The following is a 57,671-nucleotide window of genomic DNA, read 5'->3' as shown; positions in this document are numbered from 1 at the left end:
GACAATACCTATACATCGGAAAGCGGCACGAACAGCAATTACTTGAACCTCCTTCCGGCAGAAGCACGCCGGGGCATTACCCTGACGGCGATCTACGGCTGGAAACCCGGCGCTTCCCTCCCTGTGTCCGGCATTAACGAGGATGATTATAAAATGGCGACGCAGATCATCCTCTGGGAATACCAGCAGCAGCTCCGCAGCGACCCTTACAGCCGGCATGGGAACGGCCAGGCAAATGCAGACCAGTATTTCAGCGTGATTGCCGGACGTCCTGCGGAAAAAGCCTACAACTGGATTCTTTCACAGGTCGCCTCCCATTCCACGGTCCCCTCCTTTACTTCCACGAAGAAAAGTGAAGCCCCGGAGCTGGAGCTGAAATGGGACACGGAGAAAAAAGTCTATACCCTGACCGTCACGGACACCAATAACCTGAAAATCGATCTGGAGACCCTGAAAGGCAGCGGCGTTTCCGCCACAAGGAGCGGGAACAAGTACACGTTCACCAGCAAGAACATGATCATGGACCCTGTCACCTTTGAATTCCGAAAGGATATTCCGGTTGCTAACGACATGCTGATCTGGGGGAGGCCGGGTTACCAGACCATGATGACCGGCGCCAGCGACCCGGTCTCCTTCTTTGTAAAGATCAAGACCGAGACCTACGGCACCGCAAAGATTGTCAAGACCAGCGAGGACGGCATTGTGTCCGGGATTCCTTTCCAAATCTCCGGCACGGACATCCTGGGGAACAAGGTGGATGAAACCGTCACTACCGGGGAAAACGGGCAGATCAAGGAAAAGCTGCTGCCCGGCACCTATCTGGTGAAGGAGCTGCCGGTGGACCGCTATGTGACCCCTTCCGCGCAGTATGTCACCATTGAAAGCGGCCAGACCGCCACGGTGCATTTCAGCAATATCCTGAAAAAATTCCGTGCCCATGTGGTAAAGAGTGACGCAGATACCGGCGCCGCCCAGGGCGACGCCACCCTTGCAGGGGCAGTTTACGGGATTTATAGCAACGGCGAGCTGGTAGACACCTACACTACCGGGCCGGACGGCAGCTTTATGACCCGGTACTATGTCTGCGGCGATAACTGGACCGTGCGGGAGATCGAGCCGAGCACCGGCTACCTCTTAAACGATACGGTCTATGAGGTGGGCGCTTCCCCCACGCTTTATGAAGTGGAGCTGAACACCACCGAGAACCAGGTCACGGAAACGGTCATTTACGGAAACATCCAGCTTGTGAAGCATACGGAGGACCTGGACCCGGATGTGTCCGGGGATGAAAATACGGACGAGCCCAATGAGGGCGTCATTGAGCGCCCGGAGGCCGGCGCAGTTTTTGAGGTCTATCTGAAAGCGGCTGGCAGCTATGACGCAGCGAAGGAAAGCGAGCGTGACCTGCTCACCACGGACGGGGACGGCTTCGCTTCCTCCAAAATGCTCCCCTACGGACATTACACGGTGCATCAGGTTTCCGGCGAGGAAGGGAAGGCATTTATCCCGGATTTTACGGTCTTTGTTTCCTCCAACGGACAGACTTACAGCTATATCCTGAATAACCGTACCATTACCGCAAGGCTGCGTGTGGAGAAATGCGATGCGGAGACCGGCAATATTATCCCGATGACGGGCACCGGCTTCCAGATCAGGGATTTGTCCACCGGGGAACTTGTCACCCAGGAAATCTACTACCCGAACCCGGAAACCCTTGATACCTTCTATGTTTCGGATGAAGGCTGGCTGATGCTGCCGGAGCCTCTGCACACCGGAGATTATGAATTGTATGAGGTGGCGGCGCCCTACGGTTATGTGCTTTCCAGTGAGCCGGTGCCGTTTACCATTGACGGCAGCGAGTCGGTTGTCACGGTCACACAGCACAATATGCCGCAGAAGGGGCAGCTTACCATTACCAAGACCGGCGAGGTATTCGCTTCCGTCCAGGAGAACGGCGGCCTGTACCAGCCGGTGTATGAGGTCATGGGGCTTCCGGGCGCAGTCTATGACGTGATCGCGGATGAAGATATTTATACCGGCGACGGTACGCTCAGGGCGGCAAAGGATGCCGTCGTGGAGACCCTTACCACCGGGGAGGATGGAACGGCACAGAGCGGGCTTTTGTACCTGGGCCGTTACCGTCTGGAGGAACGCCAGGCGCCGGAGGGGATGGTCTTAAACACCCAGCCGGAATACGCGGAGCTTACTTATGCGGGGGAAACCGTGGAAGTGACACATGCCGCAGCCGGCCTCTATGACGAGCGCCAGAAGGTGGCGGTAAGCCTGTCTAAAGCGCTGGAAACGGACGAGCTTTTCGGGCTCGGCATGAACGAGGAATACAAAGACATTTCTTTCGGGCTGTATGCTTCCGCTGATCTGACGGCCCTTGACGGCAGCGTGATCCCGGCAGGCGGGCTTCTGGAGGTGGTTTCCATTGACCCGAATGAGGCGGGCGGCTATGGCGCTTCCTTTGCCTCCGACCTGCCTTTTGGCAGCTACTATGTGAAGGAGCGTACCACAAACAGCGCTTATATCCTCCCTGATACGGAATATCCGGTTGTTTTTGAATATGCCGGCCAGGAGGCGGCGCTGGTGCAGGTTCTTGTAAATGAGGGCGGGGCGGTTCCCAATGACCTGCTGCGCGGGCGTGTGGACGGCGTGAAAACCGGCGAAAACCCGGATGGCGGCGAGGATGTGAAGCTGGCCGGCGCGGTCATGGGATTATTTAAGCCTGATACCGAGGAATTTACCGGGGAAAATGCGCTGCTTACCGTTACTACTGGCGAGGATGGCAGCTTTGTCTTTGAGAATATCCCTTACGGCCACTGGATCGTAAAGGAAATTTCCTCTCCGGCGCTTTATACGGTAAGCCCCGAACAGCACCATATCTATATCGGTGTGGATGGCCAGAGCATAAAGATTAAGGTGGAAAACACCCTGATCCGGGGCAGCGTGCAGGTGATGAAAACCGAAGCGGTAGACGAGCCTTCTTCCGTGGAGAAAAAGGACAAGGATAACAACACCTTCCTGCGTTTCCTCTCCGGCGCGGTGTTCGATCTGTATGAGGACGCCAACGGCAATAAGGAATTTGATTCCGAAGATACGAAGATCGGCACACTGAAAGAATCGGATGCGGGCTACCATACGGCGGAGAACCTTCTGGCAAAGGGCTATTTTGTGAAGGAAAGCAAGGCGCCGGAGGGCTACCAGATGGATGAAAACGCCTACTATTTTGAGATCACCGAGGACGGCCAGGTGGCCGTTGTGGAAAACAGCGAGGCCGGGTGCGGCTTTACCAATGAGGCGTACCGCGGGAACCTGAAGATCACGAAGGATTCCAGTGACGGGCGCAAGGATGGGTTTGCTTTTGAGGTCAAGAATGCGGACGGCTCCTATTGTGAGACCTTTACCTCCCCGAAATCCGGCGTGATCGAAGTCAAGGGGCTGCGTGTCGGCATTTATACCGTAACGGAAATCTCCAACCGGGCAAGCAGGGACTATATCATCCCCGACGCTGCCACGGTGGAGGTCAAGGCGGACGAAACCGCAATGGTCCAGTTCTTCAATGAAAAACCGGAGAAACCGGAAACGCCGGACAGCCCGGACAATCCGAAAACACCGTCCAACCCATCCACTCCGTCCACACCGTCCAATCCGGGCAAAGCGGTACCGCAGACCGGGGACGATAATTTTATCTTCCTGTATGGCGGGCTCCTGGCGCTGTCTGTGATCGGCGGCGGGCTGTCTGCTGCGGCCTATTTCAAAAAGGGAAAGCACGGCAGAAATACCGCCAGGACAAAGGCTGCCGGCATTGCGGTACTTTCCCTCTGCGGGTTGCTGGCTCTTGGCAGCGGTTTCCTGATCGTCCGCGACCTCAGCCAGTATGCCGAGAGCGCCGGAACTTATGACGGGCTGGCGGAACATGTGGAAGTGCCGGAGCAGGCCGGGGAGCCGGAAGAACCGGGGGCAGAGGAAGAAACAGGCAGGGAGGATTCCAGTGCGGTCCTCCCTGTTGTTGACTTTGAAGCCCTCAGGGAAAACGGGCCGGACATCATCGGGTGGCTCAGCCTTCCCGATACGGCCATCAACTACCCGGTAACGCAGACAGACAATAACGAGTATTACCTGCACCATCTGTATGACGGCACCTATAACAAGGTGGGCTGCCTGTTTGCAGACTATGAGAATCAGGCGGATTTTTCAGACCGCAATACCATTATCTACGGCCACAACATGCGGGACGGCTCCATGTTCGCCGCGCTGAATGAATATGGCGGACAGGGCTATTATGACGGGCACCCGCAGATGTACCTTGTCACCCCTGACGGCGGTTATGTGATGGAGGTTTTCTCTGCATTTGAGGCGAAACCGGCGGAATCCGGCAGCGACACCTCCCCCTGGAGGCTTAGCTGGAAGGATGACGGGGCCTACACCACATGGCTTTCTGAAATGGCAGGCCGCTCCGTCATTGAGACCGATGTTACGGTGACTTCCAGTGACAAGGTGCTGACCCTTTCCACCTGTACGCCCGGAGGTAAGAGCCGCTTTATCGTCATTGGAAAGCTGGCGGCTGTAAACGATTAACAGGAATATTGGAAATCGGTGCGGGGGCTGTCTGCTCCCGCACCTGCTATATAGGAGGATTTTTCTATGGTGAATACCATTGTTTCGATACCCGGCTACGTCCATCTGTACCGCTCCCTTCTGCGGTTCTATGATATGCCGGAGAATGAGGTCCGGGAAATGCTCTATCTTCTGAACACGGCAAACCTGGACTGCTACGAGTATTACCACCCGGAACGTGACGTGATCCAGAGCGGGCCGGTGGCCTTTAGCGGCTGGCTGGAGCATGAGGATTACCGCCCTTACCGGACGGAGGTACAGCTTTATAAATCCCTGCTGTTCTTAAAGCGCAGCATTGACCGGGACCTGATCGTGACCTCACAGCGGGAGGCGCTGCAGACGCTGCGGTGTATCATTTCCAACCTGGAATACCGCTTCTACAAGGCGTATGGCATGGAAATCGAGGACAAGCGGACCGTGTACGGGGAATGTACCTACCACCTGGTCCCCAGGGAGGACGAACCCAGCGTGTGCCTGATGCACGACTGGATTTATCTGCCGAGCGCCTGAAATGCAGCGGATAAGAAATATAATGCGCATTTTGTTTCAAGTAAAACTGTCCCGGCTTCTATACAGTATTCGGGACAATCCATTTTTCAAAGGAGGGATGCCATATCACACAACAGGAAGTCAATGCCGTATTTGACGAGCAGGTGCGGCTCTGTGCCGACACATTGCAAAAGAAAACGAAGGAATATACCGGGGACGATACAGACCGGCTGGGGGCTTTTAAGGCGGCGGCAGCCTTGCAGCACACCACGCCGGAGCGCGCCCTTGCCGGGATGCTGGCGAAGCATATCGTTTCCCTGTATGACATGTGCTTTGACAATGATACGGATTACGGGATAAGTACATGGGATGAAAAGATCACAGACAGCCTCAACTATCTGTTCTTACTGAAAGCCATTGTAAAGGAGGGACATACCGATCAGACGGATTGAAGTAAAAATATTAAACTGCCAGGCGGCCAGGGAGGCCGAGAAAAACATGGTCTTTGCCGCCCGGCTCACCCAGAGGGGCCACCGGATTGCCACAATGGACGATCTGATGGCCCTTTATGAAAAATCGTTCAGTGATGATACTGTGGCGGCCATCAGCGCCCTTCCCCACCCGACGGTCCAGAAATTTGCGGTAATTACCATTGCCGTTGTAGGGGCAAGCAGGCGGTTCCTTTCGCAGATCACCCGGCACCAGAACGAAGTAAAGTTTATGAGCGCGTCTTTGCAGTACAGCAATTATGCAGGGCAGGCGGATTTTGCCATACCCTACGAAGTATTGGCTGCGCCTGCTTCTGTCCGGGCACTCTACCTGGAAAGCTGTCACAAGGGCATGGATTGCTATGAGCAGCTATGTAATGTCGGCGTCGGCCATGACGCGGCGGGATATGCCACACCCCAGGGGCTTCGGAATGTGCTGGTTATCAGCGCCACGCCCTATCAGTGGAAACACATCATCGGCCAGCGGGTATGCCAGCGCAATACGGACGAGACCCGGATCGTGCTCCTGAAAATCTGGCAGGAGCTTTATACTTTAAGCCCGGTGCTGTTTGCCCCTGATCTCACAGGCCCTTTCTGCCAACAGGACAAATGCCTGGAGGGGAAAATGACCTGCGGCAGAAAAATAGACGCGGATATGACGCCGGAGGATATTCTGAAAACGGACTATCCGGCGCTTTTGGAAGGAGGCGGCGCATGAAGATCAAATTGATCGACTTTGGCGTGCCGGAGGACCGCCGCCCTTTCCGTCCGCATGGGAACGATGCCGGCGCGGATGTTTACATGCCCTATGACTGTACTTTGCAGCCGGGCGAGATCGCAAAGGTCCCTCTTGGATTTGGGATTGAAGTGCCGGACGGATATGCAGGCTATGTATTCCCGCGCACCAGCATGGCGGTAAAAGGGCTGGTCTGTGAGCTGCCGCCGGTGGATTCCGGCTACCGTGGGGAGATTCACGCGATCATCAGCAATGTAAGCAGCCAGACCCAGGAGCTTTCCAAAGGCTCCCGCGTGGGCCAGCTTGTAATTACTCCGGTTGTGATCGCAGATTTTGTTACAGAGCTTGGCGAGCAGCGCGGCACAGATGGGTTTGGAAGTACAGGAAAATAAAAAAGTGACATTCCGGGAGTGATTCTTGGCTTATCGCCGGTAGTGGGATTGGGCATATCGGGGGGATTGCAGGATAAAATAAAAGAAAGGCAGCAAAAAGCGGCCAGCACCGTGGCCGCTTATTTTCTGCTATTGAGTTCTTTCATAATCCCTAGGATATAAGAAAGTGACCTGGAATCCAGTTTTTTTGCCTCTGCAATAAATTCCTGCAAGGCTTGCGGGGCCGGGTTCCCCTCGTCAAAAAATTCCTGGGGCGTCACGCCCAGATATTCACAGATGTAAAGGAAGGACTGCATGGAGGGAAGGGACTTTTTGTTTTCAATGTTGTTAATGTAGTTATTTGCCTGTCCCAATGACAATGACATATCGCGTGCAGACACGCCTTTTTGAGTCCGCAGCTTTGCCAGCCGTTCCGGGACGAAATTTTCATACATTGCCTTTACCTCCTATTCCGTAATAGATTGTACCTTACACCCTGTCCTTATTCGCAAAATAAAAAAGGGTATTTGCGTTGAAACGCTAAAATAAATCTATTATAATTTGAGAAATAAAGAATAATAACTATCGGATGGAGGAAAAGAAGATGGAAGGAAAGACATGCTGTGTCACCGGGCACAGGAATTTACCGCAGAAAGAGATTAACCATGTAAAAGCGGCCCTGCGGCGTGAAATTGATTCTGCCGTTGCGGACGGGTTTACCCGCTTTATGAGCGGCTTTGCGGACGGCGTGGACCAGTATTTTGCAGAGATCGTACTGGAAAAGAAAAAGACGAATCCGGCGCTGGAGCTGATCGCGGTTGTTCCCTACCAAAAGCGCCTGGACAACCTGATGGAGAAAGGGCGGACCTATGAAATGCTGGAGGCATGTGCGGATGTTGTCGTCATGCAGGAGAAATGCCACCCCAGCGTTTATTCCCACCGGAACCGCTACATGGTTGAGCACTCGGACCGGGTGATCGCCGTGTATGACGGGAGGGAAAAAGGCGGCACGGTCAGGACGATCCGGTTTGCGCACCAGATGAAAAAAGAGCTGCGTGAAATCCCGGTCGGGGAGATACATTTACTTTAGCACCGAGATTGATGGATAAATCTCTGTATTCGTGCTATAATTTTATAATGTGAAAGAAAAATTGAAAGTTGTGGAGATGCATGATGAAGAATAAAGACATTGTAAAATATTTCTATGAAGTAATTGTTTCAGAAAATTTACTTGATGAACTTTCTAAATACATATCAGAGGATTGCGTGCAGAGAGCTGGCGAAAAAGAAATTTTCATAGGAATAGACGGAATGAAGCAACATCTTGTAGCACTTAAAAAAACGTATCCCGATTACACCATGAAAATTATTCGCCAATATGCAGCAGATGATTATGTTATTTCAGAATTTATTATGAGGGGAACGCACAAAGGAAAATTTATTGGAATAACACCTACGAATAAGGTTTTGGAAATTACAGGGGTGGATATTGATAAAGTCATAGACGGAAAAATCGTTGAACATGGCGGTGCTACGAATACCTTTGAAACCTTTTTTGAACATCATTTGATTAAACCTGTATAAATACAAATTCCAGTTGTAGAATTGAACAAACCGGAATTTGCAGAGGAGAGTGACTATGCTTTTGGTAATAGAATGTATGATTACTTGTATAATTTTTGCAGTAATTGTATTGTCTACACAGTATAAAGACCCAGTTAAATATATTATGTCTTACCCTCCAGAAATTAGAAAAAGAGTAGAGTCTTTGCCAGAATATAAAAATTCTATAAAAAGGACTGAAAAAAAACACATATTAAAGAAACTCATTGCTGTCTTTGTATGTATTACACTTTTTTCAGCAGTCGCCTATTTTTCAGGAGCTAAAACTTTTCAAAGAGCGTTTTTACATGTGTTTATCTTATTCCTTGCGGTTAATCTCTTTGATGTAATTGTGCTTGATATTGGCGTGTTCTGTCATAGTAAAAAATTAAGAATAGCTGGAACAGAAGATATGGATAAAGAATACAAAAATTATTTATTCCATGTTAAAGGCGGTATTAAGGGAATTATACTGGGAGTTGTGATTTCTCTTTTATCTTCGTGCATTATTTACATCGTATCTATTATATAAATCGGAATTTTTTGTAGAGGTGATATTATGAAAAAAGTAATTTTATATATTCACGGAAAAGGTGGAAGCCATTTGGAAGCTGAACAGTACAAGAAAAATTGTTTGGGTTCTGATATGATTGGCATAGAGTACAATGACTATCTTCCGTGGATTGTGCAAAATCAAATTCAATCGGTTTATGACAAGGTTTGCGAAAGATATGACTGTATTTATTTGATTGCAAACAGTATAGGCGCTTATTTTGCAATGCACACATTGCAAGATTGTGATATTGCAAAGGCTTTATTTATATCGCCTGTACTTGACATGGAACGTCTTATACTTGACATGATGAGTTGGGCAAATGTATCAGAGAAGGATTTGCGTGAGAAGGGAGAAATCCCTACGGATTTTGGGGAAACATTATCGTGGAAATATTTATGCTTTGTTAGGGAAAATCCTATAATATGGAATGTTCCCACAGAAATTCTATATGCAGAAAATGATAACCTCATATCTCGCCAAACAGTAAATGAATTTATTAGTAATCACAATACACATCTTACTGTAATGGAAAATGGGGAGCATTGGTTTCATACAGATGAACAACTTGCCTTTTTAGATAGTTGGATGAAAAAGGCAATAGGATAAATTCCAGTTTATGGCATTGATGGTATTGTTGATTTTGCCGTAAACATATAATTTACTTAAATAATTGAATATCTGAAATTAAGAGCGAAGGCTATAAATGTCCTCGCTCTTTTTTATACCAAAAAGGAGGCGATTTTTATGTGGAACATGATTACACACTTTCTTACATTCACAGGAGGGATGTCTGCCGGCGTTGTGCTGATGTGCCTTTTGCAGACGGGAAAGCAGGCGGACGAAGAATTTGAGGAAATGCAAAGGAGGTCTGGACATTGAAGTTAGTAATTGCAGAAAAGCCCTCCGTCGCCATATCGCTGGCGGCGGTCCTGGGCGCGAATGAGAAAAAAGACGGCTACATGGAGGGCGGCGGTTATCTGGTAAGCTGGTGCGTGGGGCACCTTCTGGAGCTTGCGCAGCCGGAGGCTTACGGAGAACAGTATGCCAGATGGCGTTATGGCGATCTGCCGATCCTGCCGGAAGAATGGAAATACGGAGTGCCGAAGGATAAGAAAAAGCAGCTTGACCTTCTGTGCCGGCTGATGAAAGACAAACGGGTGGATTCTGTGGTGTGTGGTACCGATGCCGGACGTGAGGGCGAGCTGATCTTCCGTCTTGTCTATCAATATGCCGGATGCAGCAAACCAATGGAACGCCTCTGGATTTCCAGTATGGAGGATGCGGCAATCCGGGACGGCTTTGAACACTTGCGCCCTGGCAGCGACTACGATAAGCTCTATGACGCGGCGGTCTGCCGGGCCGGGGCTGACTGGCTGATCGGCATTAACGCCACCCGGCTTTTCTCCGTCCTGTATGGCACGACGCTGAATGTGGGGCGGGTAATGTCGCCAACGCTGGCGCTTTTGGTACGGCGGGAGGCGGATATTCAGGCATTTACAAGCAGCCCCTTTTATGTGCCGGAAATCACCTGCGGCGGCTTTACTGCCTCCGGCGAAAAGCTGCCGGATAAGGCGGGGGCTGAAAAAATCCGTATGGAAAGTGACGGGCAGGCTGCTTCGGTGCTGTCCGTGGAAAAGCAGGCCAAGACGGTACAGCCGCCCCGCCTGTACGATCTGACAACCTTACAGCGGGAATGTAACCGCATTTATGGTTATACGGCTCAGCAGACCCTTGACTATGTGCAGTCGCTTTATGAGAAAAAACTGGCGACCTATCCCCGGACAGACAGCCAGTATCTGACGGAGGATATGCAGGCAACCGCCGCTTCCCTGGTCCTCTGGCTGCGGGGCAATATGCCCTTTGGGAAGGGCTGTGCCGGGGAACCGGATATTGGCCGTGTGACGGATGGCAGCAAAGTGACCGACCATCACGCGATTATCCCTACGGTGGAGATTGCCCGGACGGATTTATCGGAGCTTCCTTCCGGGGAGCGGGATGTACTGACGCTGATCGCCGCAAGGCTCCTTTCTGCCACGGCCCAGGTCCACCGGTTTGAGGCGGTAACGGCGGTTCTGGACTGCCGGGGCCATTCCTTCACGGCAAAGGGAAAAGCCGTGCTGCAGACAGGATGGAAGGAAGTGGAACGCCTTCACCGCATGGGCCTGAAACAGTCTAAGACGGAAGAAAAAGAAAGTGAAGATGCTGCCCTGCCTCCGCTGCAGGAGAGCCAGACCTTTGAAAAGGTGTCTGCCGGCGTCCGGGAAGGCAAGACCTCCCCGCCGAAGCACTATACGGAGGATTCCCTTCTGGCGGCTATGGAAACGGCGGGCGCCGGGGATATGCCGGAGGATGCCGAGCGCAAAGGTTTAGGTACGCCGGCTACCCGTGCCGCCACGCTGGAAAAGCTGGTATCTGCCGGTTTTGTGCAGCGGAAGAAAAAGCAGCTTATCCCCACGGAAAAAGGCACGAACCTGATTTTGGTCCTGCCGGATAACATCAAATCGCCCATGCTCACCGCAGAATGGGAATCCATGCTGAAACAGGTGGAGCGCGGCGGGGTCCCGGCAAAAGACTTCATGGATGGGATTGCAGATATGATCCGGGCGCTCGTCAGAGAACATGCCGCGCCGGAGGAACGGTTTGCCGGGCTGTTCCCGGATGCGAAAGAAAACGGGCGTGAAGCTGTCGGCACCTGTCCCCGCTGCGGCGGCACTGTGTATGAGGGCAAAAAAGGATTCTTCTGTGATAACCGGGACTGCTCCTTTGCGCTGTGGAAAGAAAATAAGTTCTTTTCCGGCAAGAAAAAAACCATAACAAAGCCTGTGGCGGCGGCCCTTCTGAAAGAGGGCCGCGTTTCCGTGTCCGGGCTTTACAGCGAAAAGACGGGAAATACCTATGACGCGGTGGTGCTGCTGGATGATACAGGGGGAAAATATGTGAATTTCAGGCTGGAATTTCCGGCGAAGAAAGGCAGGGGGAAATGAGCGGGCCGCCCTCACGGGAATTAACCAGACAGGAACGTGCGGCAATCCGAAGGCTGGTAACAGACCTTTGCGCGAACTATGACAGCCAGGATAAGCTCTGCCGTTCTTTGGACTGTCCCTGTTATATGCTGCATAAATGGTGGACCGGCTCTTTCTGCCGCTACTTTCGGGAGGCGGTGCTGCCGACGGACCCGGCGCTGGAATCTGCCATTACCGGCGAGGACACTTCCCTGAAACAGAAAACCTGCCCGGTCTGCGGCAGGGCATATCTTCCCACCACCAGCCAGGCATATTGTTCGGATTCCTGCCGCGCCTTTGCCAGACGGAAATCCGAGCGGGAACGCAAGCGCCGGATCAGGCAGAACCAGAGGTAATATGTCCGCAACTTAACCAAAAAGAGGCTTGATTTTCAAGGATTTCAGAACCCGGTTTGAGGGGCGGCTGAATAAGAATACTCCGGCGCCCTGAAGCAGCCCTAAGTTGCGGACAGACAGAAAAATCGGGAGGGATGTTTATCGAGAAAATAAAAATACCGGTCGTACCGGAAATTATGCGGATCGACACATGGACGCAGGCCATTGACATACAGCAGATTGACAACCGGCGCTTCATGTATAACCCGGACACAGGGCTATTGGTCTTAGGCCGGCAGTATGCAGTGACAAGTCTGTTGGATTCCAGCCATGCCGGTGAGCTTGCGGCTGCCGGCATTACAAAGGATTATGACGCGTTTGTCCGGGGCTGGGTCGGTACCGGAGGGGATTACCCTGTAGGAGTGATCCATTTTGCGCCCAGCGTGGATGCAAGGAATATAGAATTATTTGACCGGGCATTTGACACTTTGAAAATGTTTGCGGATAACGGGATCATGTACGGGACTGTGATCCGTGGATTCGGGAAGGAATGGGAACAGCCGGCCTCTGCCATTTTAACGGATATGTGGCAGCCGGCAGTAAAGCCTTCCGTCCGTAAGCAGCTAAAAAAACAGCCGGAGGCCAAAGCCATCCGGCAGAAAACCAACCATCAACAGGAACGATAGGAGGCGGTTTTATGAATATCAACACGATCACAACCGATGACCTGCGGGGCATGGAGGGCAAAGACGGCCTGATCCTGCAGGGCTGCGGCGGGGATTTGAAGGAATGGGTGGACGGGATCAATGATATGTTCACCGAGGCGGGCATTTTGAAGGACGGCAGTAAATTTGAGGACGTTTCAGCTTTCCAGTATGGGGAGCTTACCTGCCTGCTCTACCCTTTCGAGGATGTAAAGCTGGACATCGGGAAACTTGCCATCTGGCGGTTACAGACCCATGCGGATTTCGGGGGTACCTGGCTATCCGATTTTGTACCGAACCGTCTGGGCGGCTTTATCAGTGAGCCTTCGCCGGAGCCGGAGAAACCGGACTGCGCGTTGATCGGCCAGAACGGGAATGTTTTCAACCTGGTAGGGATTGCGGCCCGCACCCTCCGCAGGAATGATATGGCGGACCAGGCAAAAGAAATGTCGGACCGGGTGTTTGCTTCCGGCAGCTACCATGAGGCGCTGAACATCATCGGCGAGTATGTCAATATCACGGATTCCGAAAGGGAGCCGGAGCACAGGGCCTCGGTCCGGCAGCAGATAAAAGAAACAAAGACGGCGGAACCGGACAAAAAGCAGAAAACGCCGAAACAGCAGGAACGGTAAGGAGGATCAGGATGGGAAAAGAAAAAGTATACGGCGTGTGGGCGGTCCGCAGCGGCTCTTCCATTTTTGGACGTGCGGAGGGCTGGTGCAAAGAGGACGGAAAGCCTCTGGAATTTGATTCTGAAAAAGCCGCCCAGGATTACGCGGACGAGGCCGACCGCCATGCCACGGCGAATGTCCGCTACTATGTGGAGGAAAAAGAGCCGGAACCGGGCGCAATTAAAAAACGTGCGGCACAGCCGGATTTGGATGCCCGCGCCCATGAGGAAGTGGCGCCGAGAAATGACGCAGCGGAAAAGCGCAATGAGATTCCCGGCAGGCAGATCATGCCGGAGGCGGACCCATTGGTGGGAATCCGCTCTGCGGTCCACAGCAACTATGCGGGCATGGTCGCCATGCTGGGCGCAGATAACCGGGTGTACCTGGGACGTGAGGAACGCTGCCACTATCAGGATATGCAGGCATCTTATTATGACAACCAGGACGGCTCCCTGTGCTTTGTCTGCGACCAGCCGGATATGTACTATTTTCTCTATGGGGAGGGCTGGGCGCATACCCAGGCGGAAATGCTGGAGCGCGGCCTTACCCTGGGCCAGTATGAAGAATTTGCAAGGCTCCGGGACGGCGTGCTCTCACAGTTTACGCCCCACAGGGAGATCATGTTTGCCGGACAGCCCTTCCAGGCACCGGAGAGCTATCTGCGTAATGCGGAGCTTTACGAGGAAGGACAGACCGGCAATTACAATATGCTGGACGGACGCCTCAACAACGAACCGCCGGAGCGCCCCGACCTGACGGACGGGCAGACTTACGAGGAAATCCGGGAGCTTGCCCCGGAGACGCTGCCGGAGGAAACGGCAGAGAAACCTTCCCTGATGGAACGGCTGAAGGCAGACCACCCGGAGCATGAAGCAAGGCAGGCAGCGCCACTGATGGCAGAGAGGGAACGCTGATGGGCGCGGTAAGGTTTGAGGGCGTAGATATACTGGACAGCCTGGGGCAGATCATGGAGCTGCACACGCAGCACTACAAGGATGATTTTGACCTGGATAAAGAACTGATCCCAAAGCTGGCTCTATCGGGAGAACCGGAGGACCGGCGCCTTCTCTGGCTGTCACGGCCCTGCGGCACCTATACCCTGCGGGAATGGGAGGTCTATCTGGAGGGCAGCCACGCAAATAAAGTGTGGGAGTTTTACCATGAACAGACGAAAGACCCGGTCCTTGCCTATGCCCTCTCGATCAAAGACGTGCAGGACGGAAAAGTGGTCGGCAATATATATCCGCTTGATTATGGGTCGCATGTGGAGCGGGTGAAGCTGCTGGCCTGCCCCATTGGAAAAGTAGCCGTTGTGTTTGAGGACGGAGCCAATATCACGATCCCTTATCGGGACCGGAGGCAGCTTATGAATGAGCTGGCGCCGGTACATGGGAGCCCAAAGTCGATAACCGATCTGCCGGAGAATGAACGGGAACTTGCCGTAATCCTGAAACGGGAACGGCTCAAACGCTCCTGCCATGCCACAAACGGCGACATAAAAGAATATATTGACAGCCTGAAAAAGAATACCTTACGCGGAAAACTCAAAAAGTCCCGGACAGCCGCCGCTCCCGCCCATAAACCGCCTTCCACGAAAAAGGAGCCGGAACGATGAAAGCCGGGCATAACAAAAAATCCGTCCGGGTGGAATTCGTCATGTCCGAGCAGGATGCGGAGCTGGTAAAGGGGCGCATGGCGGAGCTCGGCATTACCAACCTGTCCGCATATCTGCGCAAGATGGCGGTTGACGGCTATATCATTCATCTGGATATGAGCGACATCCAGGAAATGATACGGCTCCTTCGTATCTGCTCCAATAACTTAAACCAGTATGCCAGACGTGCCAATGAGACCGGGAGTATTTACGCTGCCGACGTGGACGACCTTCGCACCCGTCTGGACAGTCTGTGGGATGGCATGGATAAGCTGCTGCGGGGATTTGCGAACATTTCGTAAACAGGCAGAAATGCCATTGATTTCCTCAGGCCGGCACGGTAAGATTCTAATAGAGGGGTAAATATGCTTCTCTTTGAAATACCCTTCGGGCATACCTGGATGTCCTGAAAAAACGGATATGGAATTAGGAAAGGAGGCGGACGTATGCGTCTGATTGGTAAACTGCTGGCACTTCCATTTGTAATAGTTACAGGGATTCTTTATCTGTTCTGCAAATTTCTTGTTGTGGTTTCCGGCGCTGTGCTGGGGATTCTGTCAGGGATTGTTCTTCTGGCAGCGCTGGCGCTGTTCTTCGCTGCCGGGTTCTGGCCGGGAATGTCCTGGCTGGTGATTGCGTTCCTTATCAGCCCATACGGCCTGCCGATGGCGGCGGCCTGGCTGGTCGGCATGATCGGCGGCGTAAATGGCGCCCTGAAAGATTTTATATTTGGTTAAACAGTTTCGGCGGGGCGCATTGGCAGCCCCGCCCTTTTTCTATAATTATGGCTGTCTGTTACGGCAGCTTTTTGATTGGAGGGATTTCATTGAAAGATACAACGCCAATTTATTTTCATTCTGCCACCTATGCGCATGAGCATGGGGAACTGGATCAGTACCACGCTTCCCACAAAGCAAACATTGCGTGCAGGGAGGCAATCGAACAGGCCATTGCGGACAACTACCGGGATAACCGTTTAGGCCCGGCATGTGTGCAGCAGGTATTACAGCAGTTTGATTATGGCCGGATTTTTTATGTCCTTGCCAACACGGTCCGGCAGAAAGATCACGACGGGCGCATTTCACGGGACAACAAGGCATGGGCGCAGACGGTCCCGGTCTGTGAAGATAAGGACGGTTTCGGATATGACCGGAATGTTTACTTTGTTGTAGACCGCTGCAATCCCGGACTTACCGACCTGTTTCTCTCCCAGGCCAGACGGGAATGTACGCCGGTCCAGGAACAGAAACCGTCCGTGCGTGACAGCCTGAATAAAAACGCCGGACAGCAGGCAGCGCACAGTAATAAAACAAAAGTGAATAAAGAACAGGCACGGTAACACAGCCAATTTTTCATTAAGGGGGTGAAGGGATGGCAACTACCCGGCTCATGCCGCTGCATGTTGGAAAAGGCCGGGATATTTCCACGGCCATAGCGGACATCATTGACTATGTAAAGAATCCGCAGAAAACCGATTTTGGGAAATTCATTTATGGTTATGAGTGCGACACCCGGACCGCTGATGCGGAGTTCCTTTTATCCAAACGGCAGTATGCGAACCTGACCGGAAGAAGCCGGGGCGCGGATGATGTGATTGCCTACCATCTCCGGCAGGCATTTAAGCCGGGTGAGGTCACGCCGGAAGAAGCCAACCAGATCGGGCGGGAGCTGGCATTGAAACTGACGAAGGGAAACCATGCTTTTGTTGTCTGCACCCATGTGGATAAACACCATGTCCATAACCACATCATCATAAATTCTACCACGCTGGACTGCCAGAAAAAATTCCGCAACTTCTGGGGCTCTACATGGGCGATCCGGCGCATGAATGACAAGCTGTGCCTGGAGCATGGGCTTTCCATTGTAGAGAATCCGAAACCCAGCCGGGACCATTATGGCACATGGATGGGAAGTCAGAAACAGCCTTCCCACCAGGAGCAGCTACGACAGGCTATCGACGCAGCCCTGGAAGAAAAGCCGAAGGACTTTGAAGAACTTTTGAAAAAGCTGGAGGCGGCTGGGATTGAAGTCAACCGGGAGCGAAAGCACCTTCGTTTTCGCCTGTCACCTGATGATAGATATACCCGGTGTGACACACTGAAAGGCGACTATACCGAGCAGGCCATCAAAGAACGGATCGCCGGCACACGGACGGCAAAGCCGCGCCGTACTTCTCCCCAAAAGCCGGTTTCCAAAGTCGGGCTGCTGGTGGATATTGAGGCGGCAATCCGTTCCGGCAAAGGTCCGGGATATGAACGCTGGGCGAAGGTGTTCAACTTAAAACAGCTCTCCCAGGCGGTGATCTGGCTCAAAGAGCATGGCGATATGAACTATGAGGATTTGCAGAAAAAATCAGATATTGCTACTGCTAATTTTAATGCTCTGTCGGTACAGATCAAGGAGCTGGAATCGCAGATGGCCGCCAACGGGGAGCTGCAGAAACAGATCGTCAATTATGTCAAGACGCGGGCGGTCTATGTGGAATACCGGAAAGCTGGGTACAGCAAAAAATTCCGTGCGGCGCATGAGACGGAAATCCTTCTGCATCAGGCGGCGAAGAAACACTTTGATGGGCTGGGGATCACAAAGCTGCCTTCCGTCAAATCTCTGCGGGAGGAATATGCCGGACTTATGGAGCAGAAACGGAAAGCCTATTCTGCCTATAAGCAGGCCAGGGCGGATATGAAGGAGCTTTATAATGTCCGGGCGAACGTGGAGCACCTGCTGGATATTCCCACTGGGCGGGAATCGCAGAGAGACACGCAGAAGTTACGGCAATAGGTTTCCTTCCGCTTTCGGTTTTCAGCGTTCCAACGGAACGCGCAGCCATCACCGCAGGTGATGATCTCAGGGGTTTGGGGACATGTCACCAACAAGCATTTAGCAGGAATTCCGGAAACGGAAATCCTGCTAAATACGCAATCTTACGTAAGATTGCATTGCTTGCCGGTAGTTGAATCTGTTTACAGTTGCCGCATTGATAAACCTTTGATAACTGCCTATAATAGAGTTATTATTTTGAACTGCTATAACAGAGAAATGCAAAAATTAAATTTTTTGTCCGCTGTAACATTTCGCGGACATTTGCCTGTTATACTATCTGCAAAAAGCAAAGGAAGTGAGGATATGAAGCAGATTTTAATTGTCGAGGACGACAGTTTTTTGAATAAGATGTTGGCCTATAACCTGACCGCAGACGGGTACGGCGTGACTTCTGCCCTGAATGCCAGGACCGCAGCTGATGTCCTGCGCCAGCGGGAATTTGATTTAGTGCTGCTGGACATCAACCTGCCGGATGGGAATGGTTTTGAACTGTGCAGGCTGATAAAGCCCCAGCACCCGGACACCATTGTAATCTTCCTGACCGCCAACGATCAGGAGAGCGACCAGATACGGGGCTATGAAGTGGGCGCGGTGGATTACATCACAAAGCCCTTTGTGATCGGGGCCTTGCAGCGGAAAATCAAAGCCATGTTCGCCATGCTGGAACACCACAAACCGGCCAGGGATATTTACAACGACGGGCGGCTGTTTCTGGACTTCTCGGAGCAGACAGCTTCCTTAAACGGCAAGCCCCTGACACTATCCCCGATGGAATACAAAATGCTGAACCTGTTCCGTAAAAATCCCCGGCAAGTGCTGACCCGTGGGCAGCTTCTGGAAAAGCTGTGGGATATAGACGAGAAGTTTGTGGATGAACACACCCTGACAACCTCCATCAGCCGGATTCGCAGCAAGATCGAATCCGACGGCGGCACGCCCTACATCAAGACCGTTTACGGCATGGGCTATCAGTGGACGGGAGGCGAGGCGAAATGAAGTTTCAAAACCTATCTGTAAAGCGGCTGTTTGGCCGGGTGGCAATAGGGCTTGTCCTCTCTATGTCCGGGATTACCATAGCCCTGTTTTTTGTGACAAAACAAACGGCGGCGCTGCTGACTGGCGGGGCGCTGCTGCTGTGCGCCCTTGTGGGGATTTTTGTACTGACGCAGGTGTTTGGAAAGCGGCTGTCGCAGTTTACCGCTGACCTATGCCAGACCTTAGACCACATGATCGCCGGAAATGAAGCGCCCCAGCGCCCGGAGGACAGCGAAACCCAGCTTGCCAGAATCGGACACCGGCTGGCAAGGCTTTATCAGATTATGCAGGAGAACCGCCGTCTTGTGGACGAGGAACGGCAGGAGTTACAGGCCCTTGTATCGGATATTTCCCATCAGGTGAAAACGCCGGTAAGCAACCTGAAAATGGCGGCGGACACCCTACTGGAAAAGCCTATGACCGAGGCGGAGCGTACTGACTTTATCCGGGGAATCCGCAGCCAGACGGATAAGCTGGATTTTCTCTTTCAGGCCCTTGTGAAAACCTCCCGGCTGGAAACGGGCGTGATCCAGTTGGATAAGAAACCGGGCCGCCTTTTTGATACCGTGGCGCAGGCTATGAGTGGGATTGTGTATGCAGCGGAGAAAAAGGAAATCACCGTGTCCGTGGACTGCCCGGAGGATTTGGCCGTTTCCCATGACAGCAAGTGGACATCCGAAGCCCTCTTTAACTTGCTGGACAATGCGGTGAAGTACACCCTGGCAGGCGGGAAAATCGCTGTGTCGATGGTACTGTGGGAAATGTATGTGGAGATCAAAGTGACTGACACCGGCAAGGGCATTTCTGAAAGCAATCAGGCCGCCATCTTCCGGCGCTTTTATCGTGAGGAAGAAGTACACGAACAGCAGGGCGTTGGCATTGGCCTGTATCTGGCCCGCAAGATCATAACGCGGCAGGGCGGCTATATCAGAGTTGTTTCGGAGCCGGGCAGGGGTTCGGAATTTTCCATTATGCTGCCTACAAAATGAAAGTAAATGAGCGAGGTGTTTCTATTATGAATGAACGAGAAAAAACGATCCGACTGTGGTTTGATATGTGGCTTTATCAGAAAGATATGGGCATTGATGATATTTTTACAGAAGATGTCCTCTATACAGAAAGTTGGTGTCCCCAGTATAGCAATCGTAAAACCGTAAAGCATTGGTTTCAGGAGTGGAATACCCGTGGAAAGGTGGTAATTTGGGAAATCAGGCAATTCTTCCATAAAGAAAATCAAACGATTGTAGAATGGTATTTCAAAAATGAAATGAACAATGGGGATATAGAGGAATTTGACGGCATTTCTTTGGTTGAATGGACAGAGGACAATAAAATAAAAGCATTAAAAGAGTTTGGGTGTAACCGCAATACTTATAATCCCTATCAAGAAAGCGACATCCCTCAATTTAGAAATCAAAAGGCGAATTGGTTTTAGAAGTGTATGAAGTTCTATACAATTCGGAGAGGCTTGTGTTTTCTTAAAAAGTTTAAAAATGAAAAGGAGAATGAATATGGAAATGAGCTATACAAAAATTGATTTGAATGAGTGGAGCAGAGGAAAGCTATTTAAGAGCTACATTGAAAATATGCGTATTGTTATGAGCTTAACTGTGGAGATTGATGTGACAAATCTAATAGAATTTTCAAAGAGAAATAATCTAAAATTTTATCCGTCTATGATATGGATTGTATCAAAAGTTGTTAATACACATGATGAGTTTAAATATAGCTGGAACGATACTGGTGATCTAATAAAATGGAATTTTATTAGTCCGTCATATACAGAATTTCATAAAGAAGATGAAAATTTCACAAAATTAGTCACGGAATTTTCTGATGATATATTTGAATTTTCTGAGCGTTTCATGGCTGACAAAGAAAAACATGAAGCGGATCGAGCTTTTGTGGAAAACCAGCCCTTGAACTTTTTTGATGTATCTTGTTTACCATGGGTAAAATACAGCCACTTTGATGTTCATGTTTTTGATGAGGGTAAATTTCTTGCACCAGTCATTACCTGGGGAAAATATGAAATGTCACATGGCAGGTACATGATGCCGCTTACTATGAACATTCATCATGCTGTGGCAGATGGGTTTCATTTGTGTAGATTTTTTAATGAGGTACAAGAACTGATAAATACACTTGACGGAGGTAATAAAGATGTATAATGCAAAATAGAAGAAATGGAAAAGCAAAGTTATCGGCTTGTCACAATGTCATTTTGGGGAACAGAAAGAGCTGTATTAGTTTTCAAAAAGGGGCTGAAAGGCAGCTTGTTTTGAACTGCTGCTGTCTTTCAATTTTAGTAAAATAGAACGTGGCGGACGGCCATTCCCGGCTGCCCGCCGCAAATTTTTTTGAAATGTCCGAGCGTTGTAACATTTCACCCCGATTTTCAATGAAATTTTTTGGCTGCTGTAACATTTCGCGGACATTTGGGTTTTACAATAGCCTTATCAAATATGGAGGTGATACAACTATGACATGGCCTTTTGAAAACGATACAAGCGCCATTACAAAAAAGTTGGCAAAACGAAACTTAAAAGCAGATAAAAGCAGAAACATCCTCATTATCATTACGATTGCCTTAGCTACCTGTTTGATAATGACAACGACCTTGTATTTTTTTGCTTCGCAGCGAAAATCATTAAATGATGCGGCTGGGCGTTATCAAGCAATCATCAATGAAGTCGATAATGATACCATTACGAAATTAGTAAATGACGATAGGGTTCAAGTGGGTGTAAGTCATTTGTTGGGTTTAGTATCTTATGGGGACTACAAATTAACCGTTCGTTCAATGGACGAAACGCTGATGAAATTAGCAAAATATCCTGATTTAGAGGGAGAATTGCCCAAATCTACAAATGAAATTGCTATCACAAAGGCGTTTCTTGATAGAGCTGGATTGTCCAAATCCATAGGCGATACTATATCGTTAAATCTGGGAGATGGAGAAAAAGATTATACCTTATGTGGTATTTTGCCTGTCGAAAATTCAAATTATTCCGTATTCGTGCCGCAGTCCTATATTGAAAACAAGATCAGCGAACCGGCATACTCCGCTTATATCCGTTTGAATGAATCTGATGGTTGGTCTAAGGCCGCTATACAAGCTGAATTATCAACATTGTGCAGAGAATTGGAAATACAGCCGGAGCAAATGCAGTTTTCAACATATTATTTTTCTCTCATTGAACAGAGAAGCAGTCAATATATCGCTGTAATAGCATTTATCAGTTTTATTATCGCTTTGGCTTGTACCCTTGTTATTTACAGTCTGTTCTATGTGTCCATAGCCAGAAAAACAAAAGAATATGGGAAACTGCGGACAATAGGGGCAACTGGAAAACAGATGAAAAAAATCGTTTTTAGAGAGGGATTCCATCTTTCCAGAATTGGTATTCCGATTGGAATATTAGCCGGTGCAATAGCGGGGTATGTCCTTGTCCCACAAGGCTGGAACACTTTAATGGTATTTGTAATTGCCGCTGTCACAGCTCTGTTTGTGTATCTATGCGTTATGATTGCTGTAATTAAGCCAGCCAAAACTGCTGCTCATGTTACGCCTATTGAAGCAGTCCGTTATATGGCGGGCAATAATGATGTAATGTCCAACAGTACAAAAGTGTTGCATCGTTCTCTATCCGCGAAAAATTTAGCTTTCCTTAATTTTGCAAGGAACAGAAAGAAAACCGCTTTAACGATCCTGTCGTTAGGGGTATGTGGAATTTTGCTGATGGCAAGCTCTGCATATTTTAATTCCATTGATCCTTTAGCGATGGCGCGCAGGAGTTTTCCTTACGGAGAAATTCGCCTTGAATTAGGCGATTACGGGCCGCAGGCACATAACAGCGAACAATATTCAGAACTCCAAAAATCAAATCTGCTCACAGAAGATTTTAGAGAATCCATTTTGGACATAGATGGTGTGGAAGAAATAAAAGAATACCAGGGCACCGTTTTGAATGTCCGTATGCCAACGGGAGATATTGAACCGGTTGTTTCAGACGCATATATGCCAAGCTCTCAAAAATTGCTTGAAGAATATTTGATTGATGGTACAGCAGATTTGCAAGCACTACTCAATAATAATGGCATTATTATTGAAAATGGCCCACAGTGGAAAGAAACTTTTGGGTGGGATGCAGCGATTGGGGACGAAATTCTGATTGAAGTTGGCGGACAAACATTGGAAGTAAAAGTAATGGGAATTGTGGACGCTGATATCCCGTATGGCGGATATGATACGCTATTTATTCCTTTAGAAATGCTGTCAAAGATCGTTCCTGTTGAAAACCTCAATTATCAATTTATTGTAGATACAGATGACAGTAAATGGGCAGCTGCAAAAGATGAAATCCAAAAGATAATTCCACCGGCTTCCAGCGTCTATGTTAGTACCTTGAATGATTGGGTAGAGGCATACAACGAAAAACTATTGAATTATCGTATGCCAGTTTACATTTTTGTTATGTTTATCGGGGTTTTTGGCATTATCAATCTGCTAAACACACTGATAACAAACATCTTGACACGGAAGCGAGAATTAGGTGTTTTGCAAGCGGTTGGTTTGAGCAGTAAGCAGCTTTCAAAAATGTTATTGATAGAGGGCTTGTTCTATACATTAGGGGTGCTGCTTCTTTCCATATCATGCGGAACTCTTATCGGGTATCTTCTCTGCACCGTCTTTAGTGCAATGAGTATTTTTGGAAAAGTAAGCTATCATTTTCCGACAGTTGAAATGTTCAGTTATTTTATACTGATGCTTGCCGTCCAAATGCTTTTCTCGTATTTGGCAATCCGGCAGATAAAAAAACAATCTCTGGTAGATCAAATACGGGAATTATCATAGAAATTTTTGAAATGTCCGAGCGTTGTAACATTTCACCCCGGTTTTCAATAAAGTTTTTTGGCCGCTGTAACATTTCGCGGACATTTGGGTTTTACAATACCCTTATCAACAGGCAGAAAGCCTTGAAAGGAGTTTTGAATATGAGCATTTTACAGACGATTGACCTAAAAAAGCATTACGGTGCAGAGCCGAACATTACCCGCGCCCTTGACGGCGTGAACTTCTCCGTAGACGAGGGCGAATTTGTGGCCGTTGTGGGAACCTCCGGCAGCGGCAAGTCCACCCTGCTTCACATGATGGGCGGGCTGGACACTCCCACCAGCGGAACCGTGATTGTCCGAGGCGAAGAACTGGCAAAGAAGAACGACGAACAGCTTACCATCTTCCGCCGCCGCAACATCGGCTTTATCTTCCAGAACTATAACCTTGTTCCCATCCTGAATGTGTATGAGAACATCGTCCTGCCGGTGGAGCTGGACGGGGACACGGTGGACCAGAAGTTTTTGGACGAAATCGTTCACCTGCTGGGGCTGGAAGATAAACTGAAAAATATGCCGAACAATCTCTCCGGCGGCCAGCAGCAGCGTGTGGCGATTGCCCGCGCCCTGATTACCAAACCGGCTATCGTGCTGGCCGACGAGCCGACCGGCAACCTTGACAGCAAGACCAGCGCCGAGGTGCTGGGGCTTATCAAACGCACCAGTGCGGAGTTCCGGCAAACCGTAGTGATGATTACCCACAATGACGATATAGCCCGCCTTGCAGATCGGATTGTCCGCATTGAGGACGGAAAGATTGTGGAATAAGGAGGTGGCAGGCTATGACATGGCCTTTTGAGAATGATACCAGCGCCATTACAAAGAAGCTGGCAAAGAAAAGTTTACAAAGCGAGAAGCGCCGGAATCTGATGGTGGTGATCGCCGTTGCGCTGGCGGCGTTTCTGATCTGCTTTACGGGAATTGTGTCTACTTCCCTGACACAAATGCAGCGCAATCAGGTTGTCGATACTTATGAGGCGGTCTGGCTGGGCGTGGAGGAAAACGACATTGAAACCCTGAAAGGACTGCCGGAGTTTGAGCGCGTAGGCGGCTACTATATGCTGGGTGAGGAACTTTCGGAACAAGGCTATCATGCGTCCTATGTGTATTGCGACGCGCAAATGATGGAGATTACCAAGGCACAGATGAAGTTGTTAGAGGGCCGGGTTCCTGAAAAAGCAAATGAAGTTGTCGTAAGCGAATACTTTCTTTCCACCTATGGAAACAATGCCAAGATCGGGGACACTGTGACCTTCGATACCGAGAGTTTTCATGGTGATTATGTCGTTACCGGCATTATGGACAGTGTAAATGAAAAAGAAGCGAATACCTGCGCTATCATTCTTTCCAACGCTGCCCTGACAGAATGGAAAGGGTTTGACCCGACTGGCTATCGCGCCTATGTCCATTTCAAAAACAGCGACCAGTTAGGCGAAGAACTGATAACCTCTTATTGCAGGGAGATTACAGAGGAATATCAGCTTCCTAATCTCCGCATGAACAACAGGTATTTTACTTATGTTTCTAAGTCCTTTAATTTTGCACTGATGGCTGGCGTGATTGCCATTGTGCTGATCGGCGGCTATATTGTGATCCAGAGTATCTTCCGTATCTCCATCAATGACAAAATCAGGAGCTACGGGCAGCTACGGACGATTGGTGCAACGCCAAAACAAATCAAGCGGATTGTAAAGCGGGAGGGACGCAAACTCGGCAGTATCGGAATTTTGATTGGTACAGTGCTGGGCGTATGCGCTGGTTTTCTCCTGTTTTCCAAGGGATTTAACGCTGTTTCCTATGTGATTATGATTTCCCTGACACTCATAAGCTGCTGGTTTATGGTGTCTATTTCCATCCGTAAGCCAGTAAAGATTGCGGCAGGAATTTCCCCTATTGAAGCCGTCCGTTTTACCCCGGTGCAAAAGGACATCCGCAGCCGGAAAAAGAATATCAAGCTCAATCCTGTTTCAATGGGAATTGCGAATTTTAAGCGTGACCGAAAAAAGACCGTTGCTATTGTAACCTCATTGAGTTTGGGCGGAATTATTCTGCTTGTGGTATCTTCCATTGTTTTGCTGCGCTCCCCAGAGGCGCTTGCAAGACAAGAGTTCCCGGATGGTGACTATAAGGTTTATCTGGATTCAAAGTTGTCAGAACAAGAAGTCATGGCAGCAGGAAATCCACTGAATGAGGAACTCAAACAGGAAATTTTGTCTATTGACGGTGTAACCGATGTGATTGCAAAAAGGCAAAGCCTTCATATAAATTATAACGTCAACGGAATTGAATATGGTGGTATGTGTGATATACTGACTGATCAAAATTATTCTAAGGTTGAAGCTTCATTGATAGAGGGCACTATGCCGACGGATACACACAGCATCCTAATTGATTCGGCAACAAGTAACCGTGAACATATAGGTGTCGGAGAAACAGCTGAACTTATCTCCGGGAAATCAACCATTCCGGTTACTATATCCGGGGTGTTTAACAATAATCTGGATAATGGACATGGAACACATCACTTTGACGGTGTATTGGAATTTGCACCGGAAGCATTGTTCCATGAACTGCACCCGGAAATCACCTCTTTCGATTATTCATGGAGCATTGTAAGTGATCCCCAAAAAGCGGATCATGTGAGGGATGAATTAAAAAATATTATATCCGCTCATACGGATATTGCATTAGATGATATTAACACTGTAATTGAGTATGAAAAAAATATAAATTCTTTTGTATTTGGCAGTATGGAGGTACTTTCTTGGCTGGTATTCCTCTTTGGCGTTATCAACCTAATTAACACGACCCTCTCTAATCAAATGTCCAGAAAACAGGAAAACAGTGTTTTGCGTTCCATCGGACTGACCCAAAAGCAGCTATGTAAAATGAATATCTGCGAGGGGCTGTGCTATGCATTCTTTGCAACATTGGCGACGCTGATCGTTGGGCTTCCGGCTTCCATCTTTGCTTGCAGCAAATTTAGTGTAGGAGCTTTTGCCGGAAAAGTAGTGCCTTACAAATTCCCGGTTTTGGAAATGGGTCTGTTCATTCTGGTATTGTTCGGAATGGAGCTGATTTTGTCTGTATGGACAGTCCGCAGACAGAAAAAACAATCTCTGATTGAACAAATGCGGGCGATGGAATAGGAACAAATTGTGGAATAAGGAGGTGGCAGACTATGACATGGCCTTTTGAAAATGATACCAGTGGCATAGTAAAGCGCATATCAAACCGCAGTATATCAGCAAATCGAAAAAGAAATATCTTTATTGTTTTGACGATTGCACTTGCCAGCGCATTGCTGTCTGCTATTGTCCTCTATGGCTTTGGGGTTATGCAGGAAACGCAGAACCGCAACCAAAAAACAGCGCAGATTATGTATCATGCGATTTCTGAACAACAGGGACAGGAACTATACAAGCAAGAAGAAATTGCGTGGGTTGGGGAATTTTTTAACGCATTTTCTGAACAGGTAAACCATTCAACCGTGAATTTTACTTATGCAAATGCAGATATGCTAATATCCCAAAGTATGCCCTATTCGGGAGATTTACCAGCTTCGGAGGATGAAATTGTAGTACAGGAATCCTTTTTGGATAGTTTGGGCTATTCAAATGAATTGGGACAGACAATTCAAATCCCCTTTTCTGACGGCACTACCCATGATTTCAAATTGACGGGAATCTTAAATGTGAAAACCGGCGATATTGGACGCTATACAGCTATTATATCGAAAGAATTAGTAAGACAGCAGTATGGCGACGAGGGCATGATTGATTTTTACATTGGGCTGAAAGACGCTCAAAATATGAGCGAGGAAGAAGCCGCCAACTATGCAAATACTTTGGCACAGCAATTAGAAATTTCCGATGATAATGTGATTGTCCGTTCCACTTATTTCAACTTAAAGGACGAAAATCGTGGAAGTGATATGCTGTTCTACTTCTTGGTCGGTTTTATAACTTTCATTGGTTCCGGCATTGTGATCTATTCGATTTTTTATATTTCAGTAGCAAGCAGTATCCGTAACTATGGACAGCTTCGCACAATCGGAACAACAAAACGACAGATCAAAAAGATGGTTTACCGCGAGGGAAAATTACTTGCTGCCATTGCTATCCCGATTGGTCTGGTTATTGGAAATGTGATTGGGTATTTTCTGGTTCCTGCCGGTTGGTACTGGCTGACTGCTTTATGTGTGACGGTCGGGGTTGGCCTTTTTGCATTTATTATTGTGATGATTGCTATTCATACTCCTGTAAAAAGAGCTGCGGCAGTATCTCCGCTGGAAGCATTGCGATATTCCGATTATCAGGGGAAAATGAAAGAAAGTTCCGTGTTGCACCGTAAAATAACGCCTGCTTCACTTGCTAAAATGAATCTGTCCAGACAAAAGGCAAAGTCCACTTTAACAATACTTTCTCTTTCACTCGGCGGAGTATTGGTTGTATTGATTTCGACAATGTTAGTTTCCTATGATGGCGTTGCAGAGGCAAGAGGCAGGGTGTTCCCTGTCGGTGAATTTAACATCCAGCTCAACGCAAATCAATCGTGGGACACTGCCGGTATTTCTTTGTCTGGATTGCAGCAAAAGAATTTTCTAAATGCCGATTTTGTAAATGCAGTAGAATCTATTGATGGCGTTACAGGAATCAAGCGCTGGTATTACACAGACGCAGAATATCTTGTAAATGGCAATTCTGGAAAATGGATTCAGGGCTTTTGCCGGGATGAGCAGCAGAATTTGGAGAAAGAGCGAATTGCGGGAACGATTGATTATGATGAACTGGTGGCAGGCAATGGAATTGTCTTGCTTCAAGAGCGTGCCGATCTCTATGATATTGAGGCTTCGTTGGGTGATACCGTCGAAGTGGACTATAAAACCGAATCCGGGCAAATTCACACAAAGACCTATACAGTCATGGGCATTGTAAACGAATATTCTTACTCCGGCTTCTCAAAGTGCTTTACGCTTCCAGAGCAGCTTATGAATGAAGCGACCGGGATAGATTGCACAGGTACGATTTCCGTAATTACCGATATGGAAAAATTTGATACGGTTGAAGCCGCATTAAATCAACGGATAGACGGAAATAGCGATTTGGTTATGGAAACCATAAAAGAAAGTATCACTTATTATAGCGGGCTTCAACAACTTTCTTTCGGGGTATTGTTGATCGTGGCTGTTATTGTTGTGTGCTTTTCTTTAATCAACCTTGTCAATACGACAATCACCAACTTCTTATCCCGTAGGCAGGAAATTGGAATGTTACAGGCGATTGGTTTGAGTAAAAAGCAGCTTATCAAAATGCTGTGCTATGAGGGGCTAATGTATTCAGTTTTTGCTACGCTGGTAACATTGGTTTTGGGGACTGGACTGGGCTTCCTATCCGTACAGGTAGTTGTGAAAACGATGAATCCATACTTTTACTATTCATTTCCGTGGCTGATCGTATTGATATATTTAGCAATCCTGCTGATTGTGCAATTCACCTTGATTTCTTACACAACTGGAAATCTGAAAAAGCAATCTCTTGTTGAGCAAATCAGGACGATGGAATAACCATATGAGATCGGCGGGGCGGCGTATGCTGCCCCGCTTTTTTCGCAATTTCTCAAAAATTTTTTTGAAATGTCCGAGCTTTGTAACAATTCAGCCTGTTTTTCTGCCGAAATCAAAGGCACCTCGGACATTTGTGTAACATTTGTAGTGTATGCTTGTGGTAAATCAATATTGGGGGTGAAGATATATGAAAAAGATACTGCTGATCGACGACAGCGACACCTATACATGGTGTCTGCAAAAATACTTACAGCACCGGGGCTACCCGGTGAAAACGGCTTGTACACTGAAAGAAGCGCGGGCCGCCATCCAAGAGGAAATGCCGCTGGTGGTCTGCTGTAATCTCGATCTGCCGGATGGTTCCGGCATGGACTTTCTGAACGAGGTGCGGGCCGCAGATAAGGAGCTGCCTTTTATTCTGGCGTCCTGCCATGACAAGGACGACTACGAACAAGAGGCTATGCGCCGGGGCGCGACGCTGTGCATGGACAAAATGAAAGGACTGCTGCTGCAAGATAAGCTGGTGGAATACGCCTACCGGCAGTTATCCGGCGAACCAGATTCAACTTTTCATAAGCTGCTCTTTGTCCATGCGGAAGATACCAGCGCCGGAGTACTGCGGGCTGCTATGCTGCAAAAGGGCCTTGACCTGATTCTGGTTTCCTCGATAGCAGACGCCAAGTGTCGGATTTTTGAGGATGAAGAAATAGAACTGATCTTGTGCGATCTGGAACTGCCGGACGGCACAGCAATGGAGCTGTTTCATACGCTGCGACGGGTGGCAGGGATGTTCCAAATGAAGAATCCCCCTGTCCGGCTTCTGCCGTTCTTTATCCTTACCGAGAACAGCGACCCTGCCACGGAATATGAATACCGGCATGAGGGTATCAATGACTATTTCATGTCCCCGGTCAATATTCCGGAGCTGATACGGAGAATTATGTATTTTGTTGAAGATTCAAAATAATGGTAAAAATCTTGAAATAAAGTTGATTTGAAGGAGGTGGTGACATGGGAAATTAGCCGTATTGGATATATCTGAATCCGGCAGACAAATTGGAGAAAAATTGTTTGCTTTGCTTGATACAGAGCAGCAGAAAGATTTATTGCAGTATATTCTTAATAGAGAAAATCTGAGTGATTTTCCCGATATTTTCCTATGTACTGTTTCTAAATGTCACGGTTTCCAGAATGGTTCAGTTCAACCATTATTGGAAATCCGGGAAGGTGATCTGTATTTTTGCCTGGAAGAAAGAACGGTGTGTGTCGGCAGTCAGGAGATAGAATTAACAGCTAAAGAATTCGATGCACTCCACTTACTGATTGTCAACAAGAAACGGGTATTGACCTTTGAGACCATAGCTTACCATGTTTGGGGCGAAGAATATATTGACGTTACACCAAAAACAATCCATAATCTGTTGAGCCGCCTTCGCCAGAAACTTCAAATTGCACCTGAAGCACCTGAATATGTTATCAGTGTGCGAGGCGTCGGTTATAAATTCGATGCTGGAATATGACAGATAAATTTAGGGCATTTTTAGGACATTACCGGGAAAGGCTGGCGATAAAAAGCGAATATGCCCCTGTATAATATCCCCCATGTAACAGGTTGGGGGATATATCAAAGTATAGTGACAAATCCATTTATACTCCCCCAGATATGGGGGCAGACATGCACATTAGAAAAGTCCTATATTTTCACAGGAAACGACAAAAAAATAGCCAAATATATTTTAGTGCCGCAGTTCAAAAAGCTGCGGCACTTTTTGTATCGACATATTTTTATTTTTTCTCCCAGCAATCAGCAAAATGTTCCATTAAGCGCGCGCCTGTAACAAAACGGGTACGCGCTCTTTTCTTATCTACAAAACAGACAAACTTTCCTGCTGCCTCTGTTGCAGGTGATAGTCCGGGGTGTCGCTCTCCACCTTCTGATTTCGATTTTGCCTATCAACTAAAAAAATCGAAATTGGAGGAATTACCCATGAAAGAAATTAACTTGCGGGACTATTACCCGTTTTATACGAAAGATACTGTTGTTGAAGTGCCGGACGAGGTGGCCGACCTGCTCCGGGAATATAAATTAAGCGAGGCGGCCCATTTCCTGCGTACATATCGGCATAAGGCATATTTTTCTCTGGACTATGACAAGAATGTTGAACGGGACGCCCTTGTGATTATGCTGGCACCGGAAGATGTCTTGGTCCAGGAGGAAGAACATGCGAGGCTCTACCGGGCTATTTCCCTGTTGCCTGAAAAGCAGCGAAACCGGATATGCTCGCACTATCTGCTTGGCATGAGCCTTTCGGAAATTGCCAAAAGCGAACACTCGGCGGTAAGCTCCGTGCATGAAGGAATCCAGCGCGGGCTCCGACGCCTGAAAAAAATTCTGGAAGAAATTTAATCCTGCCCCCGAAAATAACCCTCAAAAATGAAATGAATAATAGAGGGACATATTTATCCGGCGGGACAAGCCTGGCGGGTGTGGCCGTACAGCATATGCTCCGGCCCGCCCCAACTGAAAAACTGTCATAACTGCCACGCCCCTCGCTTGCTCCTTGACAACCGAATACACGCTGTTACAGGTACTTCATTCTGTGTTCCGAGCGGCAGATGGGGCGGCGCGGTGACAGGCGGCCTAAGGAGGTGATGAATCCAGGCTGTCCGAGCGGTAAACGCAACCCACGAAACCGGCTGTGGCAGGCCGGACGCGACAACGGCACAGATCATAATGGTACTTCCTCACGGCTCCCTAAAGACTTGGGGAGAGTTCCTGCGGCGTGCGCCTGCTCTGGCAAAGCGGCGGCGTATGCGGGGCTATGATGCGGCAACGCTATCCGCAGCCTGTAACAGCCCTGCCCTGTTCGTTCAGGGCCTGCCGGGGGGCGTGGCAAATACGGCAGCTGATCGAAATCAGATACAATGGGCCGGGTCTGTGAGTGTATGAGCGCAGGCCCGACTTATTCATGTGGTTTCGATAGCCAGAAATTTTCAGGAAGGAGTTGGTATTATGGAAAATACGGTTGTTGCCGGCAGAACCGGCGCACTGGTGGACATCCGGGAGGTTGCCGTTGATAAGGAGCTTTCCCGTGAGGAACGGATCGCCGAATTTGTACGGCAGATCAAAGACCCTTACCGCTTCAAATGCGGGCGGTTCACCGTACAGGCCAGCTTTGCCGCAGGCGGCGCCACCCTGGAAGAATGTATCAAGGGAATCTTACGGTGAGCCGGATTATTTTAGGAAAAGGGCTGACTTTCCCGCAGGGTCGTGGTACAATAGAAATTGGAAAAGGAATTGAATACGGCACAGCCACACTTCTTGGATTGCGGGGATTTTTCTGCGCAACGAAAGGAGTGTTTTTTTATGCAGGTTTACAAAGCCATTAAGTACATCCGTCTTTCTTATACCGATGATAAGACGGTGGAAAGCGACAGCGTCGCCAACCAGCGGCGGCTGATCGATGATTACATTGCCCGGCACCCGGAGATTGAAGTCGTGGCGGAAAAGATTGACGACGGTTACAGCGGGGTTCTCTTTGACCGCCCGGCATTCCAGGAAATGATGCGGATGATCGAGCAGGGTGAGGCCAACTGTGTGATCGTCAAGGACCTCTCCCGCCTGGGGCGTGAGTACATAGAGACCGGACGCTATATGCGCCGGGTATTTCCCGCCTACGGCGTCCGCTTTATCGCCATCAATGATAACGTGGACACAGAGAATGACGCTGCCGACGATCTCACGGTTTCGGTAAAAAACATTATGAACGAGGCATACAGCCGGGACATTTCCGTTAAGACCCGGAGCGCCCTGGATGTGAAACGGCGCAGCGGTGATTTTGTGGGTGCGTTTCCCATCTACGGATATATAAAAGCCGGTGATAAGCACAAGAGCCTGGAAATTGACGAATACGCCGCTAACGTGGTGCGGGATATTTTCAGAAAGCGGCTGGAGGGGTTCAGCGCTTCCCATATTGCGGACGAACTGAACCGCATGGGCATTCTCTCACCGCTGGCTTATAAGCGCAACAATGGGATGCCCCACGCCAAAGGCGGCTATACGGACCGTAAAGATTGTAAATGGTCTGCCACAACGATCATCCGCATTTTGCAGGATGAAACCTATACCGGAACGCTGGTACAGGGAAAACAGACCACGCCCCACTTCAAGCTGAAAGAACGTGAGGACAGACCTTCCTCTGAATGGGTCCGTGTAGAGGGTACCCATGAGGCGATCATCCAGAAACATGATTTTGACCTAGTGCAGCGCCTCCGCAGGATTGATACCCGGACATCTCCAAAATCGGATAAAGTCTACCTGTTCTCCGGCATTTTGATCTGCGGCTGCTGCGGCTGCCGTATGACGCGCAAGACCAACCGCTATAAGGATAAGGAATACCACTACTACTATTGTCCTACCGGCAAAAAGAACGGGTGTAAATCTTCTGTCATGTTGAAAGAGTCCGACCTGATCGAGTGCGTGCAGGGCAGCCTGAAAGGGCATATTGAAAATGTGGCTTCCCTGGATGCGCTGCTGTCCAGTATCAGCCAGGAGCGGATCAACCGGGAACTGGCCCAGGAATACGCCGGGCAGATCAAAGCAAATGAGAAACGTATGGCGCAGGTTGAGGGTTTCAAGGCAAAACTCTATGAAAACCTGGTGAGCGGGATTCTCACCAAAGAAGAATTCCTCTCCTATAAGCGGAAATACAATGCAGATATTGAACTGCTGCAGAAAGCGGTTGCCGAGTGGAACGAAAAGCTGACGGACGTACTGGAGAACCGCAGCGAGCGGAACCGCTGGATCAACCACTTTATGCAATTCTCCACAATGGAGGAAATTGACCGGAGGGCGGTCATGCAGCTTATCCGCAGCATACGGGTAATGGGGAAAGACGAGCTGCACATTGAATTTAATTACCAGGATGAATACCAGAAAGCGGTTTCCCTGGCGGAACAGATTGCCGTACAAGGCAAAGAAAGGAAGGTGGGCTAAATGGCAAGAAAGAGCAGGAAACAGAGGTTGGCTCCCATGCCGGCGCCGTCCTTATATGTGCATGTGGCGCTCTATATCCGCCTTTCTGTGGAGGATAATAAAAAGCGGGGCTGTTCGGTGGAAAACCAAAAGCTGGTGCTGAATGATTTCCTTGCGGACAAACCGGATTTCGTTGTCTATGATACCTATATCGACAATGGAGCGACAGGTACAAACTTCCACCGCCCCGGTTTCCAACAGATGCTTTCCGATATTGAGGCGGGCCATATTGACTGTGTGATTGTCAAGGACCTCTCCCGGTTGGGGCGGAATTCCATTGATACCGGTTATTATATCGAACAGTATTTCCATACCCACAATGTCCGTTTTATTGCGGTCACGGACCAGTTTGACACGGCAGACCCCGGCAGCCTCCACAGCGGTATTATGCTTCCCCTGAAAAATATGATAAACGAGGCTTACGCATTGGACATTGGCAGGAAGATCAAGGCCCAGGCAAGGCAGGCCATGAAAGACGGCGATTATATCGGCGCACGGGCGCCCTACGGCTACCGCAAAGACCCGGACAACTGCCATAAACTGCTGATCGATGAAGATACCGCCCCTGTTGTGAGGCAGATTTTTGAGTGGGCGCATGGGCATGTGGCGCTGAACCGTATCGTCCGCAACCTGAATGAAATGGGGATCACAGCGCCCAGCCATTACAAAAAATCCACCGGAGAGATCACCAGCCCTGGCCTGATCGGGAGCGGGAAATGGCAGACACGCACCGTAATGAAGATTCTGGAAAGCGAGGTCTACACCGGCGATCTGGTACAGGGAAAGACAAAGATCGTGGACCATCAGCAGGTTAAGGCCGGGGAGGACAACCTGATTATTGCAAGACGCACCCATGAACCAATCATCAGTTATGAGCTCTTTACAGCGGTGCAGGAATACCGGAAACAAATCTGTGAGGAAAGCCGGGCGGTCCCAAAGCGGCCCTACACCCCAAACATTTTCAAGGGGAAGGTGTTCTGTGCCGACTGCGGCAGGAGCCTCCACCGGCAGCGCGCCGAGCGCAAGAAAGGGCCGGACGTATACTGGTTCCACTGCCTCACCAACAGCCGTGTGGCAAAGGATAGCTGTAAAGGCGTGATGATGCAGGAAACGGAGCTTATCGCCACGGTCACAGCTATTCTGGAAAAAGAGCTGTCTGTTGCCCTGGGAATGTCCCTCCCCCTCTTTCAGCTGGAGGCAAAACAGAAAAAGGACAAAGACAGGCTGAAAACCCAGATGTCGGCCAGGCGGCAGGAAACCGAAAAGAAACGCCGGCTGATCCGCGGACTGTATGAGAACTTCGTCCAGGGTATCTTAACAAACGAGGAATACTTTGAGCTGAAAGCGGATTATGAGGAATCCATCCGTACACTGTCCGGCGAGATTGAGGCGCTTGAAAAAGATATGGACGCCCTGGACAGCCGGCTTGTGCGCTACCGGGCAATGGAAAAGGATGCGAAATCGCTGACACAAGACCATGCGCTTACGGCAGAACTGATTGACCGGCTGATTGAGCGGATCGAAATCGACCATGAGCGGAATATCCATGTAACTTTCCGCTTCAAGAGTGAATTCCAGGGAAAGGCGGTGGAACCATGCACAAAAAATATGTGATCGCCCTTTATATCCGTCTGTCCGTGGAGGACTTTAAGACCGAGAGTTTGAGTATTCCCAACCAAAAGCTGATCCTCCGGGAAAAGGCCATGTCGCTGCCGGAATGGGATAACGGCGAAGTGCTGGAATTTGTTGATAACGGCCATACGGGTACGAATTTTGAGCGCCCTGCGGTACAGGAGCTTTTGACGATGGTCCAGGCCGGGAAGATCGACTGTATCATCGTAAAAGACCTCTCCCGGTTTGGCCGTAACAGCATTGAGACCGGCTATTTCATTGAGCGGGTGTTCCCGCTCTACCATACCCGGTTTATCTCAGTCAGTGATGATTTTGACACCGCCAATTTCAAAGGAGATACCGGAGGGATTGACGTTGCCTTTAAGTATCTTATCAGCGAATGTTACAGCCGGGATATGTCCATGAAAACGAAAAGCGCCAAATATGCAAAGATGCGCCGGGGCGAGTACCAAAGCGTTATCTGTCCCTATGGCTACCGCAAGAGCGCAGACGGGCGCATGGAGCCGGACGAGGACGTTGCAGGGATTGTACGGCAGATATTTGAATGGGCGGCTGACGGCAATACGGCAGCCGAGATCACGCGGAAACTGTATGCCATGAATATCCCCACCCCTGGGGAATACCGGAGGGATAAAGGGAAAGACCATTATAATGTGTCCAGGACACACGGCGTCTGGAGCAGCTCAACGGTCCTGCGGATGCTGGAGGACCAGCGGTATATCGGCACATATGTGATCGGCAAGCGTAAGGTACAGGAAATCGGCAGCCGCCGCATGAAGCTAAAGGATGAAAGCGAATGGTTCAAAATACCGGACCACCACCCGGCAATCGTAAGCATGGAGCTGTTTGAGAAAGCCAACGCTTCGATCAGGCGTTTCTCCCTTCCGAATAAAAAACGGCGCGACTACCTTCTCCGTGGGAAAGTATTCTGCGGCTGCTGCGACCATGCTATGTCACTTAGAAATGGAACGTGGTTTTACTGCCGTCACTCCGAAGTGGCAGAAACCCTTCCCTGCCATGGGGTAAGGGTGAAAATGGCTGATCTGGAGCAGGCGGTCCTTGAAACAATCCGGGCACAGATGTGTCCGGCGCTGGGGATTGACAGCAGCAAGGATAAGCTGAATTTGCAGACGGTCCAGCAGGCCGAGCACGAAGAAAAGCTGCGCTCTATCCAAGACAGCAAACGGCAGCTTTATGAACAATATGCACTTGGAGAGATTGACCTGGAAACCTACCAGGAGCGCAAGGCGGTATATGATGCGGAACTGGTGCAGGCAAGGAATGTCCATGCCGCCATTACCACACAGACCAAGCAGATACAGCGCGATTATGAAGCAAAGCTGAAACAGCGTGAGATAGTTCAGGAAGTAGGCAGCGCCGACACACTGACGCAAGCCCTGATTGACAGGCTTATCAGTAAGGTCTATATCTTTCCGGGAGACCGGATCGAGATTGAATATGTGACACAGGATTTCTTAGGAATAAGCGAACCAGGAAAGGAGGCGTGAGCCATGAATACCGTATTAAGTAGCTACGGGCAGCTATGCGGCTGCCCGGAAATCCTCAAAAAAAGTTGTAAATTTTTTTGTCGTGGGCTTGACATACGGGTGCCGAAGATCGTGAATCCTGATCGGCTTCAAGTCTATCCTGCTACAGATGTTTTTTAACGAAATACCGAGCCATTCAAGAGATTTGTGAAAAAGTCGATGGCCAGGATTCAACCCGTATATTTTTTCTGAATACGTTTGGATCTCATTTAAAAGAAATTCAGGAACTTCTATAGTGCGACGGCTCTTTGGTGTCTTGGGCGGTTGTGTGGTATACTCACCATTTACATAGACCAGTGTCTTATTGATGTCTATTGTCTTTTGGTCGAAATCTATATCATTGAGAGTAAGAGCCAGAAGCTCGCCCTTGCGCATGCCAGTATAAAAGAGTATTTCGAAAGCAGTATAAAGTTCAATGCGATCTTGAATATAGTCTGAGAATACTTTATATTCGTCAGGCGTCCAAAAGTCTACCTTGCTCTTCTCGGACTTGCATATCTGTGATTTAACAGGACTTTGAGATAGTCCGAGATAATCTATAGCATACTTAAAAATCATCTTCAAATAAATATTTATCTGCCGTGTGTGAGATGCTGACAGGTTCTTATTCAATAGTTCGTTCTGCCATTCTACAATATCAGCCGGCGTGATCTCCGATACAATCTTATCTCTAAAAAAGGGCAGTATATGAGATTCTATAACAACACGCTGAATCTTTAAAGTCGAAGCCCTGACACGGTTCTCTTTAAATTTCAGATATTTACTGTACAGTGCATCAAAGGTAATATCCGGACTCTTTGCGAATTGCTCTAAGAATAGCCGTTCCCATTCCTTCGCTTCGCGCTGCAGCTTAAAGCCGCGCTTGAGCTTCTGCCGCTTCTGTCCCTGCCAGTCTGTGTAGTAAAATTTGCAGTACCATGTATTCGTCTTTTCGTCCTTATATGCCGGCATTCTATCATCTTCCTTTCATCTGTGCGCGTGGTGGCGGTTTTGAAATGAAAGGATAGTATTTGACATATTTGAAGAGATTGACTATAATATACTTAACAAGGGAGCCGATGACTAGAACACACCTAGCCGCCGGTAAAAGAATTTACTACAGATTGTAGCGCCTTAGTTTACCAGACGGGGGCGCTACTTTTTGCGTATGCAATAAATAACAAGGGTTATTACAGCGCAAAGCATAATTACAAACTGGATTAAATCAGAGTATGTAACCATAGCATCAGCCTCCTTCCTTAAGTGTCCGGCGGCTGGCATAATCACCCCATCGGTTCCCTGGGTAAGCATATTATGTTGTCAATGTGCATTCGTCCTGCAGGACGGCCGGAACTGACACCCATTTGGGGGTGAGTGGTTTTCGTCTCTTGGTACGAATTGCGCCGGCGCAAATGGCCAGGGACAAATGGCCCTCAATAACCACGCCCAAATGGGTTTGGTTGCCCCCGATCGGAGTGGCCCACGCTGCCGATTGGGCTGAGGGGAATCTTCCCCCGTGGGGGATTTCGCCTTTTGGGGCGAATACTATTCAATATCGTTTCTTTTGCTCTTTAGAAAATCAGCAAAGTTTTTTATTTCTGTTAATTCTGATTCAGAAAATTCGGAACTATCAAAATAAATTGATGATTTTTTAGGTCTGGGACTATGAAAATCAACAGTATTAATTTTATCTTCAATTACAGATTGTTTTGAAATAAGGTCTTGCATCTCTTTTACAATGTCTGAAACTTCTCGATGTTCAGTGATATTACTAAAGCGATCTATAAGCTTGTCAATTTCAGTTTCAATTTCCAAGTCTTCATCACGCCACCCCATTAGGTAAGAGGGTAGAACCTCAAATATATCAGACAATTTTTCTATAATATCTGAATTTGGTTCGCGTTTACCATTCTCCCAATTATAAACCGCATTTTGTGAAACGTTTAAAAGATCAGCGAGTTTTTTTTGAGTCATGTTATTTTGAATTCTTAATTCTTTGATTTTTTGTGCGACATTTGCCACGATAACACCCCCATGCCCCTATAATAGCAAAATGGTGTATTTTTTTCAATTCGATATTGACATAATAGCATAACGGTGTTAAGATTGCAATATAAAACACCGAAATGGTGTTATGTGGAGGTGAGACAATGACAATCAACGACAACAAGTTTGATATCGCACTTGCCAATAGTGGTTTATCAATCAGTGAAGCTGCTGAGCGTGCGAATATCAGTAGACAACGTTTCTGTATGATTCTTAACCAGAAGCGAGTTACCCCACAGGCGGCGGGGAAAATAGCCAAGGCTCTTGGCGTAGACGTAACTGAAATTATTGAATAAGATCGTGTGGTGGCGGTTTTGAGATGGAAGGAGGCTTTTACATGTCACAGGAAGAATTTAAGTCAATGATGGATGAGTTAGTAGCACAGGAAGAGGAACGCCTGGGAGTGGGAAGCGAGGACTTCCTGAAACGTCACCGGGAGATCATGGAGCTGATCGGCGCCGCTGAGAGGTATCAGGAAGAAAGGAGGCAGAGAGTGGAGAGGCAATTCATAGGAGCGAAGGAGGTAGCGGAGATTTTAGGAGTATCAGAAAGTAAAGCATATTCTGTAATTAGAGATCTTAACAAGGAGCTGAAGGAGAGAGGCTACATAACCGTCCAAGGGAAAGTCAGCAGGGTATTCTTCCAAGAACGGTGCTACGGGGTGGAGGTGAGCCGTTGACAGAGAGTATGAAAGATTGGGCGCTGCAGTATGCCGGTATGGGTTTTGCGGTATTCCCGATCAAGCCAAGGGATAAGACCCCGCTTACAAGCCATGGTTTTAAAGACGCAACAACCAATAAGGATATGATTTCTTCTTGGTGGGACAAGTACCCGGACGCAAATATAGCGGTTGCCACGGGCAGCAGATCGGGCGGCCTGGTAGTGATTGATCTAGATAGGAGGGAAGACAAGGGAATTGACGGATATGAAACGCTGATAGACTGGCAGAAGGAGCACGGCAATTTACCGGATACATGGCAAAGCATTACAGGCGGTGGCGGATATCATTTATTCTATAGAGATTCTGCAATCAATCGGAGCAGGGCAAAGCTATATCCTGGTGTGGATGTCCGTGGTGAAGATGGTTATGTGGTTGTGCCGCCGAGTATACATAGCAGCGGAAACTGTTATACCTGGGAGATCGGCCCCGGTGACGGCGTAGGGATTACCCAGGCAGATAATACAGTAATGGATTTTCTGATGGGTTCCGTTCCAGAGGAAAAAGAGCAGCATCGTTTTAAGATGGCAAATACCATACCAGAAGGAGAGCGGCATAAGGCATTGATCGCCCTGATTGGTTCGGAGAAGGCTAGAGGGATAGGAAATGATGCAATCAGGCAGACAGTGCGCTCAGAAAATCAAGAGAAATGTATACCGCCATTGACAGATATTGAACTGGAAAAGGAGATTTTCCCGGCATTAACCAGAGATTGGAAGGTTGAGTCGCCATATTATAAAAAAGATAAAGCTGTATTAGACAACGGGAAGACGCGAACGCTTAAAGAAACGCCGGGACTAGCTGTTATATGTCTGTCTGACATAGAGGAAAAAGAAATAGAGTGGATATGGAAGCCCCGGATCCCCAAGGCTAAAATAATCCTTATTCAAGGTGCACCTGGATGCAGTAAAACGACTCTTGTTTGTAGGTTTATTGCAGATCTGACGCAAGGGAAGCCGATTCTAGGGCTAGATGATGGTAATGAAAACCCATTCAGACCGAGACAACCGCTTAATGTGTTATATCAAATTACGGAGGATGATTTTGCGGATACAATTATAAAACGGTTGAGGGTAGCCGGTGCGGATATGAGCAGGGTATTTAATATTGATGAGCGGGAGAACCCGCTTACATTTGATGATCCGAGGATAGAGCAGGCTATAAAGGAATGGAATATAGACGTTGCGGTATTTGATCCGGTTATGTCTTATGTCGGGAAAGACACTCAATTAAATATGGGAAATTCAGTTAGGGCAATCATGAACCCGATCATAACATTAGGGCAAGAAACCGGATGTACATTTATAGTTGTAGCACATACATCTAAGCAGACCAGCGCAGAAGCAATAAACAGGCTGATAGGTTCTATTGATTTCATATCTTCGGCAAGAAGTGTCTTGACGGTCGGGAGAAATCCGAACTGTGAAGAACAGAAAGCACTTGCACATACAAAGGCAAATGCGGGACCGCTTGCACAGACCATACTATATACGCTTGATTATGATGATGGGTTAGTGAAGTTTGCAGGGTATAGCGATCTTACAGATAATGAAATCATTGCACCGAAAGAGCCAAAGAAGCGCGCAACGCCTGCAGCCGATGAAGCGAAAGATTTCTTACTGGATATTTTAAAAGATGGTTATGCCACATCCAAGGAAGTAAATGAAGCTGCAAAAGCAGCAGGTATAAGTATAGGCACGTTGCAAAAGGCAAAAGACGCATTGAAAATCAGAACCAAGCATTATAAAGGTGATCCCAGGCTTTTGTATTGGTGGCTATTACCAGGCAGAGAAGTACCTGAGCGCCTGAGACAATATGGAGAGACTGAAAAGGTGGAAAGAAGTGAGTAAATATCTATATATTTTAACCTTTTCACAATATTGAAAAGGTGTGTATTTGGTTGAAAAGGTAAAAAAGAGTTGAAGTACCTTTTCCGTATCGGTTTTACCTTTTCAAAGTTTGAAAAGGTGTACAAGCCTTGAAAATAAAGGATTTCTTTCACCTTTTCAATGTTACCAGATTATATCAAGAAGAAAGGAGAATAAAATTGAGAAGATTATTTATAGTTGATTACAGAGAGAACGGAGTCTCGAAGCACCAGTGTTTCGAGACAAGTGTAGTAGGACCCGCGACAGATGCGGCGATCGTGACGGCTTGCCACGTTCATGTAGGTATGCATAACGATCTGGATAGTGTAACTAAGGTCTTTGCGGATATGAGTGCGAAGGAGTTGGAAGAGATTGCACTTACACCGAAGATCCTCTTTCTGCCGAGTCGTCACCTGTACGTGAATGTCGAAGAAGTAAAGCGTTGCGCACAATTATTAAGGGAGGCATAGAAGATCATGATAGCAGGACAAGGACAGGTATTAGTCGATGATATGAACCGGATCGCTGACGCTCTGGAGCGGGTCGCGGACAATCTGGAAGCATTAACTGAGTGTGTCGGGTTCCAAACACCGACACCGTACATGAAGGAAGGATATCACTTCTTGCGCATTGATGGATATGTTGAAACTGATAACTAAAAGAAAAGCCCCATAGGTACGCCAATACCTACAGGGCAGCACACAGCCGGAGCCATGCCAAAAACCACTTACATAGTAGCATGAAGTTCCGGCAGAAGGGAAGAGATTTTATGAAGAAAAAGAAAACTTTAAACGGGGATATTCACATATTGACTCATGGTGCGTGTGGGTGTGATATTCCCTTTGATCAGATCCGCTGTATCACGGATGCGGTAAAGGGATATTATCATCAGAGTGCACCGGATTTCTGGATGTGGAAGATGTTTCAATTTGGTTATGCTTACGGTAAACGTGAAGAGCGTGCCAGGAGAAAACCTCATGAGCGTTAAGATCAGGATCTCATTCACTGAGGATGAAGAGCTTGCCGGAGTGATCCGGCTTCTCTCTCCGGCGCTAAAGTCCTGTAAGGTGTCCAGGAAGAAGGAAGGGAAGCACCGGAACGCTTACGCCGATCTACACCAAGGGTTCCAAAACGACGAATCAGGAGAGGGTGCAGAATGAGGGCGCAGGGGCGCGCCTGGGATACTCGGAAATACTCGGATTTATTGTAGTACATATACTAAGAAATACTAAGGTAAAAACCTTGTATTCATCAGCTTAAAACGCAGTAAGCCGGGCAATTTAAAGGTAACGTTACTAATCATTGAATGGTAACGTTACCTTTCCGTTTGGGGGCTTCTGAATCCTTAGAAAAAGTAGTTGCTGCCTATTGTTCTATCTGATATAATAGCTATAGAGTAAATAGATCATGAGTACCGCACCGGTTTTCTCCTACTGTCGCCGGTGTAAGCCTTCCGAGGCGTGGGAATGATTACAGACGGATTAGTCTGCAGTTGTTCCCGCGCCTTTTTCTATTTGCTCTCAGATAAGCCGACCGGGCGCAAAACGGGGAAAGGAATCAGATATGGAGAGTAACCAGAACATGACAACGACAACCCAACAGGAAGGAACGCAGCAGACTGCGGGGACAGCTCAGCAGGCCGATCAGGGGCAGCAGTCAGAAAAGCTATTTACCCAGGCAGATGTTGACCGGATTGTTGGAAACCGCTTAGCACGCATGAAACAAGACCTGGAAACTTCCGACACTTACAGGCGGGAGCGTGACGAAGCACGGCGGGAACTGGAAAATTATAAAAATAGCGCTTTCCTGAAAGAAAAAGGCGTAAAGGCTGATGATATGGATTATGTCAGCTTCAAGGCTTCACAATTGATAGACGATAAGACAGACTTTAGACAGGCAGCGGAGAAGTTCCTGAAGGATAACCCGCGCTTTACTGGTGTAGGCTATAGGGTAATCTCAACAGGGAAAGCTGACGGCGGATCCGGCAATAGCGGAGCTGAAGACGCAGCGATCAGGAAAGCCATGGGATTGAAAGGATGATTAATACATGGCGATTGAATTAGCTGAAAAATATTTACCTTATGTGGATGAGATTTTCACCACAGAAAGCAAGAAGCACTTAGTGACGAATCAAGACTTTTCTTTTGAGGGCGCGCATAGCGTCAAGGTCTATAAGATAAGCACCGGGAAGATGAATAACTATGGTCGTAATTATTTTACGGATCCACAGAATAAAAGATGGTCTCACTATGGTGAGATTGAAACATTGAACGCTACTACAGAAAGATTTGCCCTTAGCCGGGATAGGTCTTTCACATTTGAGATTGACGCACTGGACGAAGATGAAACGGTGGGCAACCTTGAGGCATCCAGCGCATTAGCGCGGCAAGTCCGTGAAGTGGTAATTCCGGAGGTTGATACGCATGTATACGGGAAGATGTGCGCGGGTGCAGGTATCAAACCGGATGCGATCGAGCTGACCGAAACGAATATCTATGATGAGATCATCAAGGCTGGCAAGGAGTTGGATAATGCGGAAGTGCCTGAGACAGGGCGCGTTCTGGTAATCACGCCGGATACTTATTACCTGATGAAGAAGTGCAAAGATATCGTAATGGAGACTGACATAGGCGAGAACATGAGGTTAAAAGGAGTGATTGCGAACCTGGACGGTGCGAACGTGCAGAGGATTCCGGCTAACAGGCTGCCGGAGGGCTTCGGGTTTATGCTTGTGCATCCATGTGCAACAGTAGCGCCTACCAAATTAGCAAATTATAAGATTCATGATAATCCCCCTGGAATCAGCGGATCATTGGTAGAGGGGCGCATTGTGTATGATGCGTTCGTCCTAGAGAATAAAGCGAAAGCTATCTATTACCAGGCAACCACACCGGCAGCAGAATAGAGCAGCAATTAACCAGTAATTTGATAAAGTGTCCCGGGATTTCATTCCTCCGATTGTCCGGGGCATTTTGAATAGGGGGGGAGGCGGTCAGATGGATAATGAACAGTTGGTTGCGCGGATCCGGGCCGGTGAGGATGTGTCGAAGCATATGCTTCAGCTCTACAACCAGAACAAAGGTTTTCTTGCGAAGATGGCGAAGCGGTACCAGGGATTTGCCGAGATGGAGGACTTGCTTCAGGAGGGCTATATAGGCCTGTCTGAGGCTGTCAGCCACTATGACGCCGATCAGGGTTCATCCTTCCTCCATTATGCTGCCTTCTGGATCCGGCAGAGTATGAGCCGGTATGTAGACAACTGCGGCAGTGTGGTCCGTATCCCGGTACAGGCCAGGGGCGAGATCCGCGAGTATAACAGAGTGGTCAGGGAATACCGGAAGTATTACGGTGAATGGCCGTCAGATTGCGCCCTGTGCCGTTTTCTAGGCGTTACCCGGGAGAAACTACAGGAGATCAGGAAAAGTGTCCAGATCGGGCAGATGCGAAGCCTGAGCGAGGTGTTAGGCGGGGACGGGGAGGAGTTCACGCTTGAAGATAGCATAGCATCAGATCAAGACCTGGAAGGGGACGCGATCAGGGAGGCGGATACTGCTGCCATGAAGCGTGAATTATGGATTGCTGTTGACCGTCTGCCGGGGAATCTTCCGGAAGTGATTAAGAAGCGGTTTTTGGATGGCCGGACATTAAAAGAGATTAGTCAGGAATGGGGCGTCACTTATAGCAAAGTCCATGATATACAGAATAAGGCGCTGAGAACGCTCAGACAGCCGGGAATCTCACGGAAGTACCGCAGATACTATGAAGAGTATATATCTGCAGAATGCTGCTATCATGTAGGCGTAGAGTCATTCCAAAGAACATGGACAAGTGAAGTAGAACGGGAGGTGTTAGGATGGATCCAATGAAGAATCACGAAGGGTACCACGACCCGACAGCCTGCAGAGCGGTCCGGAACGCTGCCAGAAGGACCAGGAGAGGGAAGGACAGAGCGTCACAATCCCTTACTTACAGATTGGGAGAGATCCGGATGTTTCAGGAATGTGCACAGGAGTGTGCACAGCGCCAGTTGTGATACTAAAATGATACTAAAATAGTATACAGTGTAAGTAATGTGGATAGAATTAAACGAATATCACTATGGAAAAGACAGAAAAAACCTGTTATAATGGTAAGAAATCTAGGTGTGATAGTATGCCTATAACATAAGATTCAAGATTAGAAAAGGTGATACGAATGCTGATAGAGATTGATTTTAACAGCGATGAGGCGATCTATGTCCAGCTTCAGAACCAGATCATCATGGGCATAGCCATGAATCTGATCCGGGAGGGAGATTCCCTGCCGTCGGTGAGACAGCTTGCCGATACGGTCGGCATTAATATGCATACGGTCAACAAGGCATACGCGATACTTAAGCAGGAAGGGTTTATTCAGCTTGACAGAAGAAGGGGTGCGGTGATCGCCATTGATATGGATAAGGCGAGGGCGCTCCTGGAGATGAGAGAGCAGCTTCAGGTGCTGCTGGCGAGAGGCAGATGTAAGAACATTTCCAAAGAAGAAGTTCACGCTCTGGTGGACGAGATATATGAAGAGTATAGATAATAACAGACAGGAAAGGAAACTACATTCATGAAGTATACGGAACAGGCAAATGAAGTAATCAAGATTGCAAGGAGCACTGCAAGGAAGCTTAAGCATCCTTATGTAGGGACGGAGCATCTGCTTCTAGGATTGCGGGAGGTCTATACCGGTGTCGCGGGACAGGTGCTGGGGATGAACGGCGTCAATGAAGAGAGTATCCGCAAGGTAGTGGATGAACTGGTATCGCCCCTTGGAACCGTCGAGGTGGCGCATCAGCCGGAGACCAGCCCAAGGCTTGAATACATTCTGGAAGAAAGTAAGACAGAGGCGCTTCATTTCCGTTCAGACAGGATCGGGACAGAACACATGCTTCTGGCTCTCCTGCGGGATGCGGACTGTGTGGCGACCCGTATATTGCTGACACTTAATATCAATGTTCAGAAGTTATATCAGGATATTTTCGCGGTTCTTGGAGGAGATCCCAAGGATTATCAGGAGGAGATCCTGCAGGGCGGAGGAAGGCGCAGAGAAGGCGGCGTGCTGGAGCAGTACGGCACAGATCTGACGGCTCAGGCGGAAGAGGGCAGGCTTGATCCAGTCATTGGAAGAGAGGCCGAGATCAACCGGTTGATCCAGGTATTAAGCCGCAGGACGAAGAACAATCCGTGTTTGGTGGGAGAGCCGGGCGTTGGGAAGACGGCGGTGATAGAGGGGCTGGCGGCTCAGATAGCGGCAGGCATTGTTCCGGATGGGATGAAGGATAAGCGTATCCTGACCCTTGATCTGGCGGGGATGATCGCCGGTTCGAAGTACAGGGGCGAGTTTGAGGAGAGGATGAAGCGGATGATCCAGGAGGTGAAGTCTGCGGGGAATGTGATCTTATTCCTGGACGAGGTGCACACCATCATCGGCGCGGGAGGCGCGGAAGGCGCCATCAACGCCTCTAACATTCTGAAGCCATCCCTGGCAAGAGGCGAGATGCAGCTGATCGGTGCGACGACGATCGGGGAATACCGCAAGTATCTGGAGAAGGATGCGGCATTGGAGCGCAGGTTCCAGCCGATCACGGTGGAGGAGCCGACAGAGGAGCATTGTCTGGATATCCTGCAGGGACTTAAGAAGCGGTATGAGGACCATCATCATGTAGAGATCGAGGAAGAAGCGCTGGAGGCTGCCGTTAAGCTGGCAAGCCGTTATGTGAACGACCGTTTCCTGCCGGATAAGGCCATCGATGTGCTGGATGAGGCCTGTTCGAAGGTCAGTCTCCGGGGATTCAAGGTTCCGGAGAGCGTGATGGAGTTTGAGAAGACGATCGCCGAACTTACGGATGAATTAGAAGATGCGATCCGGGAAGGCGACATTCCGGAGGCGTCCAGGATCCGCAAGGAACAGGAGGCTGTGGAGAAGCGGCTGGAGCAGGTGCGGAAGCGTTTTGAACGGAAGAACGCAGACCGGAAGGTGGCGGTAATAGAAGAAGATATCGCAGAGGTAGTGTCGCAGTGGACGAAGATACCGGTCCAGAAGCTGGCAGAGTCGGAGAGTGCAAGGCTTAATAAGCTTGAGAAGGTGCTGCACCAGAGGGTGATCGGCCAGGAAGAAGCGGTTACTGCGGTGGCGAAGGCGATCAAGAGGGGACGGGTAGGTCTTAAGGACCCCAAGCGCCCGATCGGGTCATTTCTGTTCCTTGGACCTACCGGTGTGGGTAAGACAGAGCTGTCCAAGGCTCTGGCGGAGGCTCTCTTTGGCAATGAAGAGTCCATGATCCGGGTAGATATGTCCGAGTATATGGAGAAGCACAGCGTTGCCAAGATGATCGGGGCGCCTCCGGGATATATCGGCCATGACGACGGCGGACAGTTAAGTGAGCGAGTGCGGCGCAGACCTTATTCGGTCGTGTTGTTTGACGAGATAGAGAAGGCGCATCCGGATGTGTTCAATATCCTGCTCCAGGTATTGGATGACGGGCATATCACGGATTCCCAGGGGCGGAAGGTGGATTTTCGCAATACGGTGATCATTATGACCTCCAACGCAGGGGCGCAGACCATCATTGATCCAAAGAAGTTAGGCTTCAATGTCAAGGAGGATGCGGCAGGCGATTATAAACGGATGAAGGGGAATGTAATGAAGGAGATCCGTCTGATCTTCCGTCCGGAGTTCCTGAACAGAATAGACGAGATCCTGGTATTCCATCCGCTGAATGCGGATCAGATGAAGCGGATCGTAGGCCTGTTATGCAGAGAATTTGAGAAGCGTGCAGAAGATCAGCTTGGAATACGTCTTACGATCAGGGATTCTGTGAAGAAGCACATCGTAGAGACAGGGACGGATCAGAAGTACGGTGCGCGTCCGCTAAGGAGAGCGGTCCAGAATCAACTGGAGGACGGACTTGCGGAGGCGATCTTAAGCGGCGAGGTCACGAGAGATTCAGAAGTAGTTATCGGGCTGTCTAAAAAAGAAATAAAATTTACCCCAAAGACTACAAATTAGACAGAATATGAGATATAATAGGGGTACAAAAGAAGAACCTCAGGAGGAGAGATCAATATGGCAGCAGTGAAAGAATTATTAAAAACTGAAGCAGATGGAACCCTTAGTTTTGGCGATTATACTCTTGGAAGCAAGACAAAACTTGACGGATTCGAATTTCAGGGAGATATATATAAGGTGAAGACTTTTGCTGAGATTACGAAGCTTGAGAAGAACGGCATGTTCGTATATGAGTCTGTTCCAGGTACCGCTGTTGAGAATTTCAAGGCAGATGAAGACACCGTGTCGTTCAAGGTGTCCGGTACGAAGGATGCACAGTTTACCCTGGAGCTTGAGGCGGACAGCGAGTACAAGGTGTATATGGACGATGTGAATGTTGGGGATATGAAGACGAACTTGAGTGGGAAGCTGAGTGTCAGCGCGGAGCTTGAGGGGGACCGGAGCGTAGCGGTCAGAGTAGTTAGAAAATAATCTGGATGTAGAAAGAGGGGCTGCATGAGCGGCCTCTTTTTATGCCGAATAGGAGGATAAGCATGGCAAAATCAAAGAAAAGCGTATATTTCTGCCAGAATTGCGGGCATGAAGAGAGCAAGTGGCTGGGTCAGTGTCCGGCGTGTAAGGAGTGGAATACATTCGTGGAGGAGAAGGCGGCGCCCGCCGCGTCCAGATCAGTCAAAGAACGGCGGGAGGTCCAGGTCGTAACCCTCTCAAGTGTGGAGACGGATGAAGACGACCGGATGCTCACCGGGATCGAAGAGTTGGACAGGGTGCTTGGAGGCGGGATCGTGAAGGGATCCCTGGTACTGGTCGGCGGCGACCCGGGGATCGGCAAGTCCACATTGCTTCTGCAGGTCTGCCAACGTCTGTCGGCAGCCGGAAGGAAGCTTCTATATATATCCGGAGAGGAGTCGTTAAAGCAGATCAAGCTTCGCGCCAACCGTATGGGCGAGTTCACGGAGAATCTGTATCTCTTATGTGAGACGAGCCTTGATGTCATCAGGGGGATCATCGAGCAGCAGAAGCCGGATATGGTGGTGATCGATTCCATCCAGACGATGTACAACGAAGAAGTCGCCTCTGCGCCGGGAAGCGTGACCCAGGTACGGGAGTCTACGAATATATTTATGCAGCTTGCCAAGGGCTTCAATATCTCTATCTTTATCGTCGGACATGTAACCAAGGAAGGAACGGTGGCAGGCCCAAGAGTCTTAGAGCATATGGTGGATACGGTGCTGTATTTTGAAGGGGACCGCCATGCTTCCTACCGGATCTTGCGGGGGGTGAAGAACCGTTTCGGTTCAACCAATGAGATCGGAGTATTTGAGATGCGCAAAGAAGGACTTGCAGAGGTGAAGAACCCGTCGGAATTCATGCTGAGCGGCAAGCCGGAGCACGCATCCGGTTCCGTGGTCGCCTGTGCGATGGAGGGTACCAGGCCGATGCTCATGGAGATCCAGGCGCTGGTCTGCAAGAGTAACTTCGGGATGCCGAGAAGAACGGCGGCGGGGCTTGACTATAACAGGGTCAATCTCCTGATGGCGGTGCTGGAGAAGCGCTTAGGGCTGCCCCTGTCAAGCTATGACGCCTATGTGAATATCGCCGGCGGGATCCGCCTTAATGAACCGGCGGCGGATCTTGGGATCGTGATGGCGATTGCTTCCAGCTACAAGAACCGGCCGATCGCGGAGGATGTGATCGTATTTGGCGAGGTGGGCTTAAGCGGCGAGGTGCGTGCCGTCACCATGCCGGAGCAGCGGGTAGCGGAGGCAAAGAAGCTGGGATTCAAGACCTGCGTGCTCCCCGAGGTGTCGGTAAAGGCGGTGGGGAAGGTTGACGGAGTTACGGTTATCGGCGTGAAAAGCGTCGGAGAAGCGATCAGCGCCGGTCTATAAACTGAGCGTCAGATTACATCGGCCGTGAGTATAATAATAAATAACAATGGAGATAAGAAATGATACATATAGCAATCTGCGATGATGAGCGTTCGTTTGTCGATTCACTGACAGAATTGATCAGACAGTATGCTCTGGAGAAGAGTGAAGAGATCAAGATTACAACATATTACGACGGACTGGAGCTGGTTGAAAAATACGATGCCACCATCGACTTGATCTTCCTGGATATCCAGATGAAGCTGGTAGACGGCTTAAGGACGGCGAAGCGGCTCCGCGAGCTGGATGAGAAGGTGGGGATTATCTTCCTTACCACACTGACTCAGCACGGTCTGGAAGGATATAAGTACCAGGCCTTGGATTATATTATCAAACCGATCCGGTACGCGAGGCTTAGATCGGAGCTTGACAGATTCCTTTCCCGCCGCAGCAGGGAAGAGAGTCCGTATATCGTGGTGAATAATGATTCGGGGAAGTACAAGATCATGCTGAACAGTCTCCGCTATGTAGAGACATTCAACCGGAATCTGTTGTTTCATACGGAGCAGGAGAATATCATCTGTTACAGGAGCATGAAGAAGGCGGCGCAGGAACTAATTCCCCATGGATTCGTGCGGTGCCACAGCAGTTATCTGGTCAACCTGTTCTATGTGAAAGGTGTCAGGAAGCTTGAGATCACGCTGGTCACCGGAGAAGTTCTTCCAATCAGCCAGCCCAAACGCAAGGAAGTCATGGAGCAATTGACGGATTACTGGGGGGATATGCTATGATACGATTGTTGGATGGGATATCGTTTCTGCTGAACTGGGGCAATGCATTCGTGGTCTTCCTGATGCTCCGGGATTTCCTGCCGCCCCGGGGCCGGACACGGATGCCGTGATTTCCGCGAATCCGGTCATCTTTATTGGTTCGGCGCTGTTCGCATTTATGACGGTAATGATATCCTGTCTGCTTCCGGCGCGTCTGGCGGGGAAGGTATCGCCCATAGAGGCGCTCAGATATACAGATGTTGATTCCGGTATCAGACGAAAGGATAAGAAGAGTGAGAAGGGCGCGTCTCTGACCGGAATGGCATGGTCGAACCTGTGGCGGAACAGGAAGAGGACCATACTGGTGATTCTGTCCCTGACCTTAGGGTTGGTGCTGATGAGTTTCTTTTATGCGAAGAACGTGAGCTTTGATATGGAGAAATATCTGTTAGAGCTTGCAGCGGCGGATTATCAGATTGATGATGCGACGAATGAACGTGTCGGCGGTTATGACCCGAACAGCCGGACGATCAGTGACGGTCTGATTAGGGATATCTCGGCGCTTGAAGGGCTTAAGGGAACCGGACGGCTGTACTCCAGAGAAGTGAGTATGCCGCTGAGCGTTCAGGCATGTGAGAATTACCAGGTATTTTACACGGAGGAAGAATTGGAGAACTACGCTTCCTTTGACCCCACATTTCCCAAATGGAAGGAAAACTTCGACCATGTGATGAACGGCGGGGAAGCGATTCATACCGTCTACGGGGCGGACGGCATGATCCTTGAAGCGGCAGCCGGCAAGGATTATATTCTGGCGGGAGAGTATGATGCAGAAAGATTCGCAGGCGGAGACTATGTCCTTGCCATCGGACCTTCGCTCGAAGCGCCGGAAGAGGTTCTTCCGACGTATTCCGTCGGAGAGAAGATTCAGATTGAGAACCGGGAATTCACAGTTATGGCGGTACTGAATCCGCTGCAGCCGATGGTGGAGGGATCGCACCCGATATTTGAGGTTCCTTTGGTTATGCCGGCAAAGGTCTTCACAGAGCTCTGGCCGGGAAGCAATCTGAGAAAATTTTATTTTGACGTGGATGACGGCAACATGGAGAATGCGGCAGAGCTTCTGCAGGCATATCAGCAGACGGAGAGCGCCGATATGAATATTGTATCGCGGAAAACGATGGAGGAACAGTATGAGGCAGAGACGAGATCGAAGGCTGTGATGGGCTATTCCGTCAGTATCGTGATTGCACTGGTGGGGATCCTGAATTATATCAACAGCATGGTGACGGCGATCATTTCACGGAAAAAGGAATTCGCCATGATCCAGAGTGTGGGTATGACGAAACGGCAGCTTCGAAGGATGTTAGCCTTTGAAGGACTCTATTATGTCGTGCTCACGCTGCTCATCGCATATATCCTGAGCACAGTGACCGTAGGTGTGCTCGTGCGTGCGCTGGTCGCCGGCGGATACGCAACCTTCCGGTTTACGCTGATGCCGCTTGTGGGATGTACGCCGGTGTTGATCTTGCTTGCATTTGTGATTCCGTATATCTGTTTCCGGAAGCTTGAGAAGCAGAGTGTTGTGGAGAGGCTTCGGACAGCGGAATAGATTATGACGACAGGAGGTTGACCAGACCTATGAATATCGTATTTGATGTAGATGATACCATGTACGATCTGATGGAGCCGTTCAGGATGGCTCATGAGAGATACTTTGCAGACCGGACTATGGCAGATTGTGCCGGACTTTTTGATCAGTCCAGAATATATTCGGATGTGATTCTGGAACAGGAGAGGCAGGGCATTGTCAGAAGTGAAGATGCTTTCTTCCGAAGGATACAGAGGACTTATCAGGATGCAGGAATCGATGTTACCCGGGAAGAAAGTGACAGATTTGAACAGGAATACCGGTATTGGCAGAGCAGGATCCGTATGTTCGGTTTTATGAAGGATATTCTGGATTATTGCAGGAAGGAGCGGATTCCAATGGCGGTCCTGACCAATGGGAACAGTGAAGGGCAGCGCAAGAAGACCAGCGCCTTGGGATTGAACCGCTGGATAGAAGAGGACAGGATCTTTGTTAGGGGAGAGATTGGGTATCATAAACCCGATATCCGTGCATTCCGTGCAGTAGAAGAGAGGACCGGATTTGGGCCGAGGGATACCTGGTATGTAGGGGACAGCTATGAATCTGACGTGGAGGGTGCCAGCCGTGCAGGCTGGCACACCGTATGGCTGAACCACAGGAAGCGTCCTTGTCCGTCTCCGAACAGTCTGGCAGAGGTCGAAGTAAAGGAGGGGAGGGAGCTTTTAGGAAGGTTACGCGGCAGATTTTAGATGGTATTTCAGTCCCCGAAAATATATTCGGGGATTGTATGTATAAAGAGGATGTGCTATACTTCGAACTAAGAATTCTAAGAGACGTTCGTCTTTTATATTCTGACCGGCAATTCGCCGGAGAGTTATCCAAGGTTATGAATGAATGCAGAGTTATTACAGAATTAACTGCAGGTTGAGTTATATTGCTCAAGATACTACCTTTTATAGAAGTCTGTTTCATGGTATGATGATAAGCAGCAAGGGGAATTCTTCTCAATCTGATACTGTAATACTGTGCAGAAGAAAGGAGAATTTCTATGATGAAAACAATGATTTACACACCAAATGAAACGCAGACGGAATACAATCTGGCAGGTTCATTGTCCGGCATAAATGAAGTACAGCCGCAGGAAGATTTTATAATGCATCCTACAATTGATGTATGTTTTGCCGGCTTGATGGATAATCCTACTGTGCGGAAGGGCTTTTGCGCCGCCGTGATGCGGGTGAAGCCAGAAGAGATTGAAGAGACAGAGCTTCTTCCCACACATCTTCACCGTGAATATGCAGATGATAAGCTTGGTATCCTGGATGTGCGGGTACGTTTAAAGAACGGAATACAGATCAACATGGAGATGCAGGTGAAGAAGTATCCGTTCTGGGATGAACGCGCATTATTCTATCTAAGCAAGATGTTTACGGAGCAGCTGAGGGAAGGAGAAGCTTACGGCAGACTGAAAAAGTCTATCCAGGTCAGTATACTGGATTTCATTCTGTTTCCGGATGATGCCAGGTATTACCGCACGATGCATTTTCGGGATGATGAGACAGGAAAGCTCTATAATGATAAGATGGAATTACAGATTCTTGAGCTTAAGAAACTGCCGGGAGAGATTCAGGCAGGAGAGGATATCGCGAACTGGATGCGTTTCTTTAATGGGAAGAACCGAAAGGAGTTTGAGGATATGGCACGAGTAGATGAATATCTGGACGAGGCATATGAGGCATTAAAGAGATTGAGCGCAGATGATGAGAAGCGGTTGGAATATGAGGCGCGGGCAAAGGTCCTGAGAGATCATATCAACATGCTGGAGGGCATTAAAGAGGAAGGGTTGGAAGAAGGGAGAAAAGAGGGGTTAGAAGAAGGGAGAAAAGAAGGGAGAAAAGAAGGGTTGGAAGAAGGGAGAAAAGAAGGAATTCAAATGGTTGTTCGGGCAGTCGGCTTACATGTACAAGGTATGACGGATGAGGAGATTGCTCGTCAATGTAATATATCCAAGGAAGAAGTAAAGGGAATCTTAGCTTTATACAAGATACAAGGCGACTTCTTTTGATTTTATTGAATATGGCTCAAAGGGTACTTACTGCATGAAATTGCGCATTGTCCGGTTTCCCATTGCTGATGGGGTTTACGAATGCGTTGTCACAAACTTGCCAAGAGATGAATTCCCGCTGGAACGCATCCAGAAGCTGTATTTTTCCCGCTGGGGGATTGAAACATCCTTTCGTAAGTTGAAATATACGGTCGGTCTCAGTAATTTCCATACCTATAAGTCGGAATATGTGAAACAGGAAATCTGGGCAAGAATGGTTACATACAACCTCACGGAGACTCTGGTGAACCATACAGTGATTGAAAAGCGGGAAACCAAGCACAGCTATAAAATAAATTTCAGCTCCGCAGTTCATATCTGTAGATCGTTCCTCCGTCCGGCAACGGAAGAAAACCAATCAATGTGACAGCCCTGCTGCAAAAAGAGTTGATACCCATACGGAACGGGCGGCAATATCCAAGATTGAAAACCGCACATTTCCGAAGACCCCGATATTTTATATACCGGGCAGCTTAAGATAACTGTCACAATAACATAATACACTATTTTCAGACAGATTACATCTGTCTTAGAGTCATACTCTAAAATATTCTAATTATATCATTTTGTCCGATAATGTCAGAAATCTCCCATAAATCATAGAAATGATAACTTCACATGTCAAATGCCGGGGTGATTCAAGGCTACTAACTAAATGACATTGGGGTGTGAATCAATGTCATTTACTTAACTTCTAATAATAATGTGATCTGTTGTTTTCGACCAGATTTTCTATCAACTTAAGAAAAAGAGGGGGGATTTCTATTCCCAAATGCAGATGGAATGCTGTAAAATGGGGAGTACTCCCGATTTTGTGGTGCAATGTATGGATTTATGGCAATAGAAAGACATAACAACAAGACGAATTTATGAAATTAAAAAAATCATTTTCATTCGTCTCATTTTGAGGTATATTTAGTATGTTTAGCTCTGTTTTTGTTAGTTTCGATAACAGAAGCTGATTGGAAGTTTGAACCTTGCTTGGCGTGCGAAGGTTCGCCCGGGCCTGACCGGTAGGATATTCTGAGCGATCAGGCCCTCCACGTCTAATGTTGTTGTCCCATCATGTATTCTCAAAAAGTCCCGGCATGTTTTGATTGCTTCCGAATAGTTAACCTGATATACATGTTTCGTCTTTTTTTCAGGGAGCTCTACTGCCATAGCTATTTCCGAGCAAAAATTATACAGGATTGCCCTTGCCCATACTTCCTGTACAATGTATTCATATTTTTTGGAATGAAATGCTTTGAGACACAATGGGTATTTCAGGTCACGGAAAGAAGTTTCCTCATTCCATCTTAGGTGGTACAAGTCCTTGAAATCATCGATATCGAAATCAAGATCCGGAAGATTTGTGATCAGATTTTCGTAACAGCCCTCCGATAATTCAATCCTGATGATGCGCAGGGACAGTCTGTATTCGGGATGGTCCTGTGTAATATAATCCATAGGGACATCCTGGCACACAAACCGGTATTGTTCTTCCAGTTCAGGATGAAGCCGTTTTTTCTTAGAATGTGATCTGGATAAAATACGGTCCACATGATAATCAAGCTGCCTGACGCCATTTAAAGGAACCCCCAGAATTTTTTCCGTCTTGGCATCGGTACAGCGTATGAGAAAGAACTGCCCATTTTCAATTACATGTGCAAAAGCGTTATAAGAGGCATAGCCTCTGTCACACAAATAAATGACAGGGGTATCTGCTTCGGAACGGTCAACCATCTGGCAGAATGCGCTGTATTCATTGCGTTTCCGGGAAGGCTGGATGAAGAGATCCGTAAACTTTTTGTCCAGAACAGAAAAGAAAGCATTGATATGGATTTGGTTAAATCCTCTGGTGGACTTTCCATTTGGTTCAAAGAAAGTATCCGGATCATCCGGATTCCTGAAAATATCGGCCGCAGAACCATCACAAGCGACTAAG

Annotated in this window: 60 protein-coding genes (2 of these 60 running past the window's edge); 56 read left to right on the top strand and 4 right to left on the bottom strand. The window is 48.6% G+C overall.

The annotated features are described in order from the left end of the window. The 5 genes from srtB to VSQ62_RS21915 form a co-directional block, all read left to right on the top strand. Positions 1-4,584: the 3' portion of a class B sortase gene (gene srtB / locus VSQ62_RS21935; RefSeq protein ID WP_334636881.1), read on the top strand. 339 nt of this gene lie to the left of the window's left edge; the window shows 4,584 of its 4,923 coding nt (coding positions 340-4,923); its start codon lies beyond the left edge, outside the window; its stop codon occupies positions 4,582-4,584. Between the two features lie 66 nt (positions 4,585-4,650). Next, positions 4,651-5,133, top strand: a complete 483-nt coding sequence (locus VSQ62_RS21930) for a hypothetical protein (protein ID WP_016219330.1) — start codon at positions 4,651-4,653, stop codon at positions 5,131-5,133. A 104-nt stretch (positions 5,134-5,237) separates the two neighbouring features. Beyond that, entirely contained in the window at positions 5,238-5,564 is a 327-nt protein-coding gene (locus tag VSQ62_RS21925) for a hypothetical protein (RefSeq protein ID WP_168354736.1), read from the top strand. A 46-nt stretch (positions 5,565-5,610) separates the two neighbouring features. Continuing rightward, positions 5,611-6,318 (top strand): FAD-dependent thymidylate synthase, encoded by a 708-nt coding sequence (locus VSQ62_RS21920; RefSeq protein ID WP_160275158.1) that lies wholly within the window; start codon positions 5,611-5,613, stop codon positions 6,316-6,318. Then, a complete protein-coding gene (locus VSQ62_RS21915; RefSeq protein WP_004083327.1) occupies positions 6,315-6,728 on the top strand; it encodes a dUTP diphosphatase in 414 nt (137 codons plus the stop codon). Before VSQ62_RS21920 ends, VSQ62_RS21915 begins: the two co-directional genes overlap by 4 nt. Before the next feature lie 119 nt (positions 6,729-6,847). On the opposite strand, the gene VSQ62_RS21910 is transcribed toward VSQ62_RS21915, so the two are convergent. Next, positions 6,848-7,162 (bottom strand): helix-turn-helix domain-containing protein, encoded by a 315-nt coding sequence (locus VSQ62_RS21910; RefSeq protein ID WP_016219333.1) that lies wholly within the window; start codon positions 7,160-7,162, stop codon positions 6,848-6,850. A 149-nt stretch (positions 7,163-7,311) separates the two neighbouring features. Between VSQ62_RS21910 and VSQ62_RS21905 the strand changes: the two genes are divergently transcribed. The 31 genes from VSQ62_RS21905 (at position 7,312) to VSQ62_RS21755 (ending at position 37,726) form a co-directional block, all read left to right on the top strand. Beyond that, positions 7,312-7,797 (top strand): SLOG family protein, encoded by a 486-nt coding sequence (locus VSQ62_RS21905; RefSeq protein WP_135975244.1) that lies wholly within the window; start codon positions 7,312-7,314, stop codon positions 7,795-7,797. Between the two features lie 83 nt (positions 7,798-7,880). Further along, entirely contained in the window at positions 7,881-8,291 is a 411-nt protein-coding gene (locus VSQ62_RS21900) for an ester cyclase (protein ID WP_016217318.1), read from the top strand. Positions 8,292-8,346: 55 nt separating this feature from the next. Further along, positions 8,347-8,841: a hypothetical protein gene (locus tag VSQ62_RS21895; protein ID WP_016217317.1), complete on the top strand. Its 495-nt coding sequence runs from the start codon at positions 8,347-8,349 to the stop codon at positions 8,839-8,841. Positions 8,842-8,868: 27 nt separating this feature from the next. After that, positions 8,869-9,471, top strand: a complete 603-nt coding sequence (locus VSQ62_RS21890) for an alpha/beta hydrolase (RefSeq protein ID WP_135975242.1) — start codon at positions 8,869-8,871, stop codon at positions 9,469-9,471. Positions 9,472-9,609: 138 nt separating this feature from the next. Continuing rightward, positions 9,610-9,744 carry a DUF3789 domain-containing protein gene (locus VSQ62_RS21885; RefSeq protein WP_016217315.1) on the top strand — a complete coding sequence of 45 codons (135 nt, stop codon included), beginning with the start codon at positions 9,610-9,612 and terminating at the stop codon, positions 9,742-9,744. Further along, a complete protein-coding gene (locus tag VSQ62_RS21880) occupies positions 9,741-11,849 on the top strand; it encodes a DNA topoisomerase 3 (RefSeq protein WP_334636879.1) in 2,109 nt (702 codons plus the stop codon). The genes VSQ62_RS21885 and VSQ62_RS21880 overlap by 4 nt, the downstream gene beginning before the upstream one ends. Beyond that, complete coding sequence (locus tag VSQ62_RS21875) at positions 11,846-12,223, top strand: cysteine-rich VLP protein (protein ID WP_160275157.1); 378 nt, start codon at positions 11,846-11,848, stop codon at positions 12,221-12,223. The genes VSQ62_RS21880 and VSQ62_RS21875 overlap by 4 nt, the downstream gene beginning before the upstream one ends. Positions 12,224-12,357: 134 nt before the next feature. Beyond that, on the top strand, positions 12,358-12,888 hold the full coding sequence (locus VSQ62_RS21870) for a hypothetical protein (RefSeq protein WP_004083345.1): 531 nt from the start codon (positions 12,358-12,360) through the stop codon (positions 12,886-12,888). 11 nt (positions 12,889-12,899) lie between these two features. Next, positions 12,900-13,538, top strand: coding sequence for a hypothetical protein (locus tag VSQ62_RS21865; protein ID WP_160275156.1), 639 nt, complete (start codon positions 12,900-12,902; stop codon positions 13,536-13,538). Positions 13,539-13,549: 11 nt separating this feature from the next. Next, positions 13,550-14,491 (top strand): DUF4316 domain-containing protein, encoded by a 942-nt coding sequence (locus VSQ62_RS21860; protein ID WP_160275155.1) that lies wholly within the window; start codon positions 13,550-13,552, stop codon positions 14,489-14,491. Continuing rightward, positions 14,491-15,192, top strand: coding sequence for a hypothetical protein (locus VSQ62_RS21855; RefSeq protein ID WP_160275154.1), 702 nt, complete (start codon positions 14,491-14,493; stop codon positions 15,190-15,192). The genes VSQ62_RS21860 and VSQ62_RS21855 overlap by 1 nt, the downstream gene beginning before the upstream one ends. Next, complete coding sequence (locus VSQ62_RS21850; RefSeq protein ID WP_004083349.1) at positions 15,189-15,533, top strand: plasmid mobilization protein; 345 nt, start codon at positions 15,189-15,191, stop codon at positions 15,531-15,533. Before VSQ62_RS21855 ends, VSQ62_RS21850 begins: the two co-directional genes overlap by 4 nt. Positions 15,534-15,677: 144 nt before the next feature. After that, positions 15,678-15,968, top strand: a complete 291-nt coding sequence (locus tag VSQ62_RS21845) for a CD1845 family protein (protein ID WP_160275153.1) — start codon at positions 15,678-15,680, stop codon at positions 15,966-15,968. Between the two features lie 89 nt (positions 15,969-16,057). Next, complete coding sequence (locus VSQ62_RS21840; protein WP_160275152.1) at positions 16,058-16,570, top strand: DUF3849 domain-containing protein; 513 nt, start codon at positions 16,058-16,060, stop codon at positions 16,568-16,570. 32 nt (positions 16,571-16,602) lie between these two features. After that, positions 16,603-18,012 (top strand): relaxase/mobilization nuclease domain-containing protein, encoded by a 1,410-nt coding sequence (locus VSQ62_RS21835; protein WP_160275151.1) that lies wholly within the window; start codon positions 16,603-16,605, stop codon positions 18,010-18,012. 345 nt (positions 18,013-18,357) lie between these two features. Then, positions 18,358-19,050 (top strand): response regulator transcription factor, encoded by a 693-nt coding sequence (locus VSQ62_RS21830; RefSeq protein WP_160267771.1) that lies wholly within the window; start codon positions 18,358-18,360, stop codon positions 19,048-19,050. Continuing rightward, on the top strand, positions 19,047-20,078 hold the full coding sequence (locus tag VSQ62_RS21825) for a sensor histidine kinase (RefSeq protein WP_160275150.1): 1,032 nt from the start codon (positions 19,047-19,049) through the stop codon (positions 20,076-20,078). Before VSQ62_RS21830 ends, VSQ62_RS21825 begins: the two co-directional genes overlap by 4 nt. 26 nt (positions 20,079-20,104) lie before the next feature. Beyond that, complete coding sequence (locus VSQ62_RS21820) at positions 20,105-20,524, top strand: nuclear transport factor 2 family protein (RefSeq protein WP_016323777.1); 420 nt, start codon at positions 20,105-20,107, stop codon at positions 20,522-20,524. A gap of 76 nt (positions 20,525-20,600) precedes the next feature. Next, entirely contained in the window at positions 20,601-21,260 is a 660-nt protein-coding gene (locus tag VSQ62_RS21815; RefSeq protein WP_160275149.1) for a CatA-like O-acetyltransferase, read from the top strand. Between the two features lie 311 nt (positions 21,261-21,571). Then, positions 21,572-23,947, top strand: a complete 2,376-nt coding sequence (locus VSQ62_RS21810; RefSeq protein ID WP_334636878.1) for an ABC transporter permease — start codon at positions 21,572-21,574, stop codon at positions 23,945-23,947. Positions 23,948-24,087: 140 nt separating this feature from the next. After that, positions 24,088-24,753: an ABC transporter ATP-binding protein gene (locus VSQ62_RS21805; protein ID WP_160275159.1), complete on the top strand. Its 666-nt coding sequence runs from the start codon at positions 24,088-24,090 to the stop codon at positions 24,751-24,753. Positions 24,754-24,767: 14 nt separating this feature from the next. Then, positions 24,768-27,134 (top strand): ABC transporter permease, encoded by a 2,367-nt coding sequence (locus VSQ62_RS21800; RefSeq protein ID WP_160275147.1) that lies wholly within the window; start codon positions 24,768-24,770, stop codon positions 27,132-27,134. A gap of 32 nt (positions 27,135-27,166) precedes the next feature. Then, a complete protein-coding gene (locus tag VSQ62_RS21795) occupies positions 27,167-29,551 on the top strand; it encodes an ABC transporter permease (protein WP_160275146.1) in 2,385 nt (794 codons plus the stop codon). Between the two features lie 187 nt (positions 29,552-29,738). Next, positions 29,739-30,518: a response regulator gene (locus tag VSQ62_RS21790; RefSeq protein ID WP_016222142.1), complete on the top strand. Its 780-nt coding sequence runs from the start codon at positions 29,739-29,741 to the stop codon at positions 30,516-30,518. Positions 30,519-30,579: 61 nt separating this feature from the next. Continuing rightward, complete coding sequence (locus tag VSQ62_RS21785) at positions 30,580-31,071, top strand: winged helix-turn-helix domain-containing protein (RefSeq protein WP_022745526.1); 492 nt, start codon at positions 30,580-30,582, stop codon at positions 31,069-31,071. Positions 31,072-31,538: 467 nt separating this feature from the next. Beyond that, complete coding sequence (locus tag VSQ62_RS21780) at positions 31,539-31,958, top strand: sigma-70 family RNA polymerase sigma factor (RefSeq protein ID WP_004055986.1); 420 nt, start codon at positions 31,539-31,541, stop codon at positions 31,956-31,958. A gap of 245 nt (positions 31,959-32,203) precedes the next feature. Then, positions 32,204-32,377, top strand: coding sequence for a hypothetical protein (locus VSQ62_RS21775; protein ID WP_334636877.1), 174 nt, complete (start codon positions 32,204-32,206; stop codon positions 32,375-32,377). Between the two features lie 187 nt (positions 32,378-32,564). After that, complete coding sequence (locus tag VSQ62_RS21770) at positions 32,565-32,780, top strand: DUF6870 family protein (protein WP_004083374.1); 216 nt, start codon at positions 32,565-32,567, stop codon at positions 32,778-32,780. A gap of 138 nt (positions 32,781-32,918) precedes the next feature. After that, positions 32,919-34,547: a recombinase family protein gene (locus VSQ62_RS21765; RefSeq protein ID WP_334636876.1), complete on the top strand. Its 1,629-nt coding sequence runs from the start codon at positions 32,919-32,921 to the stop codon at positions 34,545-34,547. After that, on the top strand, positions 34,548-36,200 hold the full coding sequence (locus VSQ62_RS21760; protein ID WP_160275144.1) for a recombinase family protein: 1,653 nt from the start codon (positions 34,548-34,550) through the stop codon (positions 36,198-36,200). Then, complete coding sequence (locus VSQ62_RS21755; RefSeq protein ID WP_334636874.1) at positions 36,182-37,726, top strand: recombinase family protein; 1,545 nt, start codon at positions 36,182-36,184, stop codon at positions 37,724-37,726. Before VSQ62_RS21760 ends, VSQ62_RS21755 begins: the two co-directional genes overlap by 19 nt. 33 nt (positions 37,727-37,759) lie before the next feature. On the opposite strand, the gene VSQ62_RS21750 is transcribed toward VSQ62_RS21755, so the two are convergent. Together VSQ62_RS21750 and VSQ62_RS21745 are read right to left on the bottom strand one after the other, a co-directional pair. After that, positions 37,760-38,716 (bottom strand): site-specific integrase, encoded by a 957-nt coding sequence (locus tag VSQ62_RS21750; RefSeq protein ID WP_334636873.1) that lies wholly within the window; start codon positions 38,714-38,716, stop codon positions 37,760-37,762. Between the two features lie 573 nt (positions 38,717-39,289). Then, positions 39,290-39,766 (bottom strand): helix-turn-helix domain-containing protein, encoded by a 477-nt coding sequence (locus VSQ62_RS21745; RefSeq protein ID WP_334636872.1) that lies wholly within the window; start codon positions 39,764-39,766, stop codon positions 39,290-39,292. Between the two features lie 128 nt (positions 39,767-39,894). Here VSQ62_RS21745 and VSQ62_RS21740 point away from each other — a divergent pair, with 128 nt between their 5' ends. The 20 genes from VSQ62_RS21740 to VSQ62_RS21645 all read left to right on the top strand — a co-directional run bounded on the left by VSQ62_RS21740 (position 39,895) and on the right by VSQ62_RS21645 (position 56,111). Beyond that, entirely contained in the window at positions 39,895-40,086 is a 192-nt protein-coding gene (locus VSQ62_RS21740) for a helix-turn-helix domain-containing protein (RefSeq protein WP_334636870.1), read from the top strand. Between the two features lie 41 nt (positions 40,087-40,127). Further along, the gene (locus VSQ62_RS21735) at positions 40,128-40,469 is read left to right on the top strand and encodes a hypothetical protein (protein ID WP_334636869.1); all 342 of its coding nucleotides are present in this window, start codon (positions 40,128-40,130) and stop codon (positions 40,467-40,469) included. Beyond that, on the top strand, positions 40,466-42,358 hold the full coding sequence (locus VSQ62_RS21730; protein WP_334636868.1) for a bifunctional DNA primase/polymerase: 1,893 nt from the start codon (positions 40,466-40,468) through the stop codon (positions 42,356-42,358). Before VSQ62_RS21735 ends, VSQ62_RS21730 begins: the two co-directional genes overlap by 4 nt. Before the next feature lie 197 nt (positions 42,359-42,555). Continuing rightward, positions 42,556-42,846 (top strand): hypothetical protein, encoded by a 291-nt coding sequence (locus VSQ62_RS21725; protein WP_334636867.1) that lies wholly within the window; start codon positions 42,556-42,558, stop codon positions 42,844-42,846. A 6-nt stretch (positions 42,847-42,852) separates the two neighbouring features. Further along, complete coding sequence (locus tag VSQ62_RS21720; protein ID WP_334634797.1) at positions 42,853-43,035, top strand: hypothetical protein; 183 nt, start codon at positions 42,853-42,855, stop codon at positions 43,033-43,035. 110 nt (positions 43,036-43,145) lie between these two features. After that, positions 43,146-43,364 (top strand): hypothetical protein, encoded by a 219-nt coding sequence (locus VSQ62_RS21715; protein ID WP_334634799.1) that lies wholly within the window; start codon positions 43,146-43,148, stop codon positions 43,362-43,364. After that, positions 43,354-43,536 (top strand): hypothetical protein, encoded by a 183-nt coding sequence (locus tag VSQ62_RS21710; protein ID WP_334634801.1) that lies wholly within the window; start codon positions 43,354-43,356, stop codon positions 43,534-43,536. The genes VSQ62_RS21715 and VSQ62_RS21710 overlap by 11 nt, the downstream gene beginning before the upstream one ends. 403 nt (positions 43,537-43,939) lie before the next feature. After that, positions 43,940-44,416: a hypothetical protein gene (locus tag VSQ62_RS21705; RefSeq protein ID WP_334634803.1), complete on the top strand. Its 477-nt coding sequence runs from the start codon at positions 43,940-43,942 to the stop codon at positions 44,414-44,416. A gap of 7 nt (positions 44,417-44,423) precedes the next feature. Next, positions 44,424-45,281 (top strand): hypothetical protein, encoded by an 858-nt coding sequence (locus VSQ62_RS21700; RefSeq protein WP_334636866.1) that lies wholly within the window; start codon positions 44,424-44,426, stop codon positions 45,279-45,281. A 91-nt stretch (positions 45,282-45,372) separates the two neighbouring features. Next, on the top strand, positions 45,373-46,242 hold the full coding sequence (locus tag VSQ62_RS21695; protein ID WP_334636865.1) for a sigma-70 family RNA polymerase sigma factor: 870 nt from the start codon (positions 45,373-45,375) through the stop codon (positions 46,240-46,242). Next, complete coding sequence (locus tag VSQ62_RS21690; RefSeq protein ID WP_334636864.1) at positions 46,230-46,409, top strand: hypothetical protein; 180 nt, start codon at positions 46,230-46,232, stop codon at positions 46,407-46,409. The genes VSQ62_RS21695 and VSQ62_RS21690 overlap by 13 nt, the downstream gene beginning before the upstream one ends. Positions 46,410-46,570: 161 nt before the next feature. Continuing rightward, positions 46,571-46,939 (top strand): GntR family transcriptional regulator, encoded by a 369-nt coding sequence (locus tag VSQ62_RS21685; protein ID WP_334636863.1) that lies wholly within the window; start codon positions 46,571-46,573, stop codon positions 46,937-46,939. 27 nt (positions 46,940-46,966) lie between these two features. Next, positions 46,967-49,408: an ATP-dependent Clp protease ATP-binding subunit gene (locus VSQ62_RS21680; RefSeq protein WP_334636862.1), complete on the top strand. Its 2,442-nt coding sequence runs from the start codon at positions 46,967-46,969 to the stop codon at positions 49,406-49,408. 57 nt (positions 49,409-49,465) lie between these two features. Continuing rightward, a complete protein-coding gene (locus VSQ62_RS21675) occupies positions 49,466-49,879 on the top strand; it encodes an endosialidase (protein WP_334636860.1) in 414 nt (137 codons plus the stop codon). A 62-nt stretch (positions 49,880-49,941) separates the two neighbouring features. After that, entirely contained in the window at positions 49,942-51,300 is a 1,359-nt protein-coding gene (gene radA, locus VSQ62_RS21670; protein WP_334636859.1) for a DNA repair protein RadA, read from the top strand. 59 nt (positions 51,301-51,359) lie between these two features. Further along, on the top strand, positions 51,360-52,070 hold the full coding sequence (locus VSQ62_RS21665) for a LytR/AlgR family response regulator transcription factor (RefSeq protein ID WP_334636858.1): 711 nt from the start codon (positions 51,360-51,362) through the stop codon (positions 52,068-52,070). A 106-nt stretch (positions 52,071-52,176) separates the two neighbouring features. Next, the gene (locus tag VSQ62_RS21660) at positions 52,177-53,661 is read left to right on the top strand and encodes an ABC transporter permease (protein WP_334636857.1); all 1,485 of its coding nucleotides are present in this window, start codon (positions 52,177-52,179) and stop codon (positions 53,659-53,661) included. Between the two features lie 29 nt (positions 53,662-53,690). After that, on the top strand, positions 53,691-54,389 hold the full coding sequence (locus VSQ62_RS21655; protein WP_334636856.1) for an HAD family hydrolase: 699 nt from the start codon (positions 53,691-53,693) through the stop codon (positions 54,387-54,389). 299 nt (positions 54,390-54,688) lie between these two features. Continuing rightward, positions 54,689-55,705 (top strand): Rpn family recombination-promoting nuclease/putative transposase, encoded by a 1,017-nt coding sequence (locus VSQ62_RS21650; protein ID WP_334636855.1) that lies wholly within the window; start codon positions 54,689-54,691, stop codon positions 55,703-55,705. A gap of 34 nt (positions 55,706-55,739) precedes the next feature. Then, entirely contained in the window at positions 55,740-56,111 is a 372-nt protein-coding gene (locus tag VSQ62_RS21645; protein ID WP_334636854.1) for a transposase, read from the top strand. A gap of 572 nt (positions 56,112-56,683) precedes the next feature. On the opposite strand, the gene VSQ62_RS21640 is transcribed toward VSQ62_RS21645, so the two are convergent. Next, positions 56,684-57,671: the 3' portion of an IS4 family transposase gene (locus tag VSQ62_RS21640; protein ID WP_334635976.1), read on the bottom strand. 326 nt of this gene lie beyond the right edge of the window; the window shows 988 of its 1,314 coding nt (coding positions 327-1,314); the start codon falls outside the window, past its right edge — the gene reads right to left on this strand; it ends in the stop codon at positions 56,684-56,686.

Source organism: Sporofaciens sp. JLR.KK001, from assembly GCF_036941055.1.
In the GTDB taxonomy this organism is placed as follows: Bacteria; Bacillota; Clostridia; order Lachnospirales; family Lachnospiraceae; genus Sporofaciens.
The sequence above is the reverse complement of the archived record's forward strand: the minus strand, read 5'-3'. Positions and strand labels throughout refer to the sequence as shown.

Excerpts from the sequence above, each read along its gene's own strand:
- VSQ62_RS21915 (WP_004083327.1), top strand. The coding sequence starts at position 6,315 with ATGAAGATCAAATTGATCGACTTTGGCGTGCCGGAGGACCGCCGCCCT.
- VSQ62_RS21920 (WP_160275158.1), top strand. The coding sequence starts at position 5,611 with ATGGTCTTTGCCGCCCGGCTCACCCAGAGGGGCCACCGGATTGCCACA.
- VSQ62_RS21820 (WP_016323777.1), top strand. The coding sequence starts at position 20,105 with ATGAATGAACGAGAAAAAACGATCCGACTGTGGTTTGATATGTGGCTT.
- VSQ62_RS21755 (WP_334636874.1), top strand. The coding sequence starts at position 36,182 with ATGCACAAAAAATATGTGATCGCCCTTTATATCCGTCTGTCCGTGGAG.
- VSQ62_RS21715 (WP_334634799.1), top strand. The coding sequence starts at position 43,146 with ATGAAGAAAAAGAAAACTTTAAACGGGGATATTCACATATTGACTCAT.
- VSQ62_RS21685 (WP_334636863.1), top strand. The coding sequence starts at position 46,571 with ATGCTGATAGAGATTGATTTTAACAGCGATGAGGCGATCTATGTCCAG.
- VSQ62_RS21815 (WP_160275149.1), top strand. The coding sequence starts at position 20,601 with ATGGAAATGAGCTATACAAAAATTGATTTGAATGAGTGGAGCAGAGGA.
- VSQ62_RS21720 (WP_334634797.1), top strand. The coding sequence starts at position 42,853 with ATGATAGCAGGACAAGGACAGGTATTAGTCGATGATATGAACCGGATC.
- VSQ62_RS21695 (WP_334636865.1), top strand. The coding sequence starts at position 45,373 with ATGGATAATGAACAGTTGGTTGCGCGGATCCGGGCCGGTGAGGATGTG.
- VSQ62_RS21665 (WP_334636858.1), top strand. The coding sequence starts at position 51,360 with ATGATACATATAGCAATCTGCGATGATGAGCGTTCGTTTGTCGATTCA.
- VSQ62_RS21805 (WP_160275159.1), top strand. The coding sequence starts at position 24,088 with ATGAGCATTTTACAGACGATTGACCTAAAAAAGCATTACGGTGCAGAG.
- VSQ62_RS21875 (WP_160275157.1), top strand. The coding sequence starts at position 11,846 with ATGAGCGGGCCGCCCTCACGGGAATTAACCAGACAGGAACGTGCGGCA.
- VSQ62_RS21890 (WP_135975242.1), top strand. The coding sequence starts at position 8,869 with ATGAAAAAAGTAATTTTATATATTCACGGAAAAGGTGGAAGCCATTTG.
- VSQ62_RS21775 (WP_334636877.1), top strand. The coding sequence starts at position 32,204 with ATGAATCCAGGCTGTCCGAGCGGTAAACGCAACCCACGAAACCGGCTG.
- VSQ62_RS21855 (WP_160275154.1), top strand. The coding sequence starts at position 14,491 with ATGGGCGCGGTAAGGTTTGAGGGCGTAGATATACTGGACAGCCTGGGG.
- VSQ62_RS21765 (WP_334636876.1), top strand. The coding sequence starts at position 32,919 with ATGCAGGTTTACAAAGCCATTAAGTACATCCGTCTTTCTTATACCGAT.
- VSQ62_RS21795 (WP_160275146.1), top strand. The coding sequence starts at position 27,167 with ATGACATGGCCTTTTGAAAATGATACCAGTGGCATAGTAAAGCGCATA.
- VSQ62_RS21835 (WP_160275151.1), top strand. The coding sequence starts at position 16,603 with ATGGCAACTACCCGGCTCATGCCGCTGCATGTTGGAAAAGGCCGGGAT.
- VSQ62_RS21770 (WP_004083374.1), top strand. The coding sequence starts at position 32,565 with ATGGAAAATACGGTTGTTGCCGGCAGAACCGGCGCACTGGTGGACATC.
- VSQ62_RS21650 (WP_334636855.1), top strand. The coding sequence starts at position 54,689 with ATGATGAAAACAATGATTTACACACCAAATGAAACGCAGACGGAATAC.
- VSQ62_RS21900 (WP_016217318.1), top strand. The coding sequence starts at position 7,881 with ATGAAGAATAAAGACATTGTAAAATATTTCTATGAAGTAATTGTTTCA.
- VSQ62_RS21675 (WP_334636860.1), top strand. The coding sequence starts at position 49,466 with ATGGCAGCAGTGAAAGAATTATTAAAAACTGAAGCAGATGGAACCCTT.
- VSQ62_RS21780 (WP_004055986.1), top strand. The coding sequence starts at position 31,539 with ATGAAAGAAATTAACTTGCGGGACTATTACCCGTTTTATACGAAAGAT.
- VSQ62_RS21700 (WP_334636866.1), top strand. The coding sequence starts at position 44,424 with ATGGCGATTGAATTAGCTGAAAAATATTTACCTTATGTGGATGAGATT.
- VSQ62_RS21885 (WP_016217315.1), top strand. The coding sequence starts at position 9,610 with ATGTGGAACATGATTACACACTTTCTTACATTCACAGGAGGGATGTCT.
- VSQ62_RS21865 (WP_160275156.1), top strand. The coding sequence starts at position 12,900 with ATGAATATCAACACGATCACAACCGATGACCTGCGGGGCATGGAGGGC.
- VSQ62_RS21825 (WP_160275150.1), top strand. The coding sequence starts at position 19,047 with ATGAAGTTTCAAAACCTATCTGTAAAGCGGCTGTTTGGCCGGGTGGCA.
- radA (WP_334636859.1), top strand. The coding sequence starts at position 49,942 with ATGGCAAAATCAAAGAAAAGCGTATATTTCTGCCAGAATTGCGGGCAT.
- VSQ62_RS21845 (WP_160275153.1), top strand. The coding sequence starts at position 15,678 with ATGCGTCTGATTGGTAAACTGCTGGCACTTCCATTTGTAATAGTTACA.
- VSQ62_RS21895 (WP_016217317.1), top strand. The coding sequence starts at position 8,347 with ATGCTTTTGGTAATAGAATGTATGATTACTTGTATAATTTTTGCAGTA.
- VSQ62_RS21870 (WP_004083345.1), top strand. The coding sequence starts at position 12,358 with ATGTTTATCGAGAAAATAAAAATACCGGTCGTACCGGAAATTATGCGG.
- VSQ62_RS21905 (WP_135975244.1), top strand. The coding sequence starts at position 7,312 with ATGGAAGGAAAGACATGCTGTGTCACCGGGCACAGGAATTTACCGCAG.
- VSQ62_RS21790 (WP_016222142.1), top strand. The coding sequence starts at position 29,739 with ATGAAAAAGATACTGCTGATCGACGACAGCGACACCTATACATGGTGT.
- VSQ62_RS21750 (WP_334636873.1), bottom strand. The coding sequence starts at position 38,716 with ATGCCGGCATATAAGGACGAAAAGACGAATACATGGTACTGCAAATTT.
- VSQ62_RS21830 (WP_160267771.1), top strand. The coding sequence starts at position 18,358 with ATGAAGCAGATTTTAATTGTCGAGGACGACAGTTTTTTGAATAAGATG.
- VSQ62_RS21645 (WP_334636854.1), top strand. The coding sequence starts at position 55,740 with ATGAAATTGCGCATTGTCCGGTTTCCCATTGCTGATGGGGTTTACGAA.
- VSQ62_RS21930 (WP_016219330.1), top strand. The coding sequence starts at position 4,651 with ATGGTGAATACCATTGTTTCGATACCCGGCTACGTCCATCTGTACCGC.
- VSQ62_RS21810 (WP_334636878.1), top strand. The coding sequence starts at position 21,572 with ATGACATGGCCTTTTGAAAACGATACAAGCGCCATTACAAAAAAGTTG.
- VSQ62_RS21740 (WP_334636870.1), top strand. The coding sequence starts at position 39,895 with ATGACAATCAACGACAACAAGTTTGATATCGCACTTGCCAATAGTGGT.
- VSQ62_RS21735 (WP_334636869.1), top strand. The coding sequence starts at position 40,128 with ATGTCACAGGAAGAATTTAAGTCAATGATGGATGAGTTAGTAGCACAG.
- VSQ62_RS21705 (WP_334634803.1), top strand. The coding sequence starts at position 43,940 with ATGGAGAGTAACCAGAACATGACAACGACAACCCAACAGGAAGGAACG.
- VSQ62_RS21800 (WP_160275147.1), top strand. The coding sequence starts at position 24,768 with ATGACATGGCCTTTTGAGAATGATACCAGCGCCATTACAAAGAAGCTG.
- VSQ62_RS21910 (WP_016219333.1), bottom strand. The coding sequence starts at position 7,162 with ATGTATGAAAATTTCGTCCCGGAACGGCTGGCAAAGCTGCGGACTCAA.
- VSQ62_RS21860 (WP_160275155.1), top strand. The coding sequence starts at position 13,550 with ATGGGAAAAGAAAAAGTATACGGCGTGTGGGCGGTCCGCAGCGGCTCT.
- VSQ62_RS21690 (WP_334636864.1), top strand. The coding sequence starts at position 46,230 with ATGGATCCAATGAAGAATCACGAAGGGTACCACGACCCGACAGCCTGC.
- VSQ62_RS21710 (WP_334634801.1), top strand. The coding sequence starts at position 43,354 with ATGAGCGTTAAGATCAGGATCTCATTCACTGAGGATGAAGAGCTTGCC.
- VSQ62_RS21850 (WP_004083349.1), top strand. The coding sequence starts at position 15,189 with ATGAAAGCCGGGCATAACAAAAAATCCGTCCGGGTGGAATTCGTCATG.
- VSQ62_RS21680 (WP_334636862.1), top strand. The coding sequence starts at position 46,967 with ATGAAGTATACGGAACAGGCAAATGAAGTAATCAAGATTGCAAGGAGC.
- VSQ62_RS21655 (WP_334636856.1), top strand. The coding sequence starts at position 53,691 with ATGAATATCGTATTTGATGTAGATGATACCATGTACGATCTGATGGAG.
- VSQ62_RS21760 (WP_160275144.1), top strand. The coding sequence starts at position 34,548 with ATGGCAAGAAAGAGCAGGAAACAGAGGTTGGCTCCCATGCCGGCGCCG.